At 72.8% G+C, this 55,886-nt stretch carries 54 protein-coding genes and 1 pseudogene (1 of these 55 running past the window's edge); 24 read left to right on the top strand and 31 right to left on the bottom strand.

Translation table 11 applies throughout. From position 1 onward, the window contains the following. On the top strand, positions 1-297 hold the 3' end of the coding sequence (locus KGD83_RS28335) for an SPFH domain-containing protein (protein ID WP_047870398.1). It extends 627 nt beyond the left edge of the window; only the last 297 of its 924 coding nucleotides appear in the window; the start codon falls outside the window, past its left edge; its stop codon occupies positions 295-297. Between the two features lie 232 nt (positions 298-529). After that, positions 530-1,288, top strand: a complete 759-nt coding sequence (locus tag KGD83_RS28330; RefSeq protein ID WP_212641936.1) for a sulfite exporter TauE/SafE family protein — start codon at positions 530-532, stop codon at positions 1,286-1,288. Between the two features lie 82 nt (positions 1,289-1,370). On the opposite strand, the gene KGD83_RS28325 is transcribed toward KGD83_RS28330, so the two are convergent. From KGD83_RS28325 to KGD83_RS28315, 3 genes are all read right to left on the bottom strand, one after another. Further along, positions 1,371-1,994: an HD domain-containing protein gene (locus KGD83_RS28325; RefSeq protein WP_212641935.1), complete on the bottom strand. Its 624-nt coding sequence runs from the start codon at positions 1,992-1,994 to the stop codon at positions 1,371-1,373. 210 nt (positions 1,995-2,204) lie between these two features. Continuing rightward, on the bottom strand, positions 2,205-3,074 hold the full coding sequence (locus KGD83_RS28320; RefSeq protein WP_212641934.1) for an alpha/beta hydrolase family protein: 870 nt from the start codon (positions 3,072-3,074) through the stop codon (positions 2,205-2,207). After that, positions 3,068-3,658 (bottom strand): TetR/AcrR family transcriptional regulator, encoded by a 591-nt coding sequence (locus KGD83_RS28315; RefSeq protein WP_212644644.1) that lies wholly within the window; start codon positions 3,656-3,658, stop codon positions 3,068-3,070. The genes KGD83_RS28320 and KGD83_RS28315 overlap by 7 nt, the downstream gene beginning before the upstream one ends. Before the next feature lie 401 nt (positions 3,659-4,059). On the opposite strand from KGD83_RS28315, the gene KGD83_RS28310 reads away from it, so the two are divergent. Then, positions 4,060-5,517, top strand: coding sequence for an aldehyde dehydrogenase (NADP(+)) (locus KGD83_RS28310; RefSeq protein WP_212641933.1), 1,458 nt, complete (start codon positions 4,060-4,062; stop codon positions 5,515-5,517). Between the two features lie 103 nt (positions 5,518-5,620). Here the strand turns inward: KGD83_RS28310 and KGD83_RS28305 are convergent, their stop codons facing one another. After that, positions 5,621-6,229: a hypothetical protein gene (locus KGD83_RS28305; protein ID WP_212641932.1), complete on the bottom strand. Its 609-nt coding sequence runs from the start codon at positions 6,227-6,229 to the stop codon at positions 5,621-5,623. A gap of 145 nt (positions 6,230-6,374) precedes the next feature. Here KGD83_RS28305 and add point away from each other — a divergent pair, with 145 nt between their 5' ends. Next, positions 6,375-7,433 (top strand): adenosine deaminase, encoded by a 1,059-nt coding sequence (add, locus tag KGD83_RS28300; protein ID WP_212641931.1) that lies wholly within the window; start codon positions 6,375-6,377, stop codon positions 7,431-7,433. Positions 7,434-7,492: 59 nt separating this feature from the next. Here add and KGD83_RS28295 read toward each other — a convergent pair whose 3' ends face one another. After that, positions 7,493-8,596, bottom strand: coding sequence for a CapA family protein (locus KGD83_RS28295; RefSeq protein ID WP_212641930.1), 1,104 nt, complete (start codon positions 8,594-8,596; stop codon positions 7,493-7,495). Between the two features lie 985 nt (positions 8,597-9,581). Here KGD83_RS28295 and KGD83_RS28290 point away from each other — a divergent pair. The 3 genes from KGD83_RS28290 (at position 9,582) to KGD83_RS28280 (ending at position 12,729) form a co-directional block, all read left to right on the top strand. Continuing rightward, positions 9,582-10,628 (top strand): chaplin, encoded by a 1,047-nt coding sequence (locus tag KGD83_RS28290; protein ID WP_212641929.1) that lies wholly within the window; start codon positions 9,582-9,584, stop codon positions 10,626-10,628. Positions 10,629-10,833: 205 nt separating this feature from the next. Next, positions 10,834-11,772 carry an SURF1 family cytochrome oxidase biogenesis protein gene (locus tag KGD83_RS28285; RefSeq protein WP_212641928.1) on the top strand — a complete coding sequence of 313 codons (939 nt, stop codon included), beginning with the start codon at positions 10,834-10,836 and terminating at the stop codon, positions 11,770-11,772. A 129-nt stretch (positions 11,773-11,901) separates the two neighbouring features. Continuing rightward, the gene (locus KGD83_RS28280; RefSeq protein WP_212641927.1) at positions 11,902-12,729 is read left to right on the top strand and encodes a class I SAM-dependent methyltransferase; all 828 of its coding nucleotides are present in this window, start codon (positions 11,902-11,904) and stop codon (positions 12,727-12,729) included. A gap of 145 nt (positions 12,730-12,874) precedes the next feature. Here KGD83_RS28280 and KGD83_RS29195 read toward each other — a convergent pair. Continuing rightward, positions 12,875-13,600 (bottom strand): annotated as a pseudogene (locus KGD83_RS29195) (RNA 2'-phosphotransferase); the annotation flags it as partial. Between KGD83_RS29195 and KGD83_RS28270 the strand changes: the two are divergent. From KGD83_RS28270 to KGD83_RS28260, 3 genes are all read left to right on the top strand, one after another. Beyond that, positions 13,599-14,054 carry a GNAT family N-acetyltransferase gene (locus KGD83_RS28270; RefSeq protein WP_212641926.1) on the top strand — a complete coding sequence of 152 codons (456 nt, stop codon included), beginning with the start codon at positions 13,599-13,601 and terminating at the stop codon, positions 14,052-14,054. The pseudogene KGD83_RS29195 and the gene KGD83_RS28270 overlap by 2 nt on opposite strands. 87 nt (positions 14,055-14,141) lie before the next feature. Next, positions 14,142-14,393, top strand: coding sequence for a Smr/MutS family protein (locus KGD83_RS28265; RefSeq protein WP_013156341.1), 252 nt, complete (start codon positions 14,142-14,144; stop codon positions 14,391-14,393). Between the two features lie 211 nt (positions 14,394-14,604). Continuing rightward, positions 14,605-15,402: a VOC family protein gene (locus KGD83_RS28260; protein ID WP_212641925.1), complete on the top strand. Its 798-nt coding sequence runs from the start codon at positions 14,605-14,607 to the stop codon at positions 15,400-15,402. A 64-nt stretch (positions 15,403-15,466) separates the two neighbouring features. Here KGD83_RS28260 and KGD83_RS28255 read toward each other — a convergent pair whose 3' ends face one another. From KGD83_RS28255 to KGD83_RS28245, 3 genes are all read right to left on the bottom strand, one after another. Further along, positions 15,467-17,038 (bottom strand): long-chain-fatty-acid--CoA ligase, encoded by a 1,572-nt coding sequence (locus tag KGD83_RS28255; protein ID WP_212641924.1) that lies wholly within the window; start codon positions 17,036-17,038, stop codon positions 15,467-15,469. Between the two features lie 133 nt (positions 17,039-17,171). Continuing rightward, the gene (locus KGD83_RS28250; protein ID WP_212641923.1) at positions 17,172-18,155 is read right to left on the bottom strand and encodes an amidohydrolase family protein; all 984 of its coding nucleotides are present in this window, start codon (positions 18,153-18,155) and stop codon (positions 17,172-17,174) included. Between the two features lie 45 nt (positions 18,156-18,200). Continuing rightward, the gene (locus tag KGD83_RS28245; RefSeq protein ID WP_212641922.1) at positions 18,201-19,040 is read right to left on the bottom strand and encodes an EamA family transporter; all 840 of its coding nucleotides are present in this window, start codon (positions 19,038-19,040) and stop codon (positions 18,201-18,203) included. A gap of 499 nt (positions 19,041-19,539) precedes the next feature. Between KGD83_RS28245 and KGD83_RS28240 the strand changes: the two genes are divergently transcribed. Both KGD83_RS28240 and KGD83_RS28235 read left to right on the top strand, forming a co-directional pair. After that, positions 19,540-19,836: a DUF4287 domain-containing protein gene (locus KGD83_RS28240; RefSeq protein WP_212641921.1), complete on the top strand. Its 297-nt coding sequence runs from the start codon at positions 19,540-19,542 to the stop codon at positions 19,834-19,836. Between the two features lie 89 nt (positions 19,837-19,925). Continuing rightward, complete coding sequence (locus KGD83_RS28235; protein ID WP_249352055.1) at positions 19,926-20,180, top strand: hypothetical protein; 255 nt, start codon at positions 19,926-19,928, stop codon at positions 20,178-20,180. Positions 20,181-20,354: 174 nt separating this feature from the next. Here KGD83_RS28235 and KGD83_RS28230 read toward each other — a convergent pair whose 3' ends face one another. The 4 genes from KGD83_RS28230 to KGD83_RS28215 form a co-directional block, all read right to left on the bottom strand. Then, positions 20,355-21,095: an anti-sigma factor gene (locus tag KGD83_RS28230; protein WP_212641920.1), complete on the bottom strand. Its 741-nt coding sequence runs from the start codon at positions 21,093-21,095 to the stop codon at positions 20,355-20,357. Beyond that, entirely contained in the window at positions 21,092-21,703 is a 612-nt protein-coding gene (locus KGD83_RS28225) for a sigma-70 family RNA polymerase sigma factor (RefSeq protein ID WP_212641919.1), read from the bottom strand. The genes KGD83_RS28230 and KGD83_RS28225 overlap by 4 nt, the downstream gene beginning before the upstream one ends. Before the next feature lie 247 nt (positions 21,704-21,950). Beyond that, positions 21,951-22,601, bottom strand: a complete 651-nt coding sequence (locus KGD83_RS28220; RefSeq protein WP_212641918.1) for a fasciclin domain-containing protein — start codon at positions 22,599-22,601, stop codon at positions 21,951-21,953. Between the two features lie 76 nt (positions 22,602-22,677). Continuing rightward, positions 22,678-24,321, bottom strand: a complete 1,644-nt coding sequence (locus KGD83_RS28215; protein ID WP_212641917.1) for a molybdopterin-dependent oxidoreductase — start codon at positions 24,319-24,321, stop codon at positions 22,678-22,680. Positions 24,322-24,661: 340 nt separating this feature from the next. On the opposite strand from KGD83_RS28215, the gene KGD83_RS28210 reads away from it, so the two are divergent. Further along, positions 24,662-26,266, top strand: coding sequence for an OmpA family protein (locus KGD83_RS28210; RefSeq protein ID WP_212641916.1), 1,605 nt, complete (start codon positions 24,662-24,664; stop codon positions 26,264-26,266). A gap of 74 nt (positions 26,267-26,340) precedes the next feature. Here the strand turns inward: KGD83_RS28210 and KGD83_RS28205 are convergent, their stop codons facing one another. The 5 genes from KGD83_RS28205 to KGD83_RS28185 form a co-directional block, all read right to left on the bottom strand. After that, complete coding sequence (locus KGD83_RS28205) at positions 26,341-27,054, bottom strand: hypothetical protein (protein WP_212641915.1); 714 nt, start codon at positions 27,052-27,054, stop codon at positions 26,341-26,343. Between the two features lie 186 nt (positions 27,055-27,240). Further along, the gene (gene lpdA, locus KGD83_RS28200; protein ID WP_212641914.1) at positions 27,241-28,644 is read right to left on the bottom strand and encodes a dihydrolipoyl dehydrogenase; all 1,404 of its coding nucleotides are present in this window, start codon (positions 28,642-28,644) and stop codon (positions 27,241-27,243) included. Positions 28,645-28,842: 198 nt separating this feature from the next. Further along, positions 28,843-29,862, bottom strand: a complete 1,020-nt coding sequence (locus tag KGD83_RS28195) for a DedA family protein (protein WP_212641913.1) — start codon at positions 29,860-29,862, stop codon at positions 28,843-28,845. 207 nt (positions 29,863-30,069) lie between these two features. Next, positions 30,070-32,031, bottom strand: coding sequence for a hypothetical protein (locus KGD83_RS28190; RefSeq protein ID WP_212641912.1), 1,962 nt, complete (start codon positions 32,029-32,031; stop codon positions 30,070-30,072). 118 nt (positions 32,032-32,149) lie between these two features. Beyond that, positions 32,150-33,265 (bottom strand): winged helix DNA-binding domain-containing protein, encoded by a 1,116-nt coding sequence (locus KGD83_RS28185; protein ID WP_212641911.1) that lies wholly within the window; start codon positions 33,263-33,265, stop codon positions 32,150-32,152. 215 nt (positions 33,266-33,480) lie between these two features. Between KGD83_RS28185 and KGD83_RS28180 the strand changes: the two genes are divergently transcribed. Both KGD83_RS28180 and KGD83_RS29060 read left to right on the top strand, forming a co-directional pair. Next, positions 33,481-34,077: a GNAT family N-acetyltransferase gene (locus KGD83_RS28180; RefSeq protein WP_212641910.1), complete on the top strand. Its 597-nt coding sequence runs from the start codon at positions 33,481-33,483 to the stop codon at positions 34,075-34,077. Positions 34,078-34,339: 262 nt separating this feature from the next. Further along, positions 34,340-34,942, top strand: a complete 603-nt coding sequence (locus KGD83_RS29060; protein WP_212641909.1) for a hypothetical protein — start codon at positions 34,340-34,342, stop codon at positions 34,940-34,942. A 113-nt stretch (positions 34,943-35,055) separates the two neighbouring features. On the opposite strand, the gene KGD83_RS28170 is transcribed toward KGD83_RS29060, so the two are convergent. Then, a complete protein-coding gene (locus tag KGD83_RS28170) occupies positions 35,056-37,416 on the bottom strand; it encodes a trehalase-like domain-containing protein (RefSeq protein ID WP_212641908.1) in 2,361 nt (786 codons plus the stop codon). 489 nt (positions 37,417-37,905) lie between these two features. Beyond that, a complete protein-coding gene (locus tag KGD83_RS28165; RefSeq protein WP_212641907.1) occupies positions 37,906-38,562 on the bottom strand; it encodes a response regulator transcription factor in 657 nt (218 codons plus the stop codon). A 101-nt stretch (positions 38,563-38,663) separates the two neighbouring features. Here KGD83_RS28165 and alr point away from each other — a divergent pair, with 101 nt between their 5' ends. Both alr and KGD83_RS28155 read left to right on the top strand, forming a co-directional pair. Then, positions 38,664-39,872 carry an alanine racemase gene (gene alr, locus KGD83_RS28160; protein ID WP_212641906.1) on the top strand — a complete coding sequence of 403 codons (1,209 nt, stop codon included), beginning with the start codon at positions 38,664-38,666 and terminating at the stop codon, positions 39,870-39,872. Continuing rightward, positions 39,865-40,917: a D-alanine--D-alanine ligase family protein gene (locus tag KGD83_RS28155; RefSeq protein WP_212641905.1), complete on the top strand. Its 1,053-nt coding sequence runs from the start codon at positions 39,865-39,867 to the stop codon at positions 40,915-40,917. Before alr ends, KGD83_RS28155 begins: the two co-directional genes overlap by 8 nt. Positions 40,918-40,995: 78 nt before the next feature. Here KGD83_RS28155 and KGD83_RS28150 read toward each other — a convergent pair whose 3' ends face one another. Then, positions 40,996-41,700 carry a class I SAM-dependent methyltransferase gene (locus KGD83_RS28150; RefSeq protein ID WP_212641904.1) on the bottom strand — a complete coding sequence of 235 codons (705 nt, stop codon included), beginning with the start codon at positions 41,698-41,700 and terminating at the stop codon, positions 40,996-40,998. Positions 41,701-41,930: 230 nt separating this feature from the next. Here KGD83_RS28150 and KGD83_RS28145 point away from each other — a divergent pair, with 230 nt between their 5' ends. The 3 genes from KGD83_RS28145 (at position 41,931) to hisG (ending at position 44,126) form a co-directional block, all read left to right on the top strand. Further along, positions 41,931-42,764: an SDR family NAD(P)-dependent oxidoreductase gene (locus tag KGD83_RS28145; protein WP_212641903.1), complete on the top strand. Its 834-nt coding sequence runs from the start codon at positions 41,931-41,933 to the stop codon at positions 42,762-42,764. A 168-nt stretch (positions 42,765-42,932) separates the two neighbouring features. After that, positions 42,933-43,196, top strand: a complete 264-nt coding sequence (locus KGD83_RS28140) for a phosphoribosyl-ATP diphosphatase (protein WP_013156366.1) — start codon at positions 42,933-42,935, stop codon at positions 43,194-43,196. A 75-nt stretch (positions 43,197-43,271) separates the two neighbouring features. Further along, positions 43,272-44,126, top strand: a complete 855-nt coding sequence (gene hisG, locus KGD83_RS28135; RefSeq protein WP_212641902.1) for an ATP phosphoribosyltransferase — start codon at positions 43,272-43,274, stop codon at positions 44,124-44,126. A gap of 118 nt (positions 44,127-44,244) precedes the next feature. On the opposite strand, the gene KGD83_RS28130 is transcribed toward hisG, so the two are convergent. Next, a complete protein-coding gene (locus KGD83_RS28130) occupies positions 44,245-44,721 on the bottom strand; it encodes a DUF6194 family protein (protein ID WP_212641901.1) in 477 nt (158 codons plus the stop codon). A 62-nt stretch (positions 44,722-44,783) separates the two neighbouring features. Here KGD83_RS28130 and KGD83_RS28125 point away from each other — a divergent pair, with 62 nt between their 5' ends. Beyond that, entirely contained in the window at positions 44,784-45,644 is an 861-nt protein-coding gene (locus KGD83_RS28125) for a MerR family transcriptional regulator (protein WP_212641900.1), read from the top strand. Here KGD83_RS28125 and KGD83_RS28120 read toward each other — a convergent pair. After that, the gene (locus KGD83_RS28120; RefSeq protein ID WP_212641899.1) at positions 45,575-46,375 is read right to left on the bottom strand and encodes a MerR family transcriptional regulator; all 801 of its coding nucleotides are present in this window, start codon (positions 46,373-46,375) and stop codon (positions 45,575-45,577) included. The genes KGD83_RS28125 and KGD83_RS28120 overlap by 70 nt on opposite strands. An 80-nt stretch (positions 46,376-46,455) precedes the next feature. Then, positions 46,456-46,869 (bottom strand): DoxX family protein, encoded by a 414-nt coding sequence (locus KGD83_RS28115; protein WP_212641898.1) that lies wholly within the window; start codon positions 46,867-46,869, stop codon positions 46,456-46,458. Positions 46,870-47,006: 137 nt separating this feature from the next. Between KGD83_RS28115 and KGD83_RS28110 the strand changes: the two genes are divergently transcribed. After that, a complete protein-coding gene (locus tag KGD83_RS28110) occupies positions 47,007-47,732 on the top strand; it encodes a spermine/spermidine synthase domain-containing protein (RefSeq protein ID WP_394358086.1) in 726 nt (241 codons plus the stop codon). 67 nt (positions 47,733-47,799) lie between these two features. Here KGD83_RS28110 and KGD83_RS28105 read toward each other — a convergent pair whose 3' ends face one another. From KGD83_RS28105 to trxA, 7 genes are all read right to left on the bottom strand, one after another. After that, positions 47,800-48,018 carry an EF-hand domain-containing protein gene (locus KGD83_RS28105; protein ID WP_212641896.1) on the bottom strand — a complete coding sequence of 73 codons (219 nt, stop codon included), beginning with the start codon at positions 48,016-48,018 and terminating at the stop codon, positions 47,800-47,802. 155 nt (positions 48,019-48,173) lie between these two features. Then, a complete protein-coding gene (gene pstA / locus KGD83_RS28100; RefSeq protein WP_130396041.1) occupies positions 48,174-49,085 on the bottom strand; it encodes a phosphate ABC transporter permease PstA in 912 nt (303 codons plus the stop codon). Next, on the bottom strand, positions 49,082-50,089 hold the full coding sequence (gene pstC / locus KGD83_RS28095) for a phosphate ABC transporter permease subunit PstC (RefSeq protein ID WP_047868649.1): 1,008 nt from the start codon (positions 50,087-50,089) through the stop codon (positions 49,082-49,084). The genes pstA and pstC overlap by 4 nt, the downstream gene beginning before the upstream one ends. A 118-nt stretch (positions 50,090-50,207) precedes the next feature. After that, positions 50,208-51,383: a phosphate ABC transporter substrate-binding protein PstS gene (gene pstS / locus KGD83_RS28090; protein WP_212641895.1), complete on the bottom strand. Its 1,176-nt coding sequence runs from the start codon at positions 51,381-51,383 to the stop codon at positions 50,208-50,210. Between the two features lie 405 nt (positions 51,384-51,788). Continuing rightward, complete coding sequence (locus KGD83_RS28085; RefSeq protein ID WP_212641894.1) at positions 51,789-52,580, bottom strand: response regulator transcription factor; 792 nt, start codon at positions 52,578-52,580, stop codon at positions 51,789-51,791. Positions 52,581-52,960: 380 nt separating this feature from the next. Continuing rightward, a complete protein-coding gene (gene pstB / locus KGD83_RS28080) occupies positions 52,961-53,833 on the bottom strand; it encodes a phosphate ABC transporter ATP-binding protein PstB (protein ID WP_249352053.1) in 873 nt (290 codons plus the stop codon). Positions 53,834-54,341: 508 nt separating this feature from the next. Next, on the bottom strand, positions 54,342-54,713 hold the full coding sequence (trxA, locus tag KGD83_RS28075) for a thioredoxin (RefSeq protein WP_013156378.1): 372 nt from the start codon (positions 54,711-54,713) through the stop codon (positions 54,342-54,344). A gap of 282 nt (positions 54,714-54,995) precedes the next feature. Here trxA and KGD83_RS28070 point away from each other — a divergent pair, with 282 nt between their 5' ends. Both KGD83_RS28070 and KGD83_RS28065 read left to right on the top strand, forming a co-directional pair. Beyond that, the gene (locus KGD83_RS28070; RefSeq protein WP_212641893.1) at positions 54,996-55,352 is read left to right on the top strand and encodes a YidH family protein; all 357 of its coding nucleotides are present in this window, start codon (positions 54,996-54,998) and stop codon (positions 55,350-55,352) included. Further along, positions 55,349-55,720, top strand: a complete 372-nt coding sequence (locus tag KGD83_RS28065) for a DUF202 domain-containing protein (protein ID WP_212641892.1) — start codon at positions 55,349-55,351, stop codon at positions 55,718-55,720. Before KGD83_RS28070 ends, KGD83_RS28065 begins: the two co-directional genes overlap by 4 nt. The last annotated feature ends 166 nt before the right edge of the window (positions 55,721-55,886 follow it).

Here is a 55,886-nt window from a genome sequence, read left to right as displayed (position 1 = left end):
GTGCTGCGGGCCAGGGGCGCGGCCGAGGCGCAGGCGCTCACCTCCAAGGCCGACGCCGAGGCCCAGACCACCCGGGCCCGCGGTGAGGCCGACGCCATCCACATGGTGTTCAAGGCCCTGCACACCAGCCGGGTCGACCCGGACGTGCTGGCCTACCACTACCTCCAGAAGCTCCCGGAGATCGCCCGGGGCGACGCCAACAAGGTGTGGGTCGTCCCGGCCGAGATGGGACAGGCCCTCAAGGGGGTCGGCGCCGCGTTCGACCGGCTGCGCGACGACGTGGTCCGGGCCCCCTGACCCGGTTTCGCCGTCCGGCCGGCCGGGGGCGCGTCCCGTGCGGCGGGGCCCGCCCCGAGAAGCGGCCCCCCGGCGCCGGACCCGCCGTCTGGGGGCCGGACCGCGAGGGCCCGGGCCCGGTCCAGTACCGGGCCCGGGTTCTCGGCGCATCCCGGCATGATCATCCGATGACCCGCTCTCGTAGTCTGTTGTCGCCCTCGACCGTCGGGGGCGGACAGGGAGAGCTGGGCGGATGGAACTCTGGGAGGCCGCGGTCATCCTTCTCGCCGGTGTGGCTGCCGGCGGGATCAACGCCATCGCGGGGTCGGGGACGCTGTTCACCTTCCCCGTGCTCCTGGCGCTCGGCTACCCGCCGATCACCGCCACCGTCTCCAACAGCATCGGCCTGGCCCCCGGGACGCTCAGCGGCACCATCGCCTACCGCCGGGAGCTGGCGGGCCAGCGCGCCCGCATCCTGCGGCTGGGCAGCATGTCCTTCCTCGGCGCGGTGACCGGCGCCCTGCTGCTGATCTACCTGCCCCCGGGTGTGTTCGAGGCCGTGGTGCCGTTCATGATCGGCCTCGCCTGCGTGCTGATCGTCCTCCAGCCGCGGATCACCCGGTGGGTCCGCTCGCGCAGGCCCGCGCACAGGGACGGCGGCCCACTGCTGCCGCTGGGCGCGTACGGGACCGGTGCCTACGGCGGCTACTTCGCCGCCGCCCAGGGGATCATCCTCATGAGCATCCTGGGCACCGCCCTGGATGAGGAGATCCAGCGGCTCAACGCCCTGAAGAACATGCTCGCCACCATCGTCAACACCACCGCCTCGGTGTTCTACATCGTCCTGGCCGAGCCCGCCTGGCCGGTGGTCGGCCTCATCGCCTGCGGGACCATCATCGGCGGATACCTGGGCGGGAGGTTCGGGCGCAAGCTCAGCCCGGCCGCCCTGCGGGTGTGCCTGGTGCTGGTGGGGCTGTCCGCCGCGGTCCAGATCCTCATGGGCCGGGTCTGATCCCGCCCCGCCCGACCCCCGGGCGGTCTCGCGGCGACCGCCGCGGTGTCCCGCGAGGGGCCCGCGCCGGACTCCGCCGGGGTCAGGACCGGAAGTACCCGCGGCGGTCGGCGTCGTCCACCAGGGCGGTCGCGTAGGCGCCCAGCGCCTCCGACCCCTCCTGGATCAGCTTGACCTTCTCCATCACCTGCGCCCGGGTGATCCCGAAGCGCACCCACGTGCCGCCCTCGTTGTGCCAGTTGGCGAGCATGGGCGAGAGCCGGTCGACCGCGCGGGCGAACCGCGCCTCGGCGGTGGCGCGCGCCTCGAACTCCTCCCACAGCTCGCGGGCCCGCTCGGCCTGGTCCTCGGGCAGGAGGGGGAAGATGCGGTCGGCCGCGGCGCGCTCGCGCTCCGCCTGGGTCCGGGAGTTGACGGTGTCGAAGAGGAAGGTGTCCCCGGCGTCGATCTCGACGATGTCGTGGAGGACCAGCATCTCGACGACGCGGTCGATGTCGGTGCCCTCGGGCGCGTACTCGGCGAAGGTGCGGGCTGACAGGGCCAGGTGCCAGGAGTGCTCGGCCGAGTTCTCCCGCCGGGAGCCGTCCACCAGGAGGGACTGCCGCAGGATGCGCTTGAGTTTGTCGACTTCCAGGAGGAAGCGGAGCTGCGCGTTCAACCGCTCGTTGTCGACCCCGCTGGCAAAGACCGGTGCCGGTTCCGTCACGTGGTTCGCCCTCCTGAAGGATGAGTCGAAACGGTCAGGTGGGCCGCTCGGTGCGGCCGCCACTGGATGATCCCATGGAACGCGCACCAGCTGTCGCGCCGGCGTCCGTTGAGGGGACGCGGGAGGAGACGCCGGGGTGCACCGGGTGAACGTGGGGTTTCGCACGGGGCCGGGGAGCGTACGGAGCGCCAGGCGGGCCCGCCGGAGCCCCTACTCCGCCGTCCGGACCTGGTCGGAAGAGCTCAGGTGCTGGTGGAACCACTCGGTCAGCGCCCGATCGGTGAGGACTCCGCCCGGGGTGAGCGGCCCGGGTCGCAGACCCGGTTCCGGACCGATGGCGTGGGCCAGGTCGGGGACCACGATGTGACGGAGCGCATGCTCGGGCGCGTGGGCCGCCACGGCGTCGTGCAGCGACCGGCCGTGCTCGGGGGGCACGACCTCGTCCCGGCCCCCGCTGACGACGAGCAGGGGGACGCGGTCGCGGGAGACCTCCTCGGCGCGGCCGCCGAAGTCCAGCCAGTCGCGGGTGCTCAGGGCCTGCTCGGTCCACTCGTAGGCCGTGCCGGTGCGCCGCTCCCGCGCGGCGATGACCAGGGCGGGGTCCACGACCGGGTTGACGACGGCGGCGGCGCCGACGGGCAGGCGCCCCTCGGCCAGGGTGAGCAGGACGGCCGCGGCCCCGGCGCCCACGCCGACCAGCCCCACGGGTTCGTCGGTGACGGGGAAGGCGGCGCGCAGTTCGGCGGTGACGCGGTGGAGTTCGGCGGCGGCCTCCTCCACCACCGGGCCGAACAGCTCGACGAGGTAGTCGCGCTCGCCGCGCCGGTTGATCTCGGCGACGCCGCCCTCGGGGAGCCGGGCCCCGAACAGGGGCAGGCCCAGGTAGACCCGCCAGGCCGGGAGCGGGGCCATGGGCGCGGTTCCGGCCAGGGCGGCCTCGGCCCGGGGCGGCTCGAAGGCGTGCAGACCCAACACGAGCGGGGCCGGGACGTCACCGCTGGCGGGCGGCAGGGCCAGAAAGGGCACTCCGGCGGCCGTTCCGGTGACGGGTCGGGAGAGTGTGCCGGCGTCGGCTACCACGGATGGTCGCCTCCGTTGCGTTGGGAGAAGTGGGACAGGTAACTGCTGACCAGGTGCTTGGCCTCGCGGATGAGCGCGGGGTCGCCCTCGGGGTCGTCGCGGAAGGCGAGCTTGAGCACCGCGTCCGCGGCCTCGACGGCGACGTCGATGGCCCGGTCGAGCTCCTCATTGTCGGGGATGCCTGTGACAGAGACGATGATCCTGCGCAGGCGGATGGAGATGACGCGGTTGTTGTCGGCGCCTCCGTTGAGGAGGCGTGGGTCGACGATGTCGCCGAAGTGCAGGCTGCGAAAGCCCGGCACGTGGCGGTGCATGTCGATGTACTCGTCGACCACCGCGTCCACGGCCAGGGTCCAGTGGCTGAAGGAGGCGTCGGCGAGGCGCTCGGCGACGCGCGTGCCGAACTGGTCGAGGAAGCGCAGCCCGAGGGCCTGGGTGATGGCCTTCTTGTCCGGGAAGAACTGGTAGACGGAGCCGATGGCGACCCCGGCGCGCTCGGCGATCCTGGTCGTGGAGAGGTTGTCGTAGCCGACCTCGTCGAGGAGTTCGGCGCAGCAGTCGAGCATGCGCTGGACCCTGAGCATGCTGCGCTGCTGGGCGGGCAGCCTCCGCAGCGGCGCCTGCGCGAAGGCGAGTTCGTCGTGGGCGACGCTGGCTCGTCCACGGCCCTCGCGTGACGTGTGGTCGCCCCCCGTGCTGCCTGGGGAGCGTCGTGACCGCGGGGGTGTTGAGCTTCGGGAGTTTGTCGTCACAGCTCCTATGATGCCTTTCCGGAATCACCTGGTTCCGGGGAAATTCCAGTTTCGTTCCGCCCCCCTCCCCGCGCGCGACCAGCGGACCGGAGCGGGGGGAACCCGGGCCGGGCCCTCCCGGGCGCTGCTCGCGCACAGCACGCCCCGGGTGTGGATAGCGCTTTCCTGATCGGCTCTGGCATGGTTGGATCAAGGCCGACGCAGCGTACACACCCTCCTGGAGGCTGAGAGCCATGACCACCGCCCCGGACACCACGCCGGAGGAACTCGACGCCGTCATGGAACGGGCCGCCGCCGCGGCGCCGCTCCTGGCCGCCCTCGCCCCGGGCGAGCGCGCCGGACTGCTGCGCGCCGTCGCCGACGCCCTGGACGGCGCCGCCGACGAGCTCGTGCCGATCGCGATGGAGGAGGCGCACTACCCCGAGGCGCGCTGCCGGGGGGAGCTGGGCCGCACCACCTTCCAGCTGCGCCTGTTCGCGCAGACCCTGGAGGAGGGCTCCTACTTGGAGGCCGCCGTGGACCCGGCAGACCCCGACTGGGGCACCCCGCGTCCGGACGTGCGCCGCCTGCTGGTCCCGCTGGGCCCGGTGGTGGTGTTCGGGGCGAGCAACTTCCCGTTCGCTTTCGCCACGGCAGGAGGGGACAGCGCCTCCGCCCTGGCCGCCGGATGCCCCGTGGTCGTCAAGGCCCACCCCGGGCACCTCCGGCTCGCCCGGCGCACCGCCGGGATCTTGGTCGCGGCGCTCGAAGGCGCCGGGGCGCCCGAGGGCTGCTTCGCCCTGGTGGAGGGGGTGGAGACGGGCAAGCGCGCGGTCACCCACCCGCTCACCCGGGCCGTGGGCTTCACCGGGTCCATCCCCGGCGGGAGGGCCCTGTTCGACCTCGCGGTCTCGCGACCGGACCCGATCCCCTTCTACGGGGAGCTGGGCAGCGTGAACCCGGTGTTCGTCACCCGCGCGGCCGCCGCCGCGCGCGGTGAAGAGATCCTGGGCGGGTACGCGGACTCGGCCACCATGGGCTCGGGCCAGTTCTGCACCAAGCCCGGCGTGCTGTTCGTGCCGGAGGAGACCGAGCTCGACGCCCTCGTCGCCGACTTCGGCGGGCGCGCGGCCGCCCCGCTGCTCAACGAGCGGGTCTCCGAGGGCTTCGTGCGCGGACTGGACGCCCTGAGCACCCACCCGGCCACCGAGGTGCTGGTCCAGGGCGTGCGCACCGGCGACGACTGGACCCCGTCCCTGCTGCGCACCGACCTGGACTCCCTCCTGGAGAACGCCGAGACCCTCCTGGAGGAGTGCTTCGGCCCGGCGACGCTCGTGGTCACCTACCCCGACGAGCGGCGGCTGCTGGAGGCGGCCGGGGTGTTCGGCGGCCAGCTCACCGTGACCGTGCACGGCGAGGAGGACGACGAGATCGCGCCCGCTCTGCTGGCGCTGGGCGCGTCCCTGTCCGGACGGGTGCTCTGGAACAGCTGGCCGACCGGGGTGGCGGTCACCCACGCCATGACCCACGGCGGCCCCTACCCGGCCACCACCGCGCCGCTGCACACGTCGGTGGGCACCACCGCGGTCCGGCGCTTCCTGCGCCCGGTCACCTACCAGTCGGTGCCGCAGTCCCTGCTGCCCCGGGAGCTGCGCGACGACAACCCGCTGGGCGTGCCGCGCCGCGTGAACGGCGCCGCGCCCTCCGCCTGACCAGTCCGCCGGGCGCGTCGGCCGACGCGCCCGGCTGGTGCCGTGCCCCGGGGCGCGTCGCGCGCGGAGTCGCCGGGGACGCGGTGATCGGGTCCCAGGGGTGTCATCCTTCGGCGGCGTGGTGGTCGTAGGCGTCGCGGACCGCCTCGGCGCAACGCCTGTCCCGAGCCGCCATGGTCGGATGCAGGAGCACGAGCAGCACGTTGACCAGGATCGTGAAGAAGAGGAGCACCGTCTGCACGGAGAGGCCGTCCGTCGTCAGCCACCACACGAGGAGTCCCGTCTGCGCGGAGGCCGCCACCGCCCAGAAGGCGGACGTGCGGCGGGGGAACCGGATCCCGTACTCCCGCAGCCTTCGTTCGGCCATGATCCGTGCCAGCCAGTTGGTTGCGGGGTCGGGACACAGTACCCCCTCCTCCACCAGCTTCTCGGCCGTCGCCAGCCGGTACGGATCGGCGTTGGCCGGCAGTGGGACGTAACCGGAAGAGCGGCGCACTCCCCGGGCTACCAGTTCACCGAAGAGCACCGTCGCCCCGACCACAAGGACCAGCCCGACACCTGAGTGGGCCAGGAACTGTGCACGGGAGTCGGTGAGTTCGCCGGCCGGGATCAGGAGGATCAGCCAGAGCGGGAGTAGGACGGTCCCGAAGACCAGGTAGGCGAAGAGGCGCGGCCTGTTCTGCGAGCGGATCAGGTTGCGCGCACGGAACACGGCAGCGCCCGACGGCGGACGCGGAAACCTCGGCGGGGGCTGGGGGACCACCACCTCACCGTATCCGGGCCCGCTTCTGACGGACGGCTGTGAACTTGACCCGCGAGGGTTTGGGGCGACCCCTCGGCACGCGTAACTTGTCGCCATGCACACCCACTCCACGCCTCCCGAGGTCGAGGCGCTCGTCCGCGACCTGCCCAAGGTGGAACTCCACGTCCACCTCGAAGGATCGATGCCCGCCGACACCCTGTTCGACCTCGCCCGCAGGCACGGCGTCACCGACGTCCCCGACACCCTGGAGACGCTCCGGGACTGGTACGCCTTCACCGACTTCCCGCACTTCGTCGAGGTCTACCTCGCCTCGGTCGCGACCCTGCGCGAGGAGCAGGACTTCGCACTCCTGGCCTCGGCGGTCGCCGAACGCCTGGCCGCGCAGAACGTGCGCTACGCCGAGATGCACGTCAGCCTCTACACCCACCTGATGCGCGGGGTGCCCGCCCGCGTGGTCTTCGACGGCATCGAGGAGGCCCGCCGCGCGGCCGAGAGCCGACACGGCATCCAGCTGCGGTGGATCCCCGACTTCCCCGCCGACTTCGGCCTGGAGAGCGCGGAGGCCACCGTGGAGGCGGTCCTGCGCGACGCGCCGCCCAGCGTCGTCGGCTTCGGCGTCGGCGGTGTGGAGACCCCGCTGGAGCAGTACGCCGGGGTGTTCGGCAGGGCCCGGGCCGCCGGGCTGGCCAGCCTGCCGCACGCCGGTGAGCACGGCGGCCCCGAACGGGTGCGCGAGGCCCTGGACGCGCTCGGCGCCGAGCGGATCGGCCACGGCATCGACTCCATGCGCGACGAGGCGCTGGTCGGCCGCCTGGCGGAGGGGCGCATCCCGGTGGACGTCAGCCCCACCTCCAACGTGTGCACCCGCGCCGTGGCAGAGCTGGGCGACCACCCGCTGCCCCGCATGCTGGAGGCCGGTCTGCTGGTCACCCTCAACACCGACGACCCGACCATGTTCGGCACCGACCTGAACAACGAGTACCGCGCCGCGCACGCGCTGGGGCTGGACGCCGCCGACCTGGTCGGGCTCGCCGCGAACGGCGTGCACGCCTCCTACCTGGGCGCGGCCCGCCGCCACGCGCTGCTGGCGGAGATCGGCGAGGTCGCCGCCCGCCACGGCGTCGACCCGGCGGAGGTCGCGGCGCTGCGCTAGCGTCCTGGCCGGAACTGTCGCCGGTGCGGCTGTCGGGTGCGTGAACGGCCGCCGCGGTCCTAGGCGGGCGAGTCGGCCAGCGGCAGCCCGCACTGGGCGCGCATGTCCACCCAGGTCCGCGCGGCCTGTGCGGCGTCCCCGCCCTCGTAGGGGACGGGGACGCCGCCCCGGATCCGCGCCGGGGCCCAGTCCGACCGGATCACGCTGCCCTGGTCGAAGGTGAGGGTGAGCACGCCCGTCTCCGCGGTGGGGCCCTCGAAGTTGTAGAAGACGAAGTTGCCCAGGCCGTAGTGCACGTACGAGTCGCCCAGGAACCCGCCCGGGGACAGCACGTGCGCGTGGCCGCCGACGACGGCGGACGCGCCGGCGTCGACCAGTTCCCGGGCCAGTGCGGGGGCGTGCGGGAGCGGGCAGTGCGAGCCCTCCAGGCCCCAGTGCAGGAAGACCACCACGTTGTCGTGTTCCGCGGCGGCCTCCGAGACGGCGGTGAGCAGCCGCTGCTTCTTCTCGCCCTTGGCGGAGGCCAGGCCGGGCTTGCCCTCGCCCGCCGTCCACTCCGCCGCGAGGTGGTCGTCCATGACGTCGGTGGCGCCGAACAGGGCGACGCTCTGGCCGTTGACCTCGGCGACGTGGGGCGTGTACGCCTCCTCGGCGTCGCGCCCGGCGCCGACCAGCGCCACTGGCGAGGCCTCGCCGTTCGCGAGGGTGTCGGCCAGCCCGTCCGCGCCGTAGTCCATGCCGTGGTTGTTGGCGACGGTGGCCACGTCCACCCCGGCGGCGTCCAGGGCCTCCAGGGCGGTGGCGGGCGCGCGGAACACGTACGCCTTGTCCGGTGCCGGGGTGCCGCCCTCGGTGACCGCCGTCTCCAGGTTCACCATGGCCAGGTCGGCGACCGAGAGCTGCTGCGCGATCGGCGCGAGCGCGGTCCGCGGGTCGTCCAGGGCCGGTTCCAGCAGGCCCTCGAACATCACGTCACCGCCGAAGGCGACGGTGAAGGGTTCCGGGGCCCCGGGCTCCGTGCCCTCGCCGGTGGGGGCGGTCGCGCCCTCGGGTCGGTCCGGAGCCTCGTCGCCCGCGGAGCAGGCGCTGGGAAGGAGGGCGAGGGCCAGTGCCGCGGCGCCGACCGCGGTGCGCGCGCGGGGGCGCGGGGATACGGGTTGCATCATGCTCCAGTGGGGCGGGGGAAACGGGGCATGTCCTGATAATTAGGACGCACGTCACACGCTTCCGGTTGGCCTTCGTGGCTGGAGGGACTCGGGTTCCTCGTTCCGTCACCGGCGATGACCACGGGTGTTCGCGCCCCTACCACAGGGGTGCGGTCACCGAGCCCGAGTGCTGGCGGTATCGACGGCCGGTTTCAGGGTAGGTGCGCGTGACCAGCGCTTTCGTTATGTTTGTCCAGTTCAGGGTCATGTCGGGCCCTGGAGCCCCTGGGTCCGAGGGGGTTCGCGCGCCCTGGTGACGAACGGCACACGCGTCTTCCGGCGGTCGCGGTCCGGGGCGCGCGTCCTGGCCGGACTCGTCCCCGGTTGGCGCGGGCGCGGCGGTCGCGGCCCCGGCGGCGGTTCCGGTGGTCGTGTCCTACGGGCGGCACGGTGCTCCCGGCCGGATTCCGCGGGCTCTCCCCTCTTCTCCGGATTTTCTCCCAGAAAGGAATTATCCGTGCAAGGGACAGGAAAGCTGGCATAGGGTTTTGGGCGCCCACGGGTGGCTCGGATACGGATCTCCTAAGTTGTTTAGTAGGTTCGCATCCGCGGTTTACCCGGAAAATTTTATTTTTCCATGACAACCCAGAGTGGGTGCTTATAAGCACAGGGTAGCCAAAAGGGTGCGCTTTGAGCTCTGCTTATCACTCCATGTGGCTAATGCATTGCTGGCTGTACTTATACTGGGGAAGTGTATTTTCCGAAAACGCCTGCGAGCCTTCGACGGCTTGCTAACGTTTCGGTCCGTCGGCGGTTCCGCGAGCTTTCGAACCGCGACTTCACACACGCGGGTCACCCCGCCGCCACGCAGCCTTCCCTGCTGGCGGACCCGCCCGCCGTGGACAGCCGGACCCGCGAGACGACACGGGCACCGGTCCTGTCGCGGACCAGCGTCGCAACGGCGCGATCCCCAAGCCGTATCCGTGAAAGGTCACCTCCGCACATGCGCAACACACTCCGTTACTCCTTCGCGACCGTCATGACCGCCGGGTTGGTCGTGGCGCCCGTCGCGGCGGCCTTCGCCGACACCACCACCAGCGGCTCCGGCGGGATCGGCAGCGGTAACCAGATCGTCGTGCCGGTGGACGTCGAGGCCGAACTGTGCGGCAACTCGATCGCGATCCTCGGCATCTCCAGCGCCACGTGCACCCAGGTCTCGGAGGTCCTCTACGAGGCCAGCGGTCAGGGCGGGGCCGCCACGGACGGCTCCGGCGGTGTGGCCAGCGGCAACCAGATCATCGTCCCCGTGGACGCCGCCATCGACGCCTGCGGCAACTCGGTCGCGGTCGGCGGCATCAGCCAGGCCGAGTGCGTCGAGGTGGTCGAGGTCCTGGAGGAGGAGAGCGCCGACGCGCCCACCACCAGGACCGACGGCTCCGGCGGTGTGGCCAGCGGCAACCAGATCATCGTCCCCGTGGACGCCGCCATCGACATCTGCGGCAACTCGGTGGCCATCCTGGGCGGCTCCAGCGCCAAGTGCACCACCATCATCAACATCATCCAGGCCTCCCCCGAGAACGAGGGCACCCCCGACACCGCCACCAGCGGCGCGGGCGGGATCGGCAGCGGCAACCAGGTCGTGGTCCCGGTGGACGCGGCCGTCGACATCTGCGGCAACGCCGTGTCCGTGCTCGGCCTGGCCGAGGGCTCCTGCATGGAGATCATCTCCGAGGAGGAGAAGCCGGAGGAGCCCGGCGAGGAGAAGCCCGAGGAGCCCGGGCAGCCCGAGGAGGAGAAGCCGGAGGAGGAGAAGCCCGAGGAGCCGGGCGAGGAGAAGCCCGAGGAGCCCCGCGAGGAGGACAAGGGCGAGGACGACACCAGCACCGGCGAGGAGCCGACCGGGCCCCAGGCCGACGAGCAGCTCCCCGTGACCGGTGGCGCCCTGGCCGGTCTGGTCGCCGCGGGCGTCGCCGCGGTCGGTGCGGGCGGCGCGGGGCTGTACTTCGCCCGCAAGCGCAAGGCCGCCGCCGCGACCGGCGACGACGAGTAGCACCGGCGCGGGGCCCGAGTCCCCCGCCCACACACACGCGGGGCCGCCGGTGACCGGCGGCCCCGTCCGCGTACGGACCTCCGTACGGGTGCGGCGGCCGCACCCGACCGCGGCGGCGGGCCGCTCGGGCGGGACGGGGGCCGCGCGGTACACGGAGGCGAGGGGCGGTGCGAGGCGGACGGAGGAGTCTCATAACCTCGAAGACGTGCTCAAAGTCCTGTTCTCGCAACGCATGCTGGCCTTCCACGCGCTGGTGCTGGTGCTGGTGCCCAGCTTCGTCTGGCTGGGCTTCTGGCAGCTGGACCGGGCCGGGCAGCGCGGCGCGGCGGTCGACCTCCAGCAGTCCAACCTCGCCGCCGACCCCGTACCGGTGGCCGAGCTGACCCGGGTCGGCGAGGACGTCGACCCCGACGACCGCTGGCGCACCGTCGAGGCCACCGGCACCTGGGACACCGGGCACGAGATCCTGCTGCGCAACCGCGACGGCTCCGGGGGCGTGGGCTTCCACGTGCTGACCCCCCTGGTCACCGAGGAGGGGACCGCGGTCCTGGTCAACCGCGGATGGGTCGAGCGCGGCGAGACCGCCCTCGACCAGCCGCAGGTGCCGCCCGCGCAGGAGGGCCCCGTGGAGGTGGCCGGGCGCCTGCACTACTCCGAGACCGAGGAGAACACCGGGCTGCGCAACCGCGACGACCTGCCCGACGGGCAGCTGATGATGGTCGACGTGGACCGGATCGCCGCGGACCTGCCCTACCCCGTCTACGGCGGGTACGTCGACCTGACCCGGCAGGACCCGATGCCGGAGGCGGCGCCCGAACCGGTCGCCCTGCACGAGGAGGACGCTGGGATGAGCGCGTCGTACGCCGTGCAGTGGTGGGTGTTCGCCGTCGTCGCCGTCGGCGGATGGGTGTTCCTCGTCCGCCGCGAGATCCGGGACGCCCGCGAGGCCGAGGCGGGGGAGTCCGACGCGACCGAGGAGGTCGCAGGGGCTGCGGAGACCGCCGGGGCCGCTGAGACCGGTGCGAACGCCGAGGCCGCAGAGTCCGCCCAGACCGTGGGGTCCAACCGGAGTTCCGAGGGGCCCGCTGAGTCCGGAGGGGGCTCCGGCGCGACCGCGGGCAGGGGCGGGTACGGGGCCGCCTGACACGGGGGCGCGTCCGTCGCGACCGCGGGCTTCCGCCTGCGGGGTCCGGTCGCGGGGCGCCCGGCCGCCCGGTCACCGTGTACGCGCCGCGGCCCCGTGCACGCGCGCCTTTCTGGGAGGCTTGGCCCCATGAACGATGACGGCTATCCGGATCCCGGGCGCGTGGCGCGCCGCGCCGTGGACGCCGAGGAGAGCGCCCGCGCCGGACGCCGGTGGTGGGACGGCGCGGCCGACGCCTACCAGGCCGAGCACGGGGGCTTCCTCGGCGACGCCGGGTTCGTGTGGTGTCCGGAGGGCCTGACCGAGGCCGAGGCGCGCCTGCTCGGCGCCCCGGAGGACCTCATGCGGGCCCGGGTGCTGGAGGTGGGCTGCGGCGCGGGCCAGTGCGGGCGGTGGCTGCGAGCCCGGGGGGTGCGCGAAGTGGTCGGGTTCGACCTGTCCTTCCGCCAGCTCCAGCACGCGCGCAGGATCGATGAGGGGACCGGCCACTCGCTCGCGGCCGTGCAGGCCGACGCCCAGCGGCTGCCGTTCGCCGACGCCTCCTTCGACGTGGTGTTCTCCTCGTTCGGGGCCTTCCCGTTCGTGTCCTCGGCCGACGACGCCCTGGCCGAGGCCGCGCGGGTGCTCGGGCCGGGAGGGCGGCTGGTGTTCTCGGTGACCCATCCGGTCCGGTGGAGCTTCCCGGACGACCCCGGGGAGGACGGGTTCACCGTGAACCAGTCCTACTTCGACCGCCGCGCCTACGTGGAGGAGGACGACGGCGGGAACGCGGTCTACGTGGAGCACCACCACACGGTGGGCGACTGGGTGCGCGGGATCGCCCGCGCGGGCCTGGTGCTGCGGGACGTGGTCGAACCGGAGTGGCCCGAGGGGCTGGACCGGGTGTGGGGCGGCTGGGGTCCGGTGCGCGGCCGGATGATCCCCGGCACCGCGATCTTCTCCGCGGACCGGCCCTGAGCCCGGGAAGGAACGGGGGGCGGCGCCCCGGCACTTCGCCGCCCCGGCCCTGGACGGGTTCGCCGAGGTACTCCGGGGGCACGGCGGGCACCAGCCGCACTCCGTCGCCGGTGATCCGGAAGGCGTGGCCGTCGCCGTGCACCCGTCCGGAGGCGACGGTGAGGACCACCGGTACGCCGCGCCGGGCGCCCGCCCTGGGGGCGGTCCCGGCGTCGGGGGACAGGCGGACGTCGTGCCGCCGCATCGGCCGCAGCCCCTCAGCGGTGACGGCGGGCAGGAGTCGGCCCACGGTGCCGTGGTAGAGCAGGGCGGGGGGAGCGCTCGGCTCCGGCCCCGGGGCGACGCGGACGGAGCGGCCCTGCCGGGCGCGGACGCGGGAGCCGTCCGGACTCAGAGCGAAGAGCTTCTCGTCGTTGGTGACGACGACCTCCCGGAGGGCCGCGCGGCGGAGGCGCACCCCAGCCCTTCCACGGCCCGCGAGGAGTCCGTCCACCCCGACCCAGCCCTGCTGGCCGAGCCGTACCCCGCGCGGGCTGGGTCGTGGCGGAGCACACGCGCCGGGAACCCGGAGGCGCGTACGAGTCCTCCCCGGTCCATGGTCGCGATCATCCCCGCCGTGCCTCCGGCGGGTCCAGGGCTTTTCGGTCGGGTGTCGGGGCGGCGTCCGGACGGCGAAAACCCCTGGCGCGGGTGTGTGCGGAGGAGGCAGGAACGGGGGAGCCGGGCGCGCCGGTCCCGGAGCGGGGGCCCGGGCGCCCCTGAGCGGTTCCGCGCACCCGGAGCGGACGGGCCGCGGAAGGGGTTCGCGTACCCGTCGGCGGGTATTCCGGGCCCGGAACACCCCTCCGACGACGACCGGGAGCCCCCGCATGACCGACGTCCGCGTCCGGACCGCCCTCCCCTCCGACCACCGGCGCATCCTGGCGGTCTGCGACGACTGGTGGGGGCGTCCCGTGGCGCACATCCTCCCCCGGCTCTTCCTCGACCACTTCCACACCACCAGCCTCATCGCCGAGGCTGAGGGGGAGCTGGCGGGCTTCCTGGTCGGCTTCCCCTCGCAGTCCGTGCCCGAGGAGGCGTACGTGCACTTCGCCGGGGTGGCCCCGGGACACCGCAGGACGGGGCTCGCGAACGGGCTGTACCGGCGCTTCACGGAGGGGGCGCGGGAGCGCGGGTGCGCGGTCGTGCGCGCGGTCACCTCCCCCGCCAACGAGCGCTCGATCGCCTTCCACCGCGCCCACGGCTTCACCGTCACCGGGCCGCACGCCGACTACGAGGGGCCGGGCGTGGACCGGATGGTCTTCACCCTGCGCCTCGGGGGGTGACGGGGGACGCGCGGGCACGGGTCCCGGGCACCGGGGGGAGAGGGCCGTGCCGCGTATGATCCGGCTACCGGACGCGGAGGAGGCACGGTGCGGCTCAAACTCGACCTGCACGACATCTTCAACAAGGGACGGGACATCGACCGGGCCCTCAACGACATCATGGACGAGGCCGAGCGCACGGGCGCCAAGAGCATCGAGATCATCCCCGGCAAGGGGTCCGGGCAGCTCAAGAAGCGGGTGCTGCGCTTCCTCGACCGCAAGGACGTCAAGGCCCGTTACCACCGGGTCGAGAAGGACTCCAAGAACTTCGGGCGCCTGTTCGTGCACTTCAGGCACTGAGCGCGTCCGTGCCGCGGTCGGCAGCGGGCCGACGCGGGCGGAGCCGCCGGGCCCGAACGGCCCCGTACCCCCCTGGCGGGCGCGCCGCGTGCCGTCCGCGGACGGGCCCGGCAACGGCGAGTTGTGTGAGTCTTTGCCCCTCCCATCCCCGAAACCTCCCTCACCGGGGAAGGAACCGAAGGGTGGTGTGCCGTCACGGAGGGGGACAGCGATGATCAGCACGGATTTCACACCCGGGTCGCCCTGCTGGGTCGAGGTGTCCTCACCCGACGTCGAGGCCTCGACAGCCTTCTACGAGCACGTGTTCGGCTGGAGCTCCGAGACGCACATCCGGCAGTTGGAGGGCTACAAATTCCTGTGCGGTGAGGGTCTTCCCGCGGCGGGCGTCAGCCCGGTCATGGGGGAGAGCGACCGACCCTCCTGGACGGTGTACTTCGCCGACTCCGACATCGAGGACACCATCACACGCGTGGAGCGGCTGGGCGGCACCCTCCTGGTGGAGCCGTTCGACATCTTCGACCTGGGCCGCCAGGCGCTGTTCCGCGACCCGCAGGGCGCCTCCTTCGGCGTCTGGCGGGGGGAGATGTACCTCGGCCTGGTGGGCCGGGTCAACAGCCTCTGCTGGGTGGAGCTGCGGACCACCGACGCGCGCGGCGCGGCCGAGTTCTACACCGGGGTCTTCAAGTGGGACCTCAGCCCGTTCGACCCGTCCCTCGGGGGGGAGGAGGTCGGCGGGTACACGGTCCTGCGCCCCGCGGGAACCGGTGACGAGCGCACCCACGGGGGCATCCTGCAGGCGGGACCCGGGCACGGGGGCCGGTTCGGCGGGGAGGAGGACTGGCATCCGGTGTTCGCGGTGGCCGACTGCGACGCCGTCGCCCGCAGGGTCGTGGCCGCGGGCGGACGCGTGCACGCGGCGCCGGAGAACATCCCGGGTGTGGGGCGCCGCATGGTCTGCTCCGACCCCTTCCAGGCCGGGTTCGTCCTGCTCAACTGGCCGCCCGGATGATCCGGACGCCGCCCGGCCGGGGCCCGCGCCCTGCGGGGGCGCGGGCCCCGGCCGGACCCGGCGGCTACTGCCGCGACACCGCGGACGCGCCCCCGCGCAGCACGAACTTCTGGATCTTGCCGGTGGCCGTCTTGGGGAGCTGCTCCACGAACTCCACCCGTGTGGGCGCCTTGAAGTGCGCCAGGTTGTCGCGGGCGAAGGCGATCAGCTCCTCCTCCGTGGCCGCGGAGCCCCCGCGCAGCACCACGGACGCCTTCGGTGTCTCGCCCCAGCGCTCGTGCGGCACGCCCACGACGGCCGCCTCCAGCACGGCCGGGTGCCGCAGCAGGACTCCCTCCACCTCGACGGAGGAGATGTTCTCCCCGCCGGAGATGATGACGTCCTTGATCCGGTCCTGGATCTCCACGTACCCGTCCGGGTGGGTGACCGCCGCGTCGCCGGTGTGGAACCAGCCGTCGCCCATGGCCTTCTGAGTGGCCTCCGGGTCGTTGTAGTAGCCCTTCATCACGACGTTCCCGCGCACGGTGATCTCCCCGACCGTCGTGCCGTCCCAGGGCACCTCGACGCCGTCGGCGTCCACCACCCGCAGCTCGCCGGAGGTGATCAGCTCGACCCCCTGGCGTGCCTTGACGGCGGCGCGGTCGCGCTGGGACAGGCCGCCGTGCTCGGCTCGCGGCTCGCACACGGTGATGAACGGCGTGGTCTCGGTCAGCCCGTAGACATGGGTGACGGTCCATCCGAAACCATCCTCCAGGCGCTCGATGGTGTCGGCTGCGGGGGAGGCCCCGGCCGTCACCACGTGCACGCCGGACGGGACCTCGCCGCGTACCTCCTCGGGGGCGTTCGACAGCATGATCAGCACGGTGGGGGCCGCGCACAGCCAGGTGACCCCCTCGGAGCGGATCAGCTCGTACACGGCGGCCGGGTCCATCGCGGGCAGGCACACGTGGGTGGCGGCCGCGGCGGTCACCGTCCACGTGTAGGTCCAGCCGTTGGCGTGGAACATCGGCAGCGTCCACAGGTACCGGTCGTCGACGCCGATCCGCAGGTGCAGCAGGGTGCCCACCGAGTTCATGTACGCGTTGCGGTGGGTGATCATCACGCCCTTGGGCCGGGCCGTGGTGCCGCTGGTGTAGTTGATGGTCAGCAGGTCCGTCTCGTCGATCCCGGGGCGGACGTAGTCCGCCGCGGCCCGCGCGACGAGGGCCTCGTAGTCCTCCCAGCCCGGGCGCGCCCCCTCCAGGGCGACGAACCGCTCCACGCCCGGCATCCGGTCGCGGACGCCGTCCACGGCGTCGAGCTGGTCGGCGTGCACGCACAGGACCCGCGCCCCGGAGTGGTTGACGATGTAGACGAAGTCGTCCGCCGACAGCCGGAAGTTGACCGGTACCAGCACCGCGCCGAGCTGCGGCACGGCGTAGAAGGATTCCAGCTGGGCGTGGGTGTTGGGGGAGATGTAGGCGACGCGGTCGCCCTTGGACACCCCCATGCCCTGGAGGGCGGAGGACCAGCGGTCGCAGCGGTCGAAGAACTCCTCGTAGGTGAGCCGGAGGCCACGGTCCACCACCGCCTCGCGCCGGGGGTGCAGTCTTCGGGTGCGGCGGGCGAACTCCAGGGGAGTCAGGGCGAGTTCCATGGTGCCGGGGTGCCTTTCCGCGTCGGTGATGGTGGGCGGTGGTCGGGGCGGTGGCCGAAGGCGGTCGCCCCACGACCACCATCACCGGACGGTCGTCGGCTGTCCAGCGTCGGGCGCCGGAAGCCGGCGGCCCTCAGAGTCCGAAGAGCCGGGCGGCGTTGCCGTACAGCACTCCCCGAAGCCAGTCATCGCCCAGGCCGAGCCAGGCGAGGGCCTCGATCTGTTCGAGATAGGGGTACGGGATGTTCGGGAAGTCCGTGCCGAACAGGATCCGGTCCGCGACACCCTTCAGGCGGGGCACCTCCCCGTCGGGGAAGGGCGCCCAGTCCTTGGAGAACTCGGTGAACACCATCGTGGTGTCCAAGTGGACGCGTTCGTGGTGCTCGGCCAGGTCCAGGAACGCGCGGTAGTCGGGAGCCCCGGCGTGGGCGATGACCGCGGTGAGCCCGGGGTGGGCGCGCAGGGTCTCGGCGAAGGGTTCGGGGCCGGTGAACGGGCCCGCCTCCGGGCTCGAACCGCAGTGGATCACCACGGGCGTGCCCGCGTCCGCGATCAGCCCCCACACGTCGGCCAGCAGCGGGTCGCGCGGGTCGTAGCGGCCGACCTGGAGGTGTGCCTTGAACACGCGGGTACCCGCGTCCAACGCCGCGGCCACGTAGTCGCGGGCCTCCGGCTCGGGGTAGAAGGTGGCGCTGCGCAGGCAGTCGGGGTTGCGGTCGGCGAAGTCGCCCGCCCAGTCGTTGAGCCAGGCGGCCATGCCGGGCCGGTGCGGATAGGAGAGGGCGGTGAAGTGCCGCACCCCGAAGCCCCGGAGCAGGGACAGGCGTTCGTCCTCGTCGAAGCGGTAGGTGATCGGCCACAGGCCGCCGAGGGCGTCGAAGTGGGCCCACACCTTGCGCAGCACGTTGTCGGGCATGAAGTGGGTGTGGACGTCGATGAGTCCGGGGAGTCCCAAGCCCTGCCAGACCGCGCGTACGGCGGCGGATTCGGGCCCGTGTTCGTACGCGGTGTCCGTCGTGCGGGAGGACCCGGGGTCGGTTCCGGCGGCGGTGTCGGAACGGGTTTCGGTGCCGGTGTCCGTTGCGGCGGACCCGGAGAAGGACGAGGCTCGTGTCACGCCGGAAACGATACGGGTAAGCGCTGGTCAGAGTCATGAAGACGCTCAGAAAGCCAGGAGGATTACTCCGGTCACGACGATGGCGGACGCGGCGATCCGCACGGGGCCGAACCGCTCCCCGAACAGCAGCGCGCCCAGCACGGCTGCGAAGACGATGCTCGTCTCGCGCAGCGCGGCGATGCCCGCGACCGCGCCGGTCAGCTGCGCCCACAGCACGAGCCCGTAGGCGACCGCGCTGACCACGCCGCCCAGGACCCCGAACTTCCAGACCGGCTTGAGCTGGCGCGGGAGCGCGCCGCGGCGGGTGAACACCGCCACCACGAAGAACACCGGTCCTTGAAGGATCATGAGCCACGTGATGTAGCCCAGCGGGTCCCGGGTGAGGCGGACCCCGTGGGCGTCGACCACGGTGTAGACGGCGATGCTGACGCCGGTGGCGAAGGCCGCCAGCAGCGCCGGGAACTGTGCGCGGGAGGGGCGGCCGCCCGCGAACACCAGCGTCGTCAGTCCGGCGGAGACGACCAGGACCCCGGTCAGGACGGACGGGGGCGTCGACTCGCCGAGCAGGAGGATGCCGGTCAGGGCGACCACCCACGGCGCCGTGCCGCGTGCCATCGGGTACACCTGGCCGAACTCGCCGGTCCGGTAGGAGACCATCAGCAGGCTCATGTACAGCAGGTGGGCGGCGAGGGAGGCGAGCAGGACCGGCCAGGCCTCGCGCGGGGGCGGGCCCACGACCGGGAGCAAGGGGAGGGCGGCGAGCATTCCGCCGAGGCCGATCAGGGCGAACCCGAGCAGGCGGTCGGTGATGGAGTGGGCGATCGCGTTCCAGCCCGCGTGCAGCAGCGCCGCGAGCAGGACCACGGCCACGACCCACGGGGTCACGGGGCGGAGCCGGGGCGGGGGACGGGGGCGGGAGACGGGCAGGATGCCCGGCGGTGCGGGGGCGGGGCGGGTGCCCGGCAGGGCGCGGGCGGAGGGAACGGGCCCGGGGAGGGCTTCTGGCGGAGCGCGGGGAGAGTGAGCGGGGCTGGAGAGGGCTCCGGGGGCGGAAGGGGCATCCGGCAAGGCTAGGCGGTCGTCCACAGGCCGGGGAGTGCGGGGTGGCGCCGGGATCGCGGCGGGCACACCTGTCATGGGGGGCGTGTTCCACGGCGCGGAGGCCGGACGCCCCCGTCAACAGCATGCCCCTCCCGGGAGCCGTCCACCACCCCGCTGCCGCGCTTGTGGACGACCCTGCTGCCCGCTGACACGCCTGCGGAGGGGGCCCGCGCGCTCCGACTCCTGCGGCGCGGCTGGGGCCGCCTCGGAGGCTGGGGCCGTCGTCGCCGGAATGTCGCAGGCGCGTGTGAGTATCGGGGCCTGCCCAGTCGAGGAGGCCCCCATGTCGTTCCAGGCTTATCTGGATGCCGTCGAGGACAAGACCGGTCTGACCCCGCGCACGCTGGTCGACCGTGCCAAGGAGAAGGGCTACGACGACCCTTCGGTCAAGGCGGGCACCATCGTCCAGTGGCTGGCCGAGGACTACGGGCTGGGCCGCGGCCACGCGATGGCCCTGGTCCACGTCATCAAGAAGGGTCCGCAGATCAGCGCCAAGCACGTGGGCACCACCGGTTCCCACCGGGACGCCTCCACCGAACTCTGGCTCGACGGCAAGGCGACCAGACCGCAGACGGTCTGAGGCCGCGCGCCCCTGCCCGGCTCTTGTTCGCGCCCAAAGTGATGTTCCTCGGGGTGCTGGTGGGCTGAGTGTTCGCCATCGTGCCATGTGTGAACGCCGTGTTCCACGGCTACGTCACCGCGTCGGTCAGCGACCGCTACCAGGGCCGCGCCCTGGGCGCCGCCGCGTTCACGGCGCCGGTGTCGCAGCCGTTGGGCATCCCCGGCATCGGGGTGGTCTTCGACCGCGCCGGAACCGCCCGGGTCTTCCTGGCGATGGCGCCGGTCTCGGTGCCCGCCGTCCTGTTCAGCCTCTCCCCGGTCACGCGCGACCCGCCCCGGCTCGGGGAGGTGGCCGTGGCCTGACCGCGGCCCCGCCCCCCGAAGGGGCCGAGCGGTCGGGCCACGGCCGGTCAGGTGCCGCACCGCCGCCCGGGTGACGGGAGGCGGCCCGGCCAGGGGGCCGGACCGGTCATCGGCCGTCCGACGACCGGCGTGAAACCGGTCGCCGCCCGGCCGGGGCCGGACGGCGACCGGCCCTCAGCCCTCGAAGGGCATCGCCATCAGCGGATCGGAGGTGGGCTGCTCGGAGCCGCCCTCGGGCTCGACGGTGACGGCCACGCCCCCGGTGGCCTCGTCCTGCGGCGCGGCCAGCACCGGGAGCACGAAGCCCGAATCGTCCACGGAGAGCACCCCGGCCGAGTACACGCTGCCGTCGTCACGGGTCAGCCAGAGCTGGTAGTCCTCGTCCTCCAGACGCTCCAGGCCGTGGGCGCTGAACACGAGCCGCCCGCTGCTCTCGGAGTGCACCACGGTCACGGACACGCCCTCCATGGGCTCGGCCGTGGTGTAGCCGGCGTTCGGGTCGGAGAGCACCGCCGCGATCTGCCGCTCGTTCTCCCGCAGGTCGCGCACCTGGCGCACCTGGTCGACGACGACAGCGCCCAGCGCGACCACGACGGCCAGGCAGGCGGCCAGCACCAGTCCCAGACCCCAGGACCAGCGACTCCGGCGCGGCGCCGGCAGGCGTTCGGGAGCGGGCGCGAGTTGGCGGGTGCGCGCCACCTCCTCCAGCACGCGCCCGCGCAGTTCGGCGGGCGGCGTACCGGCGGCCGCGGTGCCCAGGAGTGAGACGGTCTCGGTGAAACCGCGCGTCTCCTGCACACAGGAGTCGCATTCGGCCAGGTGGTCCTCGAACCGTATGCTCTCGCTCGGCGACAGGGCACCCAGGGCGTAGGCTCCCGAGAGGATGTGCGGGTCCTGGCCCAGTGTCCTCCTCACCACTCCACCCCCAAGCAGTCCCGTAGCCGGATCAGACCGTCGCGCATCCGCGTCTTCACGGTGCCCAACGGCGTCGAAAGCAGGCGGGCCACCTCACGATAGGTGTATCCGCCGTAGTAGGCCAGACGCACTGACTGGCCCTGGAGTTCGGTCAGCGTGTCCAGACAGCGCCGCACCCGCTCGCGTTCCAGACGGTTCGTGGCCTCCTCGGCCACCTCGTCGTAGGGGCGCTGCGTGCTCGCCGCCGCCACCCTGGCCTCGCGGTCGGTGGCGGCCTGCTCGGAGCGCACCCGGTCCACCGCCCGGCGGTGCGCGAGCGTCATCACCCACGCCTGGGGGCTGCCGCGCCGCTCGTCGTAACGGCAGGCGGTGCGCCACACCTCCACCATCACCTCCTGGGCGACCTCCTCGGACTGGGCGGGGTCGCGCAGCACACGACGGACCAGCCCGTACACCGACGGGATGACCAGGTCGTACACCTCGCCGAACGCGCCCTCATCGCCCCGGGCCACCTGGCGGAGCAGTTCCGTGAGCCGCTGGGCAGGCGGAACCGGCGGCTCCGCCTCCGACCCGCGGGGGCCCCGGGGTATCGCGGCGTGCTCGTCCATCCGCTCCTCTTCCTGGTGGTCCTGCGTCGCTCGCCCCGTCCGTGCGCTGGACGGGGCCGGGTGTGCCCCGAAGGATCCCGACCCCTCCAGAATCGCACGTCAGCCGTACCGTTCGGCTGTTCCTGCGCAGTGCGCCCGTCGGGGCCCCGTGGAGTCCACGGAGCCCCGTGTGCCCTCGGGGGCGCTGTTGGTCCCGGACGGCCCGGCCTCAACGCTCGGACCGCCCGGGGGTCGTACCGTGCCGGAGTTACTCGGCGGGCATCAGCACGCCGTCGATGATGTACACCGTGGCGTTGGCGGTCTGCACGTTGCCGCAGATGACGGACGCCTCGCCGTTCACCGTGAAGTCCTCGCCGGAGCCCTCGGTGGTGACCTCGCCGCCCTGGAGCGAGGTGAACGTGCCCTCCTCCAGGTCGGCCGGGGTCTGGCGGCCCTCGACCACGTGGTAGGTCAGCACCTCGGTGAGCTGCTCCTGGTCGGCCAGCAGCGCGTCGAGGTCCTCCTGCGGGATCGCCTCGAACGCCGGGTTGGCCGGGGCGAAGACCGTGATGTCCTCGGCCGAGTTGAGCGTGTCCACCAGGTCGGCCTCGGTCACGGCCGTCACCAGCGTGGACAGCACCGGGTTGTTGGACGCGGCGGTGGCGACCGGGTCGTCCGCCATGCCCTCGAAGCTGCCCTCGCCGTCGGCGGGCACCTCGGCGCAGCCGGAACCGAAGTTCTCGCCCGCCATCTCGGTGGTGCCCTCCTCTCCGCCCATGTCGCCGCTCTCGGACTCGCTCGCGGTGGGCGTCTCCTCGGTGGCCTCCTCCTCGCCGCCCATGTCGCCGCCGCAGGCGGTCAGACCGAAGGCGAGCGCGGCAGCGGCGGCCGTGATGGTGAGGCTGCTCTTGCGGATCATTGTTTTCTCCTTCAACTTGGTTAACTTCTGTTTGCTCTCGTCACCGACTTGCGCCGGTGTTGGTCGAGGAGTGCGCCTATTCGGCGGTGAACCGGATGCCGTGCCAGCCGGTGGCGCCGTCGGGCACGGGGTCCACCCGTTCGGCGGGCTGGGTGGCCCCGGTGGCGTCGGTGGCCCGGACCTCCACGGAGTGCTGGCCGGGTTCGACGGTGGTCTCGGCCACCCACTGGACCCAGGTGTCGATGCCCGGGACCGCTGCGAGTTCGGCCCGCTGCCACTCGCCTCCGTCCACCCTCACCTCCACGGCGTCGACCCCGCGGTGCTGGGCCCAGGCCACTCCGGCCAGGACGACCTCTCCGGAGTCCACCCGGCTCAGGGGCGCGGGCACGTCCACGCGGGACATGGTCTTGACGGGGGCGCGCACCGCCCAGCCACGCTGCGCCCAGTAGGCCTGCTCGTCGGCGAAGCGGGTCAGCTTGATGTCGGTGACCCACTTGGTGGCGCTGACGAACCCGTAGAGGCCCGGGACGACCATGCGCGCCGGGTAACCGTGCGCGTGGGGGAGGGGCTCCCCGTTCATGCCCACGGCCAGGAGCGCGTCGCGCCCGTCCATGACGACCTCGGTCGGCGTGCCGCAGGTCCAGCCGTCGTCGGAGGTGCTGAGGATCTGGTCGGCGCCGGACCGCACGCCCGCGCGCCGCAGTAGGTCGGCCAGGGGGAAACCCAGCCAGCGGCTGTTGCCCGCGAGGTCGCCGCCGACCTGGTTCGACACGCAGGTCATGGTGATGTCGGCCTCGACGAGCTCCTCGGCGAGCAGTTCGTCCATGTCGATCTCGAAGGGGCGGTCCACCATCCCGTGCACCCTCAGCGTCCACCGGGTGGAGTCCAGCCGGGGAACGGTGAGGGCGGTGTCGATCCGGTAGAACTCCCGGTTGGGCGTGGTGAAGGGCGTCAGCCCCGGAACGCCCAGTTCGGTCGCGGCGGGCAGCGGCGGCAGCGGGTTCGCCGCCGCGGGAAGGGTGAGGGCGGAGCGTGAGCCCGCACCGCCTCCGAGGGTCGGCAGCAGGCGCCCGAGGACACCGGCGGCGCCGGACACGGCCAGGACGCCCGCCGCGGTCAGCACGAAACCGCGTCTGCCCGGGCCCCCGTCCGATCCGGCCACGGGAGGGGCAGGAGCCTCCTCCGCGTCCGCCGGTGTCCTCGGATCGCCCATCCCTTGTGGTCCGGAGTCCGCTTCGGGCCGGAGCGTCCCGCGCGCGCCGCGCACCAGGAGCGCCAGGGCCAGAGCCCCCGCCACCGCCCCGACGAGCACGGGCACCGGGGCGCCCGGGTCGTCGGAGCGGTGCGGAAGCACGGCGGCCAGCCCGACCGCGGTGAACACCGCCAACCCCGTGTACCCGACGACGGGCCGCCGGAGCGACGCCGTGCCGAGTACGGCCCCGACACCCAGAAGAACGGCGACGATCCCGGCCACGAGCACGACCTTGTCGGCTCTGCCCAGCAGATCGATCGCCGCCTCTACCAGGGAGGGCGGTGTGATGTCGACGACCGTGTCGCCGACGGCGATCACCGGAGACACGGTGCGGAGCAGTCCTGCGGCCAGCTCGGCCGCGCCCAGTGAGGCGCCGACCGTGAGCAGCCCCACGACTGATCCGACGACGACCCGTCGCCTGTCGCGTGGCGGGGTGTTCCCGCGTGTCTCGGTGGTCACGTCGGTCATTCGGGGCCGACGCGGGGGCGGATGGGTGTTTCCGCGGAATTTTTTTCGGTCCGCGCGAAGAAGTCCCTGACCTGCGGTGGCGCGGTGCCGCAGACAGGCGCCGGGGCACTCCTCGCGCGTCCGCCGCCCGTCCACCGCGGGTCCCGGCCCCCGCCGGGACCCGCGCCCGTCATCCGTCGGGGACCCGTCCGGGGGTCCCGCGCCGACCGGACCGCCCCGCGCCGGGCACCGGCCGCCAAGCGGACGTAACCCGCCAACAGCGGGCAGGGCGGTCGGTTCCGCCCCACGCGTACAGGAGGATATTGCCCGTACGTCTCCTCAACGATCGGAGTTCCCCCACATGGCGAGGAAGTCGCCCCTACCCCTGGTCGCGCTGGCGGTCTCGGGCAGCCTCCTGCTCAGCGGCTGTACGGTCACCGAGGGGGTGTCCGACTGGTGGTCCGAGACCTTCGGAAGCGCGTCGGGCCCGCCCGAGGTCAGGGAGGAGTTCCCCTACGTCCGCGAGGGCCGCATCTTCCAGGACACCGGCCGGGACAACGAAATGCGCTTCGCCGTCACCGGTCTGGAGCGCACCGACGACTACACCGTCATGTACTACGAGGTCACCTACCTCGACGAGTTCACCGGGCCCAACCGGAACATGAGCATGGCCCACACCCTGGTCGATCCGCTCACCGGCCGCGTCTACCGGCAGTTCCTGGACGAGGAGGGCCTCAAGTACGGCTCCGAGAGCCCCAACCAGGACGGCCTCTACCCGGTCCACGACGGGGTCACCAACGAGTACGTGCGCTACTTCCCGCGCCTGCCCGACGAGGTCCGGCAGGTCACGTTCGTCGGCAGCGGGCTCGGGGCCATGACCGGCATCCCGGTCGTGGACGTGGAGGAGGAGCGGGCCGACCCCCAGGACCCCAACGGGGCCGACCACCTCACCCCGGACGACCCGCCGCCGAGCGGGGAGAGCCTCACCTTCGCCAACCGCCGCCCGGACGAGGACGCCGTGGCCGACGAGGGCTGGGTGCAGAGCTTCGTGGACTCCGAGATCGCCTCCACCACCCGCGACGGCGACCGGGAGATCATCTCCCTGCACTCCGACGTCATGTTCGAGTTCGACCGCTCGGACCTGACCCCCGAGGCCGAGGACGTGGTGCGCCGCGCGGCCACCAGCCTGGCCCGCAACGTCGACCCCGACGAGCCCGTCATCACGGTCATCGGCCACACCGACAGCATCGGCGACGACGCCTACAACGACAACCTGTCGGTTCAGAGGGCCGAGAGCGTGCGCGACCTGCTCGCCGAGGAGCTGGGCACCGACTACACCCTGGAGGTGGAGGGCCGAGGCGAGCACGAGCCGATCGCCCGCGAGGGCGGCCCCGACGACGACGAGGCGCGGGCGCGCAACCGGCGCGTGGAGTTCTCCTACGTCTTCAACACCACCGTGGAGACCACGGAGGAGGAGGAGTACGACGACGACGCCCTGGGCGCGGCCCAGCGCAACGTCACCTGGCCCGCGCCCTACGACGACGACCCGGGGTCCGTGGTGGCCGAGGGAGAGCTGGACGGGGTGCGCCTGGAGGTCTACCCGCTGCGCCGCGACGGCGCGTACGTGGTCGGCACCGTGGCGCTGACCAACACCACCGACGAGCCGACCATGCCCGACATGGGCGGGCAGGAGGCCATCCAGGCGGGTGGCCCCGAGCAGTTCAACAAGGGCACGCTCGGCGGCTTCCAACTGCTGGAGCCGGAGAGCGGCCTGGTGCGCTACGTGGCCCAGATGGACTTCGGCGAGGGTCGCTACAGCAGCTTCGCCGAGGAGGTCCACACGCTCCAGCCCGACAACACCTACAGCCTGGTCGCGGTCTTCCCCGCGCCGCCGGTGGACGTGGAGGAGCTGACACTGCGGGCGGGCCCGTTCGGTGAGTTCGAGGAGATCCCCGTGGAGTACTAGCGGGCCGGACCGAACCGCCCGCACACGCGAGGGGGCCGCCCACCGGCGGCCCCCTCGGTCGTTCGCGTCGCGGGTCAGCCCCGGATGCGTTCGGCGGCCAGCATGACCACCCGCTCCAGGTCCTCGCGCGGCACTTCCCCGCCGTAGGCGATGGCGGTGACGTACAGCTCGTCGGGCAGCGCCAGGTACAGGTGGCGGCTGGAGCCGTCCACGGTGCCCACGTACTCCAGGTCGCCGCCCAGGGAGTCGGACTCCTCGGTGTGGTAGGTGTCCACGTCCACGTCGATGTCCACCTCCCAGTTCATCTGCTCCTGCTCCCCGGGCACCCGGACCACGTCCGGGTTGGCGCTCGGGTCGGCGTTCAGGGTGAACACCAGCGTGAACGAGGAGGCGCCGGGTCCGGTGCTCCCGTCGCTGAACGAGCACACGACCTGTTCGGCGCCGTCGACGCCCTCCACCTCACCGACCTCCTCGGTGAGAACCTGTCCCGGGGCCAGCTCGCCGACCACCTCCGCGGCGCCGGCGGCCGCGCACGACTCGGGCAGCCCGTACTCCGGCGCGGCCTGCTCCGCCTGCTCCTCCTCGGGACCGGGCGAGGCCCCGGCCTCCTGCTCCGGCGCCTCCTCACCGTCCCCGAAGGGCAGGTCCACGCCGTCTCCGAAGGACAGGTCCATCTCGAACTCGTCGAGGTCGATCACGCCGAAGCCGACGAGGACGAACCCGCCGACGACGGCGACGGCGGCGGCCGTGCCCAGGCACGACAGGGGGGTGGACGGGATCAGGCGCATGGATGGCTTTCGGTCGGGGGAGCGCCGGAGTTCGGGGTGGGGATCCGGCGGGGACACACGAAACTTAGCAAGTCCGCGGAGCGCCCGAGGCAGGGGTCGCCGCCCGCCTCCGGCGGACGGCGCCCGCGCGGGTACGGCGCGGCCCCGCCGCCCTCCCGGGACGGCGGGGCCCGGGGCGCCGGCGCGTCACATGTTGATCATGTGACCGGCCAGGCCGTGCACGGCCTCCTTGACCGCCTCGCTGAGCGTGGGGTGCGCGTGGATGTTGCGCGCGACCTCGTGCACGGTCAGGTCCCACTGCTGGGCCAGGGTCAGCTCGGGCAGCAGCTCGGTCACGTCCGGGCCGATCATGTGCGCGCCGAGGAACTCCCCGTACTTGCCGTCGGAGAGGATCTTGACGAAACCGCGCGTGTCCCCGAGGCCGTGCGCCTTGCCGTTGGCCATGAACGGGAACTTGGCGACCTGGACGTCGAAGCCCGCCTCCCGCGCCTCCTTCTCGCTGTAGCCGAAGCTGGCGATCTGCGGCTGGCAGTAGGTGGCGCGCGGGATGAACCGGTAGTCGATCTCCTGGGTCTCGGCGCCCGCGATGGTCTCCGCGGCGACGATGCCCATGGCCTCGGCGGTGTGGGCCAGCATCAGCTTGGCGGTGACGTCGCCGATCGCGTAGACGTGCGGGACGTTGGTGCGCCCCCGGGAGTCGATGGCGATCGCGCCCCGGTCGGTCAGCTCCACGCCGGTCTTCTCCAGACCGTAGCCCTCCACGTTGGGGGCGAAGCCGATGGCCTGGAGGAGCTTGTCGGCCTCCAGGGTCTGCTCCTTGCCGCCGCTGCTCACGGTGACGCGCACGCCCTCGCCGGTGTCCTCGACCGACTCCACGCGGGTGGAGGTCATCACCTTGACGCCCAGCTTCTTGTAGGCGCGGCCCAGCTCCTTGGAGACCTCCTCGTCCTCGGTGGGCACGAGGCGGTCGAGGAACTCCACGATCGTCACGTCCACGCCGTAGTTGGCCAGGACGTAGGCGAACTCGACGCCGATGGCGCCCGCACCGGCGATGACGATGCTCTCCGGCAGGGTGTCGGTGAGGATCTGCTCCTCGTAGGTGACGACCCGCTCGGACAGCTCTGTGCCGGGCAGCAGCTTGGTGGAGGAGCCCGCCGCGATCACCGCGTGGTCGAAGGTGACGGTCTCGGTGGCGCCGTCCTCGCCGCTGACCTCGACGGTGTGGTCGTCGGTGAAGGTGCCCCGGCCGTTCAGCTCGGTGATCTTGTTCTTCTTCATCAGGTAGTGGACGCCCTTGACCCGGCCGTCCGCCACCTCGCGGCTGCGGCTGTGCGCCTTGCCGAAGTCGAACTCGACCCTGCCCTCGACCTTGATGCCGAAGAAGTCGGCCTCGTTCTGGAACAGGTGGGCGAGTTCGGCGTTGCGCAGCAGCGCCTTGGAGGGGATGCAGCCCACGTTGAGGCAGACCCCGCCCCAGTACTTCTCCTCGATGACGGCGGTCTTCAGGCCGAGCTGGGCGGCGCGGATGGCGGCCACGTAGCCGCCGGGGCCCGCGCCGAGAACCACCAGATCGAAGTGTCGCTGTCCCATGACGGGATCTCCTTGAGTGTGTTTGTGACGCACCCAGCGCAGTCGGCTTGCCCGGGTTGTCGGATTGCCGAACGCCAGCCTAGTCGGGCGCCCCCGGCACGTGGGTGACCAGTCGCTTCCTTCACGGTACTTTCCGTGGAAGCGCCTGTTCACAGGGGGTCGCGCGCGTTCGGTCGAGGGAGGTCCCGGTCCGCGGTGTCAGTCCCGGGGGTCCTGTACCCCCTCGTCGCCCCGCGCCGCCCCGGCTCCTTCGGCGGCCCCGGCTCCTTCGGCGGCCCCGGCTCCTTCGGCGGCCCCGGCTCCTTCGGCGGCCCCGGCCCCCTCGGCGGCCTTGGCCCGCTTCCGGGCTCGGTTCTGCTTGAACACGGGGACGAAGGCCATGACGACGACGATGCCCAGGGTGAACCAGAGGGCGTACCTGTCGACCAGCAGGACGATGTCCACCCCGGTCTGGCCCGCCGCGTAGCCGACGGAGGCCACGGACGCGGTCAGGACCAGGGCCCCGAGGGCGTCCAGGAGGAGGAAGGGCACCAGGCGCATCCCGGTCCAGCCCGCGATGACGAGGACGAACACGGTGGGGATGCCCGGCAGGTAGCTGAGGACGAGCGCGACCGGCATGATCCACGGGCTCATGTCCTGCGCCCGGTCGGCGAAGCGCTGCGCCCTGTCGCCCGGCGCGATGAGGTTGACGAAACCGCGGCCCCAGCGTCTGCCGACCCACCAGAACAGCCAGTCGATCTTCACCTTGCCGACGACGCCCGCGACCACGACCAGCCACAGGGGGATCTCCCCGATCCGCGCGAACGCCGCGGCCGCGCCGACCGCCGCGTTGCTGCCGGTGACGAACTCCAGCAGGACCGGGTGGTGGGCGATCAGGAAGGGCTTGAGCGGCGTCAGCGCCATGAAGAGGAGGGGGACGCCGACGAAGGCGGCCATCAGCGCCTTGTCCTGCCGCGTCGCCCTGCCCTCCCAGGGCTTGAGCGCGCGCAGGGCGGCCCGGGCCTCCTCCTTCTGCGCCTCCCTCTCGGCGGCCTTGCGCTCCTCCGCCGACAGGGGCGCGCCGCCCGCCCGCGGGGAGTCCTCGCCGGTGTGCGCGGTCCCGGACACGGCCGCGGACTCGGACCCGGAGCCGGTACCCGTTCCGTTTCCGGACCCGGAACCCGTTCCGGCTCCGGACCGCGCGTCGGTGCCGGGGCGGTCGCTGTTCAACGTCGTCATACCCCCAAGCTTGGCCGACCGGGGAGGCCCGCCCCCAGAGGCAGGAGTCACCGGGTCGGTGTGAGAGCCGCCGGTGCCGCGGCATGACACCTGTCATACGGCGCTACCGGTACGGGGTCCGGCGGGGCGGCGCCGAACACCGTACCCCCACCCGTGGCCGTCATCCCGTCCGCGGCCGGGGAAGCCCTCCCCGGCCGAGGGCCGCGCTCAGTCGGACGAGCCGGGAGGCGCGGGCCACTTCCAGCCCGGAGCCCACGCCCAGCTGTCCGAGACGCCCGGCGGCATGGGCGGCAGCAGACGGGCGCCGGGGCGCTTGCCGTCGCCGTCGTCCCCGGAGTCCGCCGTGTTCTCCGCCTCCGCCGGATCCGCCGCGTCCAGGGGCTGGGCGGGGGCCGCCGCCCCGTCCTCCGGGGACTCCGGCCGCCCCCAGGCGCCCAGCGGGTCCTCCGGCGCGGCGGGCCAGGACCGGTCCTGGCCCGCCCGGCCCCCGGGCTCCGCGGAGGGGCGGGAGTCCAGGGGCTCGGGGCTGCGCCACTCGCCGATCGGCTCCGCGGCGCTCCAGGAGTTCTCCGAAGCGGCCAGGGGCCAGGGCTGGCCCCGGTCCGCACCCTCGTCGGCCTCCGTGGGGGTCCGGAAGCCCAGCGGCTCGGGGCTGCGCCACTCGCTCATCGGCTCCGCGGGTTCCGCGGCGCCCCAGGAGTCCGGCCCCTCCACCGCCCCTCCGGGCCGCCAGGGCTCCTGCGGACCCGAGAGCGGGTCCGAGAAGGGGTCCGCGAGCGGGTCCCCGCACCGGGGGGCCTCCGGCGGTTCCGAAGACGTCCGGGAGGGCAGCGGGTCGGCGGCCCGGGGTTGGGGTTCGGGCGCTTCGGCCCCGGACGGCTCGCTCCGGTCCTGTGACGGGGTCCCCCACGGCTCCGGCTGGGACTGCGGTGGCTCGGCCGCGGCGCCGGTCTCCCCGGTAAGCAGGTCGTCATCGGCCTCCGATTCCAGCGACCGGAACGAGGCCGACATCGGACCCGAGTCCACCTCGGCGAAGTGCGCGGCCACACCGAAGTGGCGGGGCGCCTGCGTCCGGTGGGTCCCGGTCTCGTCGTGCTCGATCGGCGGCGCCATCGGATGGCGCACCGAACCGGCCATGTGGATCCGCGTCCACCACGCGGCCGCGTCCTCGTGGCGCAGCTCCTCCAGCACCTCCAGAGACCCCGGGATGTGCGGGTGCCTGCGCCCGGCCCGCCAGGAGTGGCTGAGCGACTGCGGTTCCAGCACCAGCACCCGCGTGCCGTCGACCAGCGGGATGTCCCCGGGGAGGGCTTCGTTGCCCACCCACGTGCCGTCGCCGCCGACCAGGTCCCACTCCCCGCGCACCACGTCCGCCAGCGGGTCCACCGGCGCGTCCAGGCACGCGGCGGTCCAGCGGGGGTCGGGCCGGGTGCCGGGCACCAGCCGCCCCTCCTTGCCGATCAGCGCGTCCGCGAGCAGCGTGTGCAGCTGGAAGTTGTCGCCGATCCCGTCGAAGCGCACCTGGAAGCCCCGGCGCGAGGTCCGGTCCAGTACCAGGAGCGTGCTCGCCTCCGCCATCCGCAGCAGTTCGTTCACCTCGACGAACTCGCTGAGCTGTGTGGACAGCGCGTGCACGATCTGGGTCAGCCCCTCCAGGGCGCTGGAGTCGGCGCGCACGGCCGCCCGCACCCCGGGGTCGCCCAGCATGGCCTTGGCCGCCAGCCCGTAGCGCAGGGACGTCCACCAGCCCACGGTGGCCAGCGGGGCGTTCTCCCCGAGGACTTCCTCGACGCGCTGCTCGTCGGCCGCCGACACGTCGTTGGGCGCGGGAAGCTGTCCGCCGCCGGTCTTGTCCCACGCGTGCATGAAGGCGACCGCGGCCTGACCGTAACTTCCCAGCTGGCGCAGCACCTCCAGTCCCACCTGTCCCGCGGGCGCTCCGGCCTCCACGAGTGCGCCGGCCAGGACGGCGAGGTCGGCCGCGATCCCGGCGACGGGTTCACTGTCGCCCAGGACCGGGGCCAGCGCCTCCATGGCGATGGCGAGTTCTTCGACGGGCACCTGGGAGGACAGCCGGAACACGTCGTGCACGGCCGCCGGAAACGCGGGTGCCTGGCTGGCTGCGGTGTCGAGCACGCGTTGGAACGCGGCACGGAACTCATCGGTCACCTGTGAATCCTTCCATACCCACACGTAGTGTCCGTGGTCCGGTCACACGCGTCGATCTCGGACACCGGAAGAACCCCGTCGGGAAGGATCCGTCCGCGTCCACGGGTACGTGCGGCGGTCAGTCGGGCGACGCGAACCGGACCTCGTGCGCGTCGCGCTCCGGCGCGAGGAAAGCCAGCAGCCGCAGCCCCTCGGCCTCGGCCTCCTCGCGGTCGGCGGCCCCGATCGGCCGGAACGGCGTCACCTCCACGGCCGCCGTCCCCTTGGCGCGGACCACCTTCCAGGAGCCGCGCACCCGGCCGTCCACGAGGACCGTGGCGGGCGGCGTCCCGTTGCGGGAGGCGAGCCGCCCCAGATCCCCGGCGGAGAGCATCCGGCCGCGGTCGGCGTGGCCGCGCAGCACGTTGTCGAAGTCGTAGAGGAAGCGGACCGGCGCCGGGACGTCCGGTCCCGGGCGCGGGGCGTCGGCGAGGTCGAACAGCTCGGCGCCGTCCTCGCCGCGCAGGACCACGAGCCGCTCGCGCAGGCGGTCGACCACCGCGCGCAGCCGGGTCAGCCCCGACCAGGCCTGCACGTCCTTCACGGTGGCCGGTCCGAACGCGGCCAGGTAGCGCAGCACGAGCGCCTCCGGGTCCGGCTCGGCGTCCATGGCCAGACCGGTCCAGGTGTCGGCGGGGGCGAACGCGGGCGGCCCGGAGGAGCCCCACACCCCGCGCGGGGGGATCTGGACGACGGGCAGCAGGGAGCGCACCGCGTAGGACAGGTCGTCGCCGGGGACGCCGGGCCACCGCTCGGCCAGGCGCGCGCCCAGCTCGCCGGGGGTGAGCGGCTCCTTCACCAGCAGGGCGCGCCCGGAGTCCGCCACGGCGTCCAGGTCGATTCCGGCGGTGGCCTTCCCGTGAGCGCTGTGCGCCAGGCCGCTGGCGATGACGGGCTGGACCGTGGGCCGCAGCGCGCGGAAGTCCTGGGGGGTGACCAGGTGCAGGGTGCCGCGCATGAGGGTGGCGCGGACGAGTTCGCCGTCGGTGAGCTGGCGGCCGACGTCCTCGGGGGACGGGTCCTCGATCCGGTTCTGGAGCCCGACGTACCAGGTGTGCGTGGTCTGCGCCTGGAGGCCGACCAGGTGGGAGACGACCTCGGTCACCGGACGGTCCACGCGCCGCAGGAGGAACTGGCGGGCGAGGGTGGCGCGGTTGAGCGCGCGCCGGGAGAGGACGGTGTCGGTGGCGGCCATCGCTCGGCTCCTCCAGGATTGCCGGTCGGTCGGGGCACACTACCGGCCGGGTCCGACAGGCGGGCGCCGCGCGCGAGGCGGCCCGGTGCGTCCCCGGAGGGCGGACGGGAGGCGGGCGGGGCGGCGGCCGTGTGGGGTACCCCACTCGACTGGCGGTCCGGGGGGCGACACTACAATCCGCAACGGACATAACGCCGTACACCGGAGGAGTGCCCATGTCGTGGTCCGAGCAGTCGCGTGTCCGGTTGGAGAACGAGCACGTGCTGCTCACTCCCCTCGTGGAGACGGACCGCGAGGGGTGGCGCGAACAGGCCATGGACTCCGACATCTGGACGCACTTCGTGGCCCGTGTGGACGACGAGGCGAGCTTCGTCCGGTTCTTCTACTCCTGCCTGGCCGCCAGCGACGGCGGGGAGCGCTCCACGTTCACCGTCACCGACAAGGCGAGCGGGCGCATCGCGGGCAGCATGAGCTACGGGCACATGTCCGAGCCCGACCTGCGGCTGGAGGTCGGCAGCTCCTGGCTGGGGCGCGACTTCAGGGGCCGGGGAATCAACCACTGGTCCAAGTACCTGCTGCTGCGGCACGCCTTCGAGGAGATGGGCGCGGAGCGGGTCGAGTTCAAGACCGACGTGCTCAACGAGCGGGCCCGGCGCGGCCTGCGCTCCATCGGCGCCACGGAGGAGGGCGTCCTGCGCAGCTACAACGTCATGCCGGGCGGGCGCCGCCGGGACGCCGTGTACTACTCGGTGCTGCGCAACGAGTGGCCCGGTGTGCGCGAGCGCCTTGAGGAGGGCCCGCGCTTCCGGTGAGGTCCGCGTCCGCTGCGGACGGGCCCTCCCGCCAGCGTCCGGACCGGCGGATGATTAGGCGGCCCGACAAAGGGAAGACACCACATTCAACACCGCCCCCCGGTGTCACGGGCGGCTCCCATCCCCTGGGAGCCGCCCGCTCTGCGGTCGCGGGCCGAACACTGTTCCAGCCCGGGAGGGAACCGTTTCCGCCCCGCGGAAGTCGTAGATACGAAACATCCCTCGTCCCGCTCACGACCCCGACCGGGAAGGCTTCTGCCCCGTGAACCCCCACACTCCCGCACCCCCGATGCCCGGCCCGCTCAAGGCGGTCCGCGTCATCCTCATCATCAGGATCGTGCTCGCCGCCGTCATCTACTCCCTGGCCCTGATCGGCCTCGTCGCACTCGCCAACCTGCCCAGCGCGCAGGTCGAGGCGGAGATGGACATGGGGGTGGGCGGCCTCGCGGCCATCCTGCTCTTCAGCCTGGCCCTCACGGCCTTCGAGGTCTACGTCGTGGTCGCCCTGGGCAAGGGCGGGAACAGGGCGCGCACGCTCGTGCTCGTCGTCGTGGCACTGGGGTTCGCCAGCGCGCTCCTCAACCTGCTCACCGACGCGTCCAACCCGGCCCTGGGCGTGGTCCTGATGGCTGTCATCCTGCTGCTCATCCGGACCGAGAGCGCCCAGGAGTGGTTCCGCGTGACCGACCCCGGATACCAGCCCCTCCCGGGCGGTTACCCGGGCCAGGGCGGTTACCCGGGCCAGCCGGGCCACGGCGGACACCTCGACGGCGGCGGACAGCCCGGCCACCCCGGCCCCGGCGGGTATCCGGATCACCCCGGCCAGGGCGGGCACCCCGGTCAGGCGGGTCCCGCCGGTCACTGACCGGCCCCGCCGGACGCCGCGGCTCCGTCCCACGGCGAAGGGGCGCCCGCCGACGCGCTCCCACGGCCCCCACGGGCCCGGGAGCGCGCCGCGGACGCCCCGGCGGTCCCTGTTCAGAGCCGGTCGAGCAGCTGGGCGCAGCGGATCAGGCCCAGGTGCGAGTACGCCTGCGGGTGGTTGCCCAGCGCCCGCTCGGTGACCGGGTCGAACTCCTCCGGGATGAGCCCGGTCGGTCCGGCGCAGTCCACCAGGTGCTTGAACAGCTCGTCCGCCTCCGCGCGGCGGCCGGTCAGCAGGTAGGCCTCGATCAGCCACGCCGTGCACAGGTGGAAGCCGCCCTCACCGCCCGGCAGGCCGTCGTCGCGGTGGTACCGGTACACGGTCGGGCCGCTGCGCAGCTCCGCCTCCACGGCGGTCACGGTGGCCTGGAAGCGCTCGTCGGCCGGGTCGATCAGCCCGGACAGGCCGATGTGCAGGGACGCGGCGTCCAGGTCGGTGCCGTCGTAGGCGGTGGTGAAGGCCTGCGCCTCCTCGTTCCAGCCCTTGTCCAGCACCTCGGCGGCGATGCCGTCGCGCAGGTCCGGCCAGGACGGGTCCACCTCGCGGCCGTAGACGCGGGCCAGGGCGACGGCGCGGTCCAGGGTCAACCAGCACATCACCTTGGAGTAGACGCGCTGGCGGGGCTCGTCGCGCTCCTCCCAGATGCCGTGGTCGGGCTCGTGCCAGCGGCGGGCGACCGCCTCGGCCATCGACCGCACCAGGTCCCAGTCGCGGTCGGCCAGGGTGCCGCGCACCGAGGAGAGCTTCTCGATCAGCTCCACGACGGGGCCGAACACGTCCAGCTGCACCTGGTGGTCGGCCAGGTTGCCGATCCGCACCGGCCGCGAGCCCGCGTACCCGGACAGCGACTCGATGACCTCCTCCGGGCCCAGGTTGGTGCCCCGAAGCGAGTACAGCGGGCGCAGGGTCTCCGGGCCGGGCAGCGAGTCCACGACCCGGTGCACCCAGTCCAGGAACTCCTCGGCCTCGGCGGTCGAGCCCAGGGAGACCAGCGACTGCACGGTCAGGGCGCCGTCGCGCAGCCAGCAGTACCGGTAGTCCCAGTTGCGGACGCCGCCGATCTCCTCGGGCAGCGACGTGGTCGCGGCGGCCATCACGCCCCCGGAGGGGGTGCACAGGCCGCGCAGGGTGAGCGCGGAGCGCGCCGCCAGCTGCTGGGCGGTGTCGGGAAGGGTGAGGCCGTCGAGCCAGCGCGACCAGTGCTCGCCGGAGGTCCGCTGGCGCTCGGACTCGGGCAGCGTGCCGCGCACGAGGGAGTCGGTGCCGCAGCGCAGCTCCAGCACCACGGGCTGCTCCGAGCGCGGGTGGACGACCGCGCGGGCGATGTCGGAGACGCCGTCGTGGTCGATCTCCCACTCCACGCCGGGCGAGTACAGGGCCATCGGGAAGTCGGCCCCCTCGACGAGCAGGCCGTCCTCCCGCGGCGTGATGCGCACCGGCGCGCGGCCGAAGTCGGGCCGGGGGGCGAACTCCACCGTGGCCGGGGTGACGCCGCTGATCACCCGGATCAGGTCGGTGCGCCCCTGCGGGGTGCCGTGGGCGAGGTAGTCGGTGACGTCCATGCGCGACCAGCGGGTGCGCACGGTCATGGTGCCGGGCAGGTAGCGCTGGCCCAGCGGACGGCCGCCGTGGGCGGGGGCGACGGCGAACACGCCCGCCTGACGGCCGCCCAGGACCTCGGCGAACACGGCGTTCGAGTCGGGTTCGGGGTGGCAGAACCACAGCAGGCGCGCGTCCGGGCCGACGAGGGCCACGGAGCCCTGGTTGGAGAGCATCGACATGCGCTCGATGGGCGTGGGGCGCTCGCCGAAGACCCAGAAGCGGCGCTCGGCGGCCAGCGCGGACAGCAGGGCCGCGGCGGTCGGGGTGTCGGCCACGCGGTGGGAGGCCACTGTGGGCCCCTCGCCGACCCGCACGCCCGCGTCGGCGCCGGTCAGCCGCATGAAGACGGGCTCCTCGCCCTCGCCGCCGCCGATGTAGAGGATGGCGGTGGCCTCGACCTGGTCGCGCAGCAGCTCCAGGGCGGCGGCCTTGTCCGAGGGCGAGTCTGCGGTGCGGTGGTCGGGATCGACGGTCACGTCGGTGTCGAACTCGGTGCCGTGGGCGCCCACGAGGCGCACCTCGGCGGGCAGGCGCGAGAGCGCGGCCAGGTCGCGCAGGGGGCGGCCGGAGATGACCGCGCACACGGTGCCGGGCAGGTCGGCCAGGTCGCGCAGCGCGCGCAGGGCCTCCGGCAGCGGGCGCCGGTCGGCCGGGTCGACGGTGGAGAGGGCGCCGTCGTAGTCGCAGGCGACCAGGAGCCGCGAGGTTCTGGCGAGGGCGGAGACGCGTTGCCGGACGTCCACGGGCATGAGCGCGGGAGCGGTGTCCTCCGGGACGCCCGGAACCGCTTCGACCGCTTGGGTGACCGTCACGCTGCCTCCTCCGTTGGTCCGCGTTGACCTGGGGAATCGGATGATCTGTAGGAATCCGCGCGCATGCTTCTGGTTCACGCTGGTAGGGGTGTGCACAAAGGTGAGCCCAGGGCTTGTGGCGCGGGATGGGACTTCCGGGGACGTCAGAGGGATCCTCAGGAGCTCTTCACGTGTGCGTGGGCGAGAGGTGGTGCCGAACGCAAAGATCCGGTCCGCAAGAAGTCAACGCGAGACTACCTGCGTCCCACCGGTACCTGCGACCTCAGATTCCAGTGATGCAGGTCACGAATCAGTCGCAAAAAAGGGCAAAGGCCGCGGAACCTGACTCGGACGAGCCTGTGATCACCCACCGTCGCGAAGGATCGTGGCGGCGCAGGGGAGCGCGTGCTCTCCGTCGGCGAGGGACGTGCGATGGGACACGTCGGCGCTCGGCGGCGGCCCCCCGGCCACCGCCCGGCCCGGCGGTCCCCGTCCCGCCCGGGATCCGGGTCACCTCAGCCGGTAACCCACGCGGGGCACGGTCTGGATGGGGTTCGGGGCGCCCAGCTTGCGCCGCAGGGAGCGGATGGTCACGCGCACGATCGTGGTGAACGGGTCGATGTTCTCGTCCCACACCCTCTCCAGCAGCGCCTCCGCCGACACCGGGGCGCCGTCGGCGCGCAGCAGCTCCTCCAGCACCCCGAACTGCTTGGGCGACAGGTGCAGCGGCCTGCCGTCGCGGGAGGCCTCGTAGCGGGTGGAGTTGAGCCGCAGGCCCGACCGCTCCAGAACCGGCGGTTCGGCCCGGCCCGGCCGCCGGGCCAGGGCGCGGACCCGTGCGATCATCTCCTCGCGGTCGAGGGGCCTGATGAGGTAGTCGTCCGCGCCCAGCTCGAAACCGGCGAGCCGCTCCTTGGGGCTGGTGGGAGAACTCACCATGAGCACCCGCACCTGGCCGTGCAGGGTGGTGGCCGCGCGGCACACCTCGTTCCCGCTCAGCCCCGGCAGCGTCCGTTCGAGCAGCATGACCCCGTACTCGTTGACGGCGAGCTTGTACAGCGCCGTCTCCCCGTCCGGGGCGGTGTCCACGGCGAAACCGGCCTCCCGCAGCCATGAGGCGGTCGGCTGTGCGGGGTCCTCTCCGTGGTCCACGACCAAGACCCTCATACGCTCTTCCTTCTCCCTCCGCGCTCGGCGGGCGTCTTCCGGGGCGGAGCGGGGGCGGCGCTCACATTCTGTTCACAGCGCGTCGTGTCTACTTCTTGGTCATGCCGTCGACCGACCCCGGGGAGCGCTCGCTCCACGTCCCCGGACACCCGGCCTCGCCCCTGGGTGAGGCCCTCGTTGATATAAGCGCGATCGCCCACAATGTACGGTTCATGGCAAAGCGGACCAATTCCGAAATTCTTGCCGTCGTCAAGGCGAACGGCTTCGGCCACGGGGCCGTGGAGGTGGCCCGCGCGTCCCTGGAGGCCGGAGCGACCTGGCTGGGCGTGACCTCACTGGAGGAGGCGCTCGCCCTGCGCCGCGCCGGGCTGCGCGCCCCCGTGCTGTGCTGGCTGCACCGCGCGGACCAGGACTTCGACTCCGCCGTCGCCGCCGACGTGGACCTGTCCGTCCCCTCGGTCGGCCACCTGCGCGCCGTGGCCGACGCCGCCGTGCGCACGGGCCGTGTCGCGCACGTCCACCTCAAGGCCGACACCGGGCTGAGCCGCAACGGCGCGCCGCCGGAGGCCTGGCCCGGACTGGTCGGTCTGGCCCGCGTGCTGGAACTGGACGGCCTGGTCCGGGTGCGCGGCGTCTGGTCGCACCTGGCCTCCGCCGACCTGCCCGGCGCGGCGACCACCGCGCAGCAGGTCACCGCCTTCGAGGGGGCGCTCTCCCAGGCGCGCGCGGCCGGGCTCGACCCGTCGCTGCGGCACCTGGCCAACACGGCCGCGATCCTCAACGAACCCGCCACGCACTTCGACCTGGTCCGGGCCGGTGTCGGCCTCTACGGAGTGGAGCCCGTCGAGGGCAGGCGCTTCGGCCTGCGCCTGGCCATGACCCTGCGCGCCCGGGTGGCCATGGTCCGCCGGGTCCCCGCCGGGACGGGTGTCAGCTACCACCACGCCTACACCACCTCGCGCGAGAGCCTGCTCGCCCTCGTTCCGCTCGGCTACGCCGACGGCGTACCCCGGGCGGCGGGGGACCGGGCCTACGTGTGGATCGCCGGACGGCGGTGCCCCGTGGCCGGACGCATCGCCATGGACCAGTTCGTGGTCGACGTCGGCGGCGTGGACGTGCGCGAGGGCGACGAGGTGGTCGTGTTCGGCCCCGGCGACCGCGGCGAGCCCACCGTCGAGGAGTGGGCCGACTGGGCCGGAACCATCCCCCACGAGATCCTCACCGGCGTGGGCGCGCGAGTGCCCCGCCTCCACCAGGACCTGGCGCGGCCCGTGCCGCGCGTACCGAGCAAGGAGAGATCGAGTGCCTGAGGCAAGGACACGCGTCGCCGTCGTCTTCGGTGGACGCAACGGGGAGTACGACGTCTCGTGCGCGTCGGCGTTGTCGGTTCTCGCCCACCTGGACCGCGAGCGGTACGAGGCCGTCCCGGTGCGGATCACGCGCGCCGGGGCGTGGGTGGTGGGCACCGACACCGACGACCCCGCCGCGCTGGACGCCGAGCGCCTGCTGGCCCTGACCCCCGAGCCCGGCGGCGAGGGGGAGCGGCGTACGGGCGACGGCCTGGGCGAGGCGATCCTCGCGCTGGGCGAGGCGGACGTGGTCTTCCCCGTCATCCACGGCCCCTACGGCGAGGACGGCACGATCCAGGGGATGCTCGAACTCCTGGGAGTGCCCTACGTGGGCAACGGCGTGCTCGCCAGCGCCGCCGGTATGGACAAGGCGACCACCAAGACGCTGCTGCGCGCTGCCGGGCTGCCGGTCGCTCGGGACGTGGTGCTGCGCGGACCGGACGACGATGTCTCGCCGCAGGAGCGCGCCGAGCTGGGTCTGCCCGTGTTCGTCAAGCCCGCGCGCAGCGGCTCCAGCCTGGGGGTGACGCGGGTAGGCGACTGGTCGGAGCTGGAGGCCGCCGTCAAGACCGCGCGCGAGTTCGACACCAAGGTCCTGGTGGAGGAGGCGGTCGTCGGCCGCGAGGTCGACCTGGCCGTCCTGGAACTGCCCGACGGCGCGCTCAAGGCCGGGCCGCCGCTGGAGATCCGGGTCGCGGACGCGGAGCGCTTCTTCGACTACGACACCAAGTACGGGGGCGACGCGGTCTTCGACATCCCCGCCGACCTGCCGGTCGGGCTCCGGACGCAGCTGAGCGACCTCGCCCTGGGCGTGTTCGAGGCGGTCGGCTGCTCCGGTCTGCTGCGCGTGGACTTCTTCCTGCGCGGCGGCACCGAACCCGTCGTCAACGAGGTCAACACCCTGCCCGGGTTCACCGCGCACTCGCAGTACCCCCAGATCTGGCGGGCGGCGGGCCTGGAGTACCCCGAGCTGCTGGACAGCCTCATCCGGACCGCGCTGGCCTGAGGGCCGCGCCCGCCCCGGGGAACGCGGGGGCCCGCCACGCGCGTGGCGGGCCCCCGTCCGTGGCTGTGGGGGGCGGGCTCAGTCCTTCTCCGGCTTGCGCAGGTGGTGCACCCACGCGGGCGGGACGTTGGCGAACACCTTCTCGGAGCCGATGCCGTAGCGGTCGATCCACTCCTGGACCAGCCAGCTCGTGCGGGCCTGGCGCAGGTAGTCCTCGCGGCGGGCGATGACCGCCTTGACCTCCTTGGTGTACAGGTAGCCGTAGAAGGACATGGTGCCGCCCGGTTCGAGCACCTCGAAGTAGTAGTCCAGGATCTCCCGCACGGCGTCGGCGGTGAAGTTCGCGAACGGCAGGCCGGACACGATCACGTCGTAGGACCGGTCGGTGCCCATGTCGTTGACGAGTTTGGCGTGCACCCGGGAGGCGTCGGCCACCCGCGTCATGACCGGGTCGGTCTTGAGCAGCCCCTCCACGTGGGCGGCGAACTCGGGGTTGGCCTCCACCAGGTCCAGGGTGTCCCCCGGCTGCATAGAGGCGGCGATCCCGCGGCTGATCGCGCCGGTCCCGGCTCCGGCCTCCAGGATGCGCAGCGGGCGGTCGGGTTCGGGTCGGCGCCGGACGTACTCGGCCATCGCACGCGCCAGCGCACCGCTGCTGGGGAGGATGGAACCGGTGGCGTGGAAGGTGCGCAGCGCCTGGCTGAAGAACAGTCGGGTGTCGCGCAGGCGCTCGTCCAACCTCAGGGAGGAAAGGGGTCCGGCAGGGCTGTGGGTCTCGGACATACACGCACGCTAACGCCTCACCCCTCCCCGAAGGGAGTCGGCACGGCCGCGTTCTGGGAAAGCCCAGGTGAAACCGTGTGTGTCCATGCCCACCGCGGGAAGGGGAACTCCGGCGACGAGGCGAGCGCCGCGCGGGCCGGGGCGCCGCAGAGCGCCGCCGCGCGCGCACGCCGGTCCGGCGCCCGCCGGGGGCCCTGTCCCCGCGACCGGCGACGGCCTACCCTGGGGGGATGAGCGAACCGGCCAGCACCTCCGAGACCCCCGCCCACCCACGGACCGCGCTGGTCACCGGGGCCTCCACCGGGATCGGCGAGGAGTACGCCCGCAGGCTCGCCGAACGCGGCTACTCCCTCGTCCTGGTCGCCCGCCGGGGCGAACTCCTGGAGGCCCTGGCCGAGGAGATCGGCGGACGCTACGGGGTCGGCGTCGAGCCCCTGCCCGCCGACCTGGGCACCGACGAGGGCCTCTCGCTCGTCGCCGAACGCCTGTCCGCCGACGGTGGCGGCGACGAGGCCCCCGTGGACCTGCTCGTCAACAACGCCGGGCGGGGCGACGGCGGTCCCTTCGTCGAGCAGGAGCCCTCCGAGATCGACGCCATGATCGACCTCAACGTCCGCGCGGTCCTGCACCTGACCCGCGCCGTCCTGCCGGTCCAGATCGCCCGCCGCGGGAGCCTGCCGAGCCGGACCAGGCTCGGCGTCATCAACCTCTCCTCCGTCGCGGGCGAGATCACCGCCAACCCCGGCGGCTCGGTGTACGGGGCGGGCAAGAAGTTCGTGTCCCTGTGGAGCGAGAGCGTGGCCGCCGAGGTCGCCGAGCACGGCGTGCACGTCACCGCGGTCCTGCCGGGGTTCGTGCGCACCGACATGACCAGGGGCGTCCAGGAGAGCGGGATGCCCGCGTTCGCGTTCGTCCCCAAGGAGCAGGTCGTGCGCGAGTCCCTCACCGCCTGGGCGGCCGGGCGCTCCAGCGTCGTTGCCGGGGCCCAGTACAAGGCGGCCACGGGGCTGCTGCGCTTCATCCCCAAGCCGATCGTGCGCGCCGCCGCCCGCAGGGTGTGGTGAACCGGGCCGGGGCGCGACGGCCGCCCCGCGCCGGGACGGTCCCGGCGCGGTGTGGCGCGGTGTGGCGCACGCCGCCTCCCACATGATGAGACATCCCCGCGAGGGTGCGGCGCCGGGGCGCCGGACCGCCTACCCTGGTAGCGCATCTGTCTGTCGAGGAAAGACACCATGAAGACCTTCGAAGAGCTGTTCGCCGAGCTGTCCGAGAAGGCGCGTTCCCGCCCCGAGGGCTCCGGGACCGTCGCCCAGCTCGACGCCGGCGTCCATGCCATCGGCAAGAAGGTCGTCGAGGAGGCGGCGGAGGTCTGGATGGCCGCCGAGTACGAGTCGGACGACCAGGCAGCCGAAGAGATCTCGCAGCTCCTCTACCACCTCCAGGTCCTGATGCTGGCCCGCGGCCTGCGTCTGGAGGACGTCTACAAGCATCTGTAGGCCGACGCGCCGCCCGCGCGCATCCGGCCACCGACGCCACGTCCCCGTACACGCAGCCACGAGAAAGCCGTGAACATGCCCGACATGCTGAGAATCGCCGTGCCCAACAAGGGCCAGCTCTCCGAACCCGCCGTGGAGATGCTCCGCGAGGCCGGGTACCGGCAGCGCAAGAGCAGCCGCGACCTGGTCATGATCGACCCCGACAACGACACCGAGTTCTTCTTCCTGCGCCCCAAGGACATCGCCGTCTACGTCGGCGAGGGCATCCTCCAGGCCGGGATCACCGGCCGCGACATGCTGCTGGACTCCGGCGCCGCCGTGGACGAGGTCCTGCCGCTGGGCTTCGGCGGCTCCACCTTCCGCTTCGCCGCGCCCGGCGGAGCCGGCATGAAGGTGTCCGACCTCAACGGCAAGCGCGTCGCCACGTCCTTCGACGGCCTCCTGCGCTCCTACCTGGACGAGCAGGGCGTCGACGCCCGCGTCATCCACCTGGACGGCGCGGTCGAGAGCTCCGTCCAGCTCGGCGTCGCCGACGCCGTCGCCGACGTGGTCTCCACCGGCACCACCCTGCGCCAGGCGGGCATGGAGACCTTCGGCGATCCGATCCTGGTCTCCGAAGCGGTGGTCATCCGTCCGTCCGGGGCCCCCGAGAACCCCAAGTTCGACACGCTGCTGCGCCGTCTGCGCGGCGTCCTGGTCGCCCGCGACTACGTGATGATGGACTACGACGTGCACGCCGAACGCCTGGAGGCGGCGGTCGCGCTCACCCCGGGAATGGAGGGGCCGACGGTCTCCCCGCTGCACCGGGAGGGCTGGGTCGCGGTCCGCTCGATGGTGCCGAGCAAGGACGCCCAGCGGATCATGGACGACCTGTGGCAGCTCGGCGCCCGCGCCATCCTGGTCACCGACATCTACGCCTGCCGCCTGTAGGCGGTGTCCTGAACACCGGACCGGCGGGGGCGGCGTCCATGCCGTCCCCCGCCGCTCCTTCGGTGCCGCACGGGATGTTCGCGCTCCTCCGAGCCGCCCCTCGGCCCGACACCGCCCGTCAGTCCGGCTCCGTCCCGGTGCGCCGCTGACGGCGCGCGCGGGCGAGGCCGTGGGCGGTGCGCAGCAGCTCCCGGGCCGCCTCCCCGGCCCGCGGCCCGGGGTTCACCACGGAGAGCCAGCCCAGGCCGCCGTAGACGGGGTGCGCCACCACCGTGTCCGCCGCGCTCGGGTCCGCGCCCGGGTCGGCCGGTTCGCGCGGCTCACGGCCCGTCCAGCTCACGAAGGCCTCCCTTCCGGCGGCGACGTTCAGCCGGAAGACGCCGGGCCGGTCCAGCCGCGACGCCCGGTCGTCGGGGTAGTCCTTCGTCACGACGGTCGCGAAGGGCTGGGTCGCGGCGGGGACGGCGCCGTCGGGCGCGTAGTAGAAGAACGTGTCGCCCCAGCTGATCTCGGGCGAACCGTCGCCCGGCCCCGGTCTGATGGTCAGCACGCCCTCCAGGCTCCCGAGGAACGCGGTGATCTCTTCGATGCTCATGCGTTCCAGCGTTACATTCATGTGGTCGTGGAGGCTTTTCCCGAGGAGTGCGAGGTGGGGGAGTGGAAAGTCGCAACTCGACCGCCCTGCGCACGATCGACGTCGCCCGGCGCTCGGGGTACTCCGTCCAGCAGGTGCGCAACCTCGAACGCGACGGCGTGCTGCCCCCGGCGGCGCGCACGGCCTCGGGTTACCGGGTCTACGCCGAGGCCCACGTGTGCTCGGCCCTGGCCTACCGGGCCCTCGCGGCCGGGACCGGTCCGGTCGAGGCCGGGCGGATCGTGCGCGCCGCGCACGGGTACCCGGCCTCGGACCCGCTCGCCCTCCTGGACGCCGCGCACGCCCGGCTCCACACCGAGCGCCGGGAGCTCGGACTGGCCAGGGAGGCCGCGGAGGCGATCGCCGCGGAGCCGGTCGGGGACGTCCGCCCGGCGGACTCCATGGGCGTCTCCGAGCTCGCCGCAGCGCTCGGTGTGCGGCCCTCGACGCTGCGGCACTGGGACGCCGAGGGGCTCGTCGTGCCCGGCCGTACCTCCCCCGGGGGAGCGCGCAGGTACTCGCCCGCCGACGCCCGGGACGCGCGGATCGTCCACCAGCTGCGCATGGCCGGGTACCGCGTCGCACCGCTGCGCACCCTGATGCCGCAGCTGCGCCGCGCGCACCGGTGGGGCGAGGTGAGGGCCGCGCTGGCCGCCCGGGACGCGAGCATCGACGCCCGGTCGGCGGCCCTGCTCGAAGGCGCCGCCGCGCTGGGCGCCCTGCTGCGGTCGGCGCGGCCCCCGGACACGGGCGCCTCGGGCGCGGGAGCCGCGGGTCCTGTGCGCTCAGACGCGGAGCCCGGGTCCGCGGGCCCTCACTCCGGAGCCTCCGCCAGGGGCCGCAACCCGACGGCGAACTCCACACCTCCGTCGTACTCCGACTGACGGAGGGCGCCCACGTCGGCGAACAGGCCCTCGACCTCGTGCCCGAACAGGTGGGTCAGCGCCAGGGTGAGGCCGCCCAGGCTCTCCCGGCCGGGCATCAGCAGCCGGACCTCGGTGCCCTCCGCGTACTCCACCAGCTCCACGCCCTCCGGCAGCGGGGACGGGGAGGGCCCGGCCTCCGCGACCGGCACGCACACCCGGTAGCCCGCTTCGTCCGCCCCCGGCTCCAGGCTCTTCCACCACCGTCCGTCGGCGCGCCACCCGCGCTCGTCGGCCAGCGCGCCGAGCCGCTCGGCCAGGGCGTGCGCCTCGGCGCGCTCCCGGTCCGGGTCGAAGTCCCCGTCCGGGGAGAGCGCGGTCACCCCCGTCAGGGCCGTGCGCGCCCGCCGGGGCCGGACCTCCACCTCCGGCTCCCACGCCAGGACCGCGAGGGCCTCCGCCAGCGCCCGGTCCTGGTCCTCCCGCTCGCGCCGGAGGTCCTCGGCGTGCCGGCTCAGCGCGTCGGGGGCCAAGCCGGGGTCGTCCACCACGCGCCGGACGGTGTCCAGGCCCATGCCCGCGCGGCGCAGGGTGACGATCCGCCCGGCGCGCTCGATCTGGTCGACGGTGTACCAGCGGAACTGCGTGTCCTCGTCCACGCGGGCCGGGACCAGCAGCCCGAGGGAGTGGTAGTGGCGCAGCGCCTTGTGTGAGAGGCCGGTGAGTTCACTGAAGGAACCGATGGGAAGCATGGTTCCACTGTGGCTCCTCCCCCAAGGGGAGGGGCAAGCGGGCGCTCGGGGCCCGGCCGCGCCCCGGTGCGGGCCGCCGGTCAGTCCTCCCGGTCCCCGCGGCCGGCCTGGAGGGCGGCCCAGACGAGCGGGATCTGGAGCGGCACGCGGCCCCAGGCCACGAGGCGGTTGTCGGCCGGGCCCCGGAGCCTGCCCGTGCCCGAGTCGAGGGCCATCTGGACGTTGGCGGGCCACACGGCGAGCAGCAGGGCCGCGCTCGCCGGTCCGGCCCACGCCCGGCGCGTCAGCAGCCCCGCGCCGCAGACCAGTTCGGCCGCGCCGCTGCCGTAGACCCACGCGCGCGGCGCGGGCAGGGAGCGGGGCATGATCGCCCGGAAGGGCCCGGGCGCCGCGAAGTGCAGCACGCCCGAAGCCACGAACAGGCCGCCGAGGGCGTAGGGAGCGGCTCCGCGCACCCGGTCGAGCAGTCCGCCGTGCCCGCGCTTCAGCTGCATGGATTCCTCCTTCGGTGGGGTGGATGCCGACCCTACTCTTCGGTAACCCCCGGTCCGCGACGACCCCCCGGGCGGAGCGCCGTCCGTCCCCTCGACGGGAACGCGGGTGCGTGCGCCGGACGGGCACAATGTGGGGTATGGACCAGCCGACGACGTACACCGCCCCCGCCTTCCGCGAGCCCGAGGAGGAGACCGTCACGCTGGCGAGGGTGACCGGGGAGACCGGCGGCGACCTCGTGCTGCGCCGCGTGGGCGCGCACTACGAGATCTACTCCAACGGCGTCTTCCTCATGGACACCCGCGACGGCACCTCCGAGCGCGAGATGGTGCGCGCCGGCCTCGCCGCCCTCCCCGCGGGCCGCTCGCGCTCCCGGGTGCTCATCGGCGGCCTGGGCGTGGGCTTCTCCGCCCGCGAGGCCCTGGAGCACCCCCGGGTGGCGGTGGTGGACGTGGTGGAACTCGAACCGCACGTCATCGCCTGGCACGACGGGGAACTGGGCGAGGCCGCCGACTACGTGCACCGGGACCCGCGCTGCCGGGTGGTCAACGCCGACATCGTGTCCTGGCTGGAGGAGGCGTCCTCGGCCGCGGACCCCGTCCGCTACGACGTGGTCTGCCTGGACACCGACAACGGGCCCGACTGGACGGTGGTGGAGAACAACAACCGCCTATACGAGGCGGCCGGGCTGGAACAGCTCACCCGCCTGCTCGCCCCCGGCGGGGTCCTGGCCTTCTGGAGCGCCAACGCGGTGCCCGCCTTCGAGGAGTCGCTGCGGGACGGGTTCGCCTCGGTGGAGGTCATCGAGGTGCCGGTCGCCCGCGGGGTGCCCGACACCGTCTACCTGGCGCGCGAGCCGCGCTGAGGCGGGCGGCCGCGTTCGCGGCGGTGCCGCCCGCGGGCGGCACCGCGGGGCGGCCCCCGCCGGGGACTCAGCTCTTGGCGTCGGACATGTAGGCCGTGAACTCGTCCAGGGTGATCAGCCCGTCGCCGTCCTGGTCCATGGCCTCGATCGCGCGCATGGCCTGCTCCTCCGTGCAGCTGTCCCCGAGGCGGTGCATCAGGTCGGCGTACTCCTGCGCGGAGATGAGACCGTCGCTGTCGGCGTCGACGAACGCGAAGGTCGTCGCGTACTCGTTGGTGTCGGGCATCTGCGTTCGTCTCCAGGGAGTCGCGGTGGCGGGTCCGGCGCAAGATTACCGGTGAGGGGGCGGTTCGGGAAGCCGGCGGGACGTCGGCGCCCGCAGAGCCGAAGGGGCCGCGCACCGGAGGGCCCTCCGGCGCACGGCCCCTCGGAGCCGGGTCGTCAGCGGCTGCCCACGGAGGCCCGCGAGCCGATCCACCGCGCGATCACGGTGAACAGCAGCACCAGCAGGAACAGGCACAGGGCGGCGCCCCACGCGCGGTCGATACCGGCCTCGAAGGGCTGCATGGCGCCCCGGTACAGCTGCATCGGCACGGCGCCCTGCGGCTCGCCCTGGAAGGCGGTCACGACCAGGCCGGTGCCGAACGCGGTCAGCAGAAGCGGTGCGGTCTCGCCGATGCCGCGGGCGACGGCCAGCATCGAACCGGTGGTCAGACCGGGGGCGGCGGCGGGCAGCACCGTGTGCACGATGGTCTGCCACTTGCGCGCGCCCAGGCCGTAGCTGGCGTTGCGCATCTCGTTGGGCACGAGCCGCAGCATCTCCTCCGCGGACCGCGTCACGATCGGCAGCATCATCATGGCGATCGCCAGGGCGCCGGCGAAGGTGCCGAAGCCCATCTGGCCCCAGCCGATGACGATCAGGCCGTACACGAACAGACCGACGAAGATCGAGGGGATACCCGTCATCACGTCGGTGAAGAAGCGGATCGCGCCGGTCAGACGGTTGGGGCCGTACTCCACGACGTAGACGGCCGTGGCGATGCCGAACGGGATCGACATCACGACCGCGAGAGCCATGATGTACAGCGTGCCGAAGAACCCGGCGGCGTAACCGCCGCCCTCGCGTCGCGGCGGGGGCTCGGTCGCGGTGAAGAACTCCAGGTTGACGACGCCGATGCCGCGCCGGGTGACCTCGAAGATGATGAGGACCAGCGGGATCATGGCCAGGACCATCGCGGCGGTCAGTGCCACCGACGCCGAGCGGTCCTTGAACCTGCGGAAGCCCGAGCCGGGCGGGCGCTGGCTCAGGGGGGTGTGCCGGGCGTCCGGAGGAGTGGTGGTTGCTGTGCTCATACGGCGGAGTCTCCCGTGAACTGCCCCAGGCGCCAGACGATGACGCGGGCCAGGATGTTGACGATCATCGTGACCAGGAAGAGGGCGACGCCGATCGCCATCAGCGCCGTCCGGACCTCGGGCGAGGCCTCACCGAAGGACGCGGCGATGTGCGAGGCCATGCTGCTTCCGGTGCCGAACAGGCTGCCGCTCCACCCCTGGGTGCCGCCGATCAGCATCAGCACGGCGATGGTCTCGCCGAGGGCGCGGCCCAGCCCCAGCATGGCCGCGGCCACGATCCCGGAGAAGCTGGCCGGCAGGATCACCTTGGTGATGACCTCCCACCGGGTGGAGCCCAGGGCGTAGGCGGCCATCTGCTGCTCGATCGGCTGGACGACGACGACCTCGCGGATGAGCGCCGTCATGATCGGCAGGATCATGATGGCCAGCACGATGCCCGCGGGCAGGTAGCCGACACCGCGCACCGGTCCCTCGAAGAGGAAGAACCAGCCGAACGTGCTCTCCAGCCAGACGAAGAAGGGCCGCATCACGTTCGGCAGGAACCAGTGCAGGCCCCAGAGGCCGAAGATGACGCTGGGTACGGCGGCGAGCAGCTCGACCGTGTACGACAGCGGCTTGGCGAGGCGGCGCGGGGCCAGGTGGGTCAGGTAGACGGCGACCATGATCGCCAGCGGCAGCGCGATGACGATCGCGATGGCCGCCGTCACCAGGGTGCCGTAGATGAAGGGCCAGGCGCCGTAGACGCCGGTGATCTCCGTGCGCGAGCCGCCGCTCTGCCAGTCCTGCCCGAGGAGGAAGCCGAAGAAGCCCTCCTTGGCGAAGACCGGCCAGGCCTCGCTGGTGGTCCGGATGACCATCAGCGCCAGGATGATCAGGACGAGGGTGCCGCAGGCCGCGACGGCCCACTTGAAGATCGGATCGCCCAGGCGCCCCTTGCCGGACTTCAGCGTCCCCCGCCGGGAGTCCTCGGGGGCCTGGGGGGCCTCACGGGCCTCGGTGGACATGTGCTTCTCCTCTGTGGCTTTCGTGGGGAGTGGAGAGCGTCCCGCCCCGGGGCGGGGGCGGGGGTTGGGAAGAAGGCGTGCGGGGCCGGGACGACTCTCCCGGCCCCGCGGGGCGTTGCTACTCGGTGGTGGCTTCGGCCTCGGGAGCGCTCTCCTCGGCGCTCTCCTCGGCTCCGGCCTCCTCCTCGGCACCGGCGTCGGCGCCGCCCTCGGCGGAGTTGGTCTTCTCCAGCTCGGCGACGACGCGGTCGGTCAGCTCCTGGCCCAGCGGCGCGTAGCCCAGCTCACCGGCCAGGTCGCGGGCGCCCTCGTCGGTCAGGGCCCAGGTCCAGAAGTCGATGATGGCGTCGGCGCTGGCCTGCTCGTAGCCGCAGGTGTAGGTGAAGATCCAGTTGGAACCGGCGATCGGGTAGCCCTCGCCGCCGATGTTGTCGATCGCGAACTGGAAGTTCTCCGGGATGTCGGCCTCCTCGGAGGCCGCGATGGTGGACTCCAGGGTCGGCTCGATCGGGTTGCCGTCCTCGTTCACGATTTGGGCGACGGACAGGCCCGCCTCCTGCGCGAAGGACTGGTTCACGTAGCCGATGCCGCCGGGGTTCTGGGTGATGCCCTGGGCGACGCCGTCGTTCTGCTGGCCGCCGACCAGGCCGTCGGCCCACTCGATCTCCTTGCCCTCGCCGTACTCCTCGGCCCAGGAGTCGACCTCGGTGCTCAGGTAGTGCGAGAACACGTAGGTGGTGCCGGAGCTGTCGGAGCGGTGGACGGGGATGATCTCGTCGCCGGGCAGCTCCATGTCCGGGTTGAGCTCGGCGATGGCCGGGTCGTCGAACGTGGTGATCTCGCGGTCGTAGATGGCCGCGATGGTCGCCGGGTCCAGGACCAGGCCGTCCAGCTCGGGGTTGTTGAAGGCGATGACGACCGCGCCGAAGACGACCGGGAACTGCACGGCCTCACAGCCGCGAGCCTCGGAGGCGGCCGCGAGGTCCTCCTCGTTCAGGGGCTCCTCGGAGGAGCCGAAGTCGACGGTCTGCTCCAGGAACTGCTCCACGCCGGCACCGGAGCCCACGCTCTGGTAGTTGACGCTGACGCCCGGCTGGACGTCGTTGGAGTAGGTGTAGATCCAGTCCTGGAACAGGGGGTCGGGGAAGCTGGCGCCGGCACCGGTCAGGGAGGCGCTGAGGTCGCCCCCGCCGCCGCCGGAGCCGTCACCGGCGGTGTCGCCTCCGCTGCTGCACGCCGCCGCGAGCAGGGGGATGGCCGCCAGGACGGCGAGCTTGGAACGCCCGTTGCGCATGTCGTAGTTCTCCTCGTTGAATCACCGCTGTCGGGGCTGACGTGAAACGACAGTAAGTGCGCAGGAAGACGCTGTGTCATCGAAATGGAGGCGGGATGGTAGAAGAAGGATGAATGCGAAGTGAATGGCGGTAACCATCTGATAACGGGTTCGTGTTTCCGGCTCCGCGCGGATTCTGTCATGTTCCGGGGACTGGCCGTGATGACCTGCGGGTATGGCGTTGGATACCGGGGCGGCACGGTGGTTTCCCGGTGGTGGAGGTGACACGTCGGATTGTTCGGCGGTTCATCTTCGCGTTCGTCTCGGAGTGAGGTGACGTGAAGATGAACAAGGGGTCTCGTCGGCATCACCGAAAGGACCCGGCGGAGGGGAATTCACGAATCCCGTCCCGCGCTTTCCCTCCGCTCAGGAACCGTTCGCCGTGTCCAGCCGGTAGCCGATCCCGCGGACCGTGTGGATGAACCTGGGCTGTGCCTCGGAGTCACCCAGCTTGTGCCGCAGGCGCCGGATGTGCACGGCGATGGTGTTGTTCACCGGGGGCAGCGGCTTGTGCCAGACCTCGGTCCACAGCTCCTCGCGGCTGACCACCCTGCCGCTGTGCCTCAGCAGGAAGTCCATGATCCCGAACTCCCGCAGCGCCAGGTTGACCGGGTTGCCGTCCACGAAGAGCCGGTGCCCCAGCGCGTCCAGCTCCAGGGCGCCCGAACGCAGCGCGGTCGAGGAGACGGTGCCGTCCGGGCCTCCGCCGTCCGGTCCCGGGAGGGAGCCGCGCAGCAGCGCCGCCAGCTCCGGGATCCGGTAGGGGCGGTTGACGCACGCGGTGGCTCCGGCCGCCAGCGCGCGCATCGCCCGCTGGGAGTCGCCGGGGCCCACCCCGATGAGGATCGGGATGTCCGTCGCCCGCCGGGTCACCCGCACCAGCGTCTCCAGGTCCACCTCGGGCGGAGTGGCGCTGGTGACCAGGGTGTCCGGTCGCATCATCCCCACCCGCAACAGCGCCTCGGCGCCGTCCACGCACACCGTGATGTCCACGTCGTGCCCGCTCAGCGACAGCACCAGCTGGTGCGACTGCTCCGACTCGGGCTCCACCAGCAGGACCCGGAGCGGTCCCTCCGACCGTTCCGAGCGCTCGACCAGTTCGTCCTCGACCGGGGTGCCCGGGAACGGGACGGATGCGGACGTTGTGAGCGCGGGCATGGGAGGTCCACTTCGTCGAAGGAACAGTGGGGCGGATCCCCGGGAGGGTGCTCCGGCCTGACCGAAACGGCCCTCCGGTCGGCGGACGCGACCGGAGGGTCCGCGTCCGCGGAAGGGCCGGAGGTCGGCGGTTTGGCCGAAGCGGCCCCACCGATCAGCGGTCCCGGTCCGCGGAAGGGCCGGAGGTCGGCGGTTTGGCCGAAGCGACCCCACCGATCAGCGGTCCCGGTCCGCGGAAGGGCCGGAGGTCGGCGGTTTGGTCGAAGCGGCCCCACCGATCAGCGGTCCCGGTCCGCGGAAGGGCCGGAGGTCGGCGGTTTGGTCGAAGCGGCCCCACCGATCAGCGGTCCCGGTCCGAGGAAGGGCCGGAGGTCGGCGGTTTAGCCGAAGCGACCGCTGATATAGTCCTCGGTCCTCTGGTCGGACGGCTTGCTGAAGATCGTGGCGGTCTCGTCGAACTCCACCAGGCTGCCGTAGCGGTCGCCCGCGTCGTCCACACCGGCGGTGAAGAAGGCCGTGCGGTCGGACACGCGCGCCGCCTGCTGCATGTTGTGCGTGACGATGACGATGGTGTACTCGCTGGCCAGCTCGTACATCAGGTCCTCGATCTTGAGGGTCGCGATGGGGTCGAGCGCCGAGCAGGGCTCGTCCATCAGGATCACCTCGGGGTTGACCGCGATGGTGCGCGCGATGCACAGGCGCTGCTGCTGGCCGCCGGAGAGGGCGAAGGCGCTCTCCTTGAGCTTGTCCTTGACCTCGTCCCACAGGGCGGCCTTGGTCAGCGTCTCCTCGACCAGGTCGTCCATGTTGCCGCGGACGCCGTTGATCTTGGGGCCGTAGGCCACGTTGTCGTAGATCGACTTGGGGAACGGGTTGGGCTTCTGGAAGACCATGCCGATCCGTCGGCGCACCTCGATGGGGTCCACCTCCGAGGCGTACAGGTCCTCGCCGTGGTAGGTGACCTTGCCCTCGATGCGGGCGCCGGGGATGAGGTCGTTCATGCGGTTCAGGGTCCGCAGCACGGTGCTCTTGCCGCAGCCGGACGGCCCGATCATCGCGGTGATCTGACGGGGGCCCACCTTCAGGTCCACGTCCCGCACGGCCTTGTTGGAGCCGTAGTAGATGGAGAGCCCGGAGACGTCGAAGACGGGGTCGCCCAGGTCGGGAACCTCGCGGTTGTACCGGACGGTGTCGGGGGCGACGCCGCGACCGGTCTCGGTGCCGCGAGTGGAGGCGGTGTTGCTGACAGACATGAGGCCACTTCCGGGTCGGACTGTGCGTGCGCGGGAGGTGCGCGGCCGGAGCCGCGGAGCGCGGTCGAACCCATGCAAATATGTCCGTATGAAGCAGCGGTGAACGAACCCCGTGGCGAAGGTGAACGTGGGCGGTGAACTCGGAGGCGCGGCGATCGCGAGGCGTTGTCCTCCCGTCACCGAAGGAGGGGCGGACCACCTCTGGAGTGCGGTTCCTCCCGCCCGGGGGGATCGGGCCCCAGGCGGGCCGAAACTCGCCGGACGGGTGGACAGGTGACCGGCCGCAAACCTCTTGATGACTTTTCGGTCTTCCTAATCCCACCTTTTCGGTCCTACCGGGGCGGGGTCCGGTCTCCTGCCGGGACGGGGCGGCGCCCCTCCCGGAGGCCGCCGCCGCGCCCGCCCGGTCGGGCCCCGTCAGGACGCGCGAACGCCCCGGACTCCGCCCTCCGGGAAGGGAGGGGGCGTCCGGGGCGCGCGGAACCGGTTCTCGCCGCTCCGGGAAGTACTACTCCGGGGAGCCGCCCTGCTCGGCGATCTTCTCCCGCACCTCGTCCATGTCCAGCTCCTTGGCCTGCGTGATGAGGCTCTCCAGGGCCTCGGAGGGCAGGGCCCCGGGCTCGTTGTAGATGACGGTGCGCTCGCGCACGATCATCAGGGTCGGGATGGACTGGATCTTGAACTCGAAGGCGAGTTCGCGCTGCGCCTCGGTGTCCACCTTGGCGTGGACGATGTCGGTGTGCTTCTCCGAGGAGGTCTCGAACACCGGGGCGAACTGCCGGCAGGGACCGCACCAGTCCGCCCAGAAGTCGATGAGGACGAAGTCGTTGTCCTTCAGCGTCTCCGCGAAGTTGTCCTTGGTGAGCTCGACCGTGGGCACGTGGTCTCCTGTATCTGTTCGTTGGTTGGTGTCGACCGTCGGCCAACCGCCATCTCTCAGTGCTACAGCGGTCGTGCCCGTTCGTTTGTTCCGCATGCCTGCCTCGGCCGGTGAACCACCCCTCACCCCGGCTGTTTTACGCCATAACACGCCTTACATACCTGTTTGGGAGGAAAGAGAGACGACGGCTAGTGTCGACTGGAGGGACGCGGGCCCCACGGGGCGGGCTCGGCCCGGTTCGGGGGCGAACCCGGTATCGCCCCTGTTGAAAGGGGGTACGGGATGGGTTCCGAAGCCTCTCCGCGGGATGCGGAGGGCCCTTCCGTGGACTACCGGTTCACCCTCGCCAACGAGCGGACCTTCCTCGCCTGGGTGCGCACCGCGCTGGCCCTGCTCGCCGGCGCCGTCGCCGTCCTGCACCTGCTCCCGCTGGGCTGGGCGGAGGGGCCGCGCACCGCGGTCGGCCTGCTGCTGGCGGTGCTGGCCGGGGTCATCACCGTCTACGCCCCGCTGCGCTGGTACCGCGTGCAGCGGCTCATGAGCCGCGGCGCGGCCCTGAAACTGAGCGCTCTCCCCCTCGTCACCGCCCTGGCGGTGGGGCTGGTGTGCGCCCTGGTCCTGCTGGGCCACCTCCTGTGAGCACTCCCGTCGAACGCGACCCCGGCATGCAACCGGAGCGCACCCTGATGTCCTGGCACCGCACGATCGCCCTGCTGGTCGTGGTGGGACTGCTGTTCCTGCGCGGCTCCCTGGCTCCCGGCGACGACACCTTCCCGCAGGCTCCGCCCGAGGTGCGCGTGGCCACCGCGGTCGGACTGCTGCTCCTGGCGGGGGTGCTGGCCGCGCACGTGTGGCTGCGGTGGCGGGCCGGCGGGCACGGCGCGCCCGCTCCGGGAACCGGTCGGCCCCCGCCGTCCGTGGCGGGACCGTGGGCGATGCTGCTCCTGTGCGCGGGCGTGCTCGCCCTGAGCTGCGTCCTGGTGGTGACGGTGCTGCTGGCACCCTGAGGGCCCGGCCCCCTCGTCGGCGCCGCCCGGAGGCGGACGCACCCGTCCATACCCTCTGCGGGCCCGCGGTCCACCGGCGCCGGTCGCCCTCGTGCGGACATGGGGGAGCACCGGGACACGGTCGGGACGCGCGACCGGCCCGTCGGGTGAAGGGCTGGAGCCGCGG

It is taken from the genome of Nocardiopsis akebiae, assembly GCF_018316795.1.
GTDB lineage: Bacteria > Actinomycetota > Actinomycetes > Streptosporangiales > Streptosporangiaceae > Nocardiopsis > Nocardiopsis dassonvillei.
The sequence above is the reverse complement of the archived record's forward strand: the minus strand, read 5'-3'. Positions and strand labels throughout refer to the sequence as shown.

Coding starts and splice junctions, on each gene's coding strand:
- KGD83_RS28225 (WP_212641919.1), bottom strand. CDS start 21,703: ATGGACGAGCACGCCGCGATACCCCGGGGCCCCCGCGGGTCGGAGGCG.
- KGD83_RS28295 (WP_212641930.1), bottom strand. CDS start 8,596: ATGCAACCCGTATCCCCGCGCCCCCGCGCGCGCACCGCGGTCGGCGCC.
- KGD83_RS28255 (WP_212641924.1), bottom strand. CDS start 17,038: ATGGAACTCGCCCTGACTCCCCTGGAGTTCGCCCGCCGCACCCGAAGA.
- KGD83_RS28290 (WP_212641929.1), top strand. CDS start 9,582: ATGCGCAACACACTCCGTTACTCCTTCGCGACCGTCATGACCGCCGGG.
- KGD83_RS28205 (WP_212641915.1), bottom strand. CDS start 27,054: ATGCGCCTGATCCCGTCCACCCCCCTGTCGTGCCTGGGCACGGCCGCC.
- KGD83_RS28120 (WP_212641899.1), bottom strand. CDS start 46,375: ATGCTTCCCATCGGTTCCTTCAGTGAACTCACCGGCCTCTCACACAAG.
- KGD83_RS28270 (WP_212641926.1), top strand. CDS start 13,599: ATGACCGACGTCCGCGTCCGGACCGCCCTCCCCTCCGACCACCGGCGC.
- pstS (WP_212641895.1), bottom strand. CDS start 51,383: ATGCGCAACGGGCGTTCCAAGCTCGCCGTCCTGGCGGCCATCCCCCTG.
- add (WP_212641931.1), top strand. CDS start 6,375: ATGCACACCCACTCCACGCCTCCCGAGGTCGAGGCGCTCGTCCGCGAC.
- KGD83_RS28280 (WP_212641927.1), top strand. CDS start 11,902: ATGAACGATGACGGCTATCCGGATCCCGGGCGCGTGGCGCGCCGCGCC.
- KGD83_RS28185 (WP_212641911.1), bottom strand. CDS start 33,265: ATGGCCGCCACCGACACCGTCCTCTCCCGGCGCGCGCTCAACCGCGCC.
- KGD83_RS28110 (WP_394358086.1), top strand. CDS start 47,007: ATGGACCAGCCGACGACGTACACCGCCCCCGCCTTCCGCGAGCCCGAG.
- KGD83_RS28115 (WP_212641898.1), bottom strand. CDS start 46,869: ATGCAGCTGAAGCGCGGGCACGGCGGACTGCTCGACCGGGTGCGCGGA.
- KGD83_RS28165 (WP_212641907.1), bottom strand. CDS start 38,562: ATGAGGGTCTTGGTCGTGGACCACGGAGAGGACCCCGCACAGCCGACC.
- pstB (WP_249352053.1), bottom strand. CDS start 53,833: ATGTCTGTCAGCAACACCGCCTCCACTCGCGGCACCGAGACCGGTCGC.
- pstA (WP_130396041.1), bottom strand. CDS start 49,085: ATGAGCACAGCAACCACCACTCCTCCGGACGCCCGGCACACCCCCCTG.
- lpdA (WP_212641914.1), bottom strand. CDS start 28,644: ATGGGACAGCGACACTTCGATCTGGTGGTTCTCGGCGCGGGCCCCGGC.
- hisG (WP_212641902.1), top strand. CDS start 43,272: ATGCCCGACATGCTGAGAATCGCCGTGCCCAACAAGGGCCAGCTCTCC.
- KGD83_RS28220 (WP_212641918.1), bottom strand. CDS start 22,601: ATGATCCGCAAGAGCAGCCTCACCATCACGGCCGCCGCTGCCGCGCTC.
- KGD83_RS28210 (WP_212641916.1), top strand. CDS start 24,662: ATGGCGAGGAAGTCGCCCCTACCCCTGGTCGCGCTGGCGGTCTCGGGC.
- KGD83_RS28085 (WP_212641894.1), bottom strand. CDS start 52,580: ATGCCCGCGCTCACAACGTCCGCATCCGTCCCGTTCCCGGGCACCCCG.
- KGD83_RS28150 (WP_212641904.1), bottom strand. CDS start 41,700: ATGTCCGAGACCCACAGCCCTGCCGGACCCCTTTCCTCCCTGAGGTTG.
- KGD83_RS28140 (WP_013156366.1), top strand. CDS start 42,933: ATGAAGACCTTCGAAGAGCTGTTCGCCGAGCTGTCCGAGAAGGCGCGT.
- KGD83_RS28260 (WP_212641925.1), top strand. CDS start 14,605: ATGATCAGCACGGATTTCACACCCGGGTCGCCCTGCTGGGTCGAGGTG.
- KGD83_RS28315 (WP_212644644.1), bottom strand. CDS start 3,658: ATGCTCAGGGTCCAGCGCATGCTCGACTGCTGCGCCGAACTCCTCGAC.
- KGD83_RS28240 (WP_212641921.1), top strand. CDS start 19,540: ATGTCGTTCCAGGCTTATCTGGATGCCGTCGAGGACAAGACCGGTCTG.
- KGD83_RS28310 (WP_212641933.1), top strand. CDS start 4,060: ATGACCACCGCCCCGGACACCACGCCGGAGGAACTCGACGCCGTCATG.
- KGD83_RS28330 (WP_212641936.1), top strand. CDS start 530: ATGGAACTCTGGGAGGCCGCGGTCATCCTTCTCGCCGGTGTGGCTGCC.
- KGD83_RS28105 (WP_212641896.1), bottom strand. CDS start 48,018: ATGCCCGACACCAACGAGTACGCGACGACCTTCGCGTTCGTCGACGCC.
- pstC (WP_047868649.1), bottom strand. CDS start 50,089: ATGTCCACCGAGGCCCGTGAGGCCCCCCAGGCCCCCGAGGACTCCCGG.
- KGD83_RS28130 (WP_212641901.1), bottom strand. CDS start 44,721: ATGAGCATCGAAGAGATCACCGCGTTCCTCGGGAGCCTGGAGGGCGTG.
- KGD83_RS28145 (WP_212641903.1), top strand. CDS start 41,931: ATGAGCGAACCGGCCAGCACCTCCGAGACCCCCGCCCACCCACGGACC.
- KGD83_RS28215 (WP_212641917.1), bottom strand. CDS start 24,321: ATGACCGACGTGACCACCGAGACACGCGGGAACACCCCGCCACGCGAC.
- KGD83_RS28195 (WP_212641913.1), bottom strand. CDS start 29,862: ATGACGACGTTGAACAGCGACCGCCCCGGCACCGACGCGCGGTCCGGA.
- KGD83_RS28180 (WP_212641910.1), top strand. CDS start 33,481: ATGTCGTGGTCCGAGCAGTCGCGTGTCCGGTTGGAGAACGAGCACGTG.
- alr (WP_212641906.1), top strand. CDS start 38,664: ATGCCGTCGACCGACCCCGGGGAGCGCTCGCTCCACGTCCCCGGACAC.
- KGD83_RS28070 (WP_212641893.1), top strand. CDS start 54,996: ATGGGTTCCGAAGCCTCTCCGCGGGATGCGGAGGGCCCTTCCGTGGAC.